Here is a 42,498-nt window from a genome sequence, read left to right on the forward strand (position 1 = left end):
CTGCACGAGCGCGGCATCGCCTTCGACTGCTACGAGCTCTCCGACCGCGTCGGCGGGAACTGGGTGTGGGGCAACAAGAACGGTGTCTCTGCCGCGTACCGGTCGTTGCACATCAACACCTCCAGGGAACGCATGCAGTTCAGCGACTTCCCGATGCCCGACCATCTGCCCGACTTCGCACGCCACGACCAGGTCGCGGCCTACTTCGACGCCTACGTCGACCACTTCGGCTTCCGTGACCGAATCGTCTTCGGCACGGGGGTGAGCCACGTCGAGCCGTTGGCCGGCGGCGGCTTCGACGTCACCCTGACCACAGGTGAGCGTCGCCGCTACGACGCCGTCTGCGTAGCGAACGGACACCACTGGAACCCGCGCTGGCCCGAACCGGCCCTTCCCGGCTCCGACACGACGAGCATCGAACAGATTCACTCGCACAGCTACTCCAGCGAGACCCAACTCGCGGGCAAACGGGTCGTCGTCCTCGGGATGGGCAACAGCGCCATGGACATCGCCGTCGACGCCAGCTACCACGCACGAGCGACCTACCTGGCGGCCCGCAGTGGAGTGCACATCATCCCCAAGTACGTCTTCGGCCGGCCTTACGACCAGATCGCCGGCAAGGAGTGGATCCCCGGCGCGGTCCGCTGGCCGCTGGCGCGGCTGCTCTTCAAGGTGACGACCGGCCCCATGAACCGGTACGGGCTGCCGGCGCCCGACCACAAGTTCGCCCAGGCCCACCCCACGATGTCGAGCCGGATCCTGGACCGCCTGGCCCACGGCGCGATCACCCCGAAGCCCAACATCGAGCGGTTCGACCGCGACACTGTCGTGTTCACCGACGGCAGCCGGGTCGAAGCGGACCTGGTCGTTTACTGCACCGGGTACAAGCTGAGCTTCCCGTTCTTCGATCCGGCGTTCCTGGACCCCGGTGACAGCAACGACATCCGCCTCTACAAGAGGATGTTCTCCACTACCACGCCACACCTGTACTTCGTCGGACTGATCCAGCCCCTCGGCGCCATCATGCCGATCGCCGAACGCCAGTCTGAGATCATCGCCGACCACCTGCAAGGCCTCTACGCCCTCCCGGGCGGCGCCGCAATGGAGACCGAGATCAACCGCTACCGCGCCTCACTCGCGAAACGCTACGTCCGCAGCAAGCGACACACCATTCAGGTCGACTTCGACGACTACATGCGCAGCCTGCGAGTTGAGCGAGCCCGGGGCGCAGGACGAGCCCGCGGAGGCGCCGGGGACGGGCTCCCGCTGGTCGGTGAGATCCGATGAACCCGGAGCCCGGCGCGCCTGCCGACGCTCGACGATCGGATGTCACTTTCCCTGTAGGCCGAGACTCTTGCGCCGCCTGGCTCTACCGGCCCGAGACCGTCGAACGGCCACCCGTCATCGTGATGGCGCACGGCTTCGGCGCGATCCGGACACTGCGGCTCGACGCCTACGCCCAGCGCTTCGCCGACGCCGGGTACGCCGTCCTCGTCTTCGACTACCGGCACTTCGGCGACAGCACCGGCCAGCCCCGCGAGCTGCTGAGCCTGTCCCGCCAGAGGCAAGACTGGCAGGCGGCCATCGCCTACGCGCGCACGCTGCCCGGAGTCGACACGGGACGGGTCGTCGCATGGGGCTCCTCGCTGAGCGGCGGTCACGTCCTGCACACCGCGGCCCACGACCAGGACCTCGCCGCCGTCATCGCCCAGGTCCCCCACGTCTCCGGACCGCACGCCACGATCGCGATGGGAGCCCGCCACGTCACCCGCCTCGGCGTCGCAGCCGTCAAGGACCTGACACGGCAGCTCACCGGCCGCTCGCCGTACTACGTACCGTCAATCGGAGACACCGGCACCCTCGCCGTCATGCTCGACGACGACGGCATCGGGATCCTGCGACGCCTGGCCGAGGGCATGGACGTCGACAGCTTCCTACCGCATAACCGCGTCGCCGCCCGCATCCTGCTGCACATGCCGTTCAACTCGCCGGGTCTGCGCGCACACCGCATCACCGCCCCGACCCTGGTTCAGGCCGGGGAGCGAGACGAACTGACCCCCACGAAGGCGTCACGCTGGGTCGCCCGGCGCATCCCGGATTCCGTGTTCAAGACCTATCCGTGCGGCCACTTCGATCCTTACGTCGACCCTCACTTCGAGGGCGTGGTCGCCGACCAGATCGCGTTCCTCAACAGCCGCGTACCCGTGCGGCAATGAGTGCCTTCGACGGCACGGTCGCCGTCTTGGGCCCGGAGCCGGGTCATGGATCGGCCGTGCGGTGGCCATCGGGCTTAGCCGAACGGGCGCGCACGTGACGGCTACGTCCTCAGCACTACTGGGCTCGCCGCCACTACCAGCTCGTCGAACGCCGCTTCCACAAGTGGTCGCCGAGCATGGAGCGATCGAGGAGGCAGCGCAGGGCAGCCCCGCCAGCTACTGAGCATCGCCCGAAAGCACGAGGCCTGGCGCGCCGCGATCGCCCACGCGGGCGCGACCTCCACTTCACCGGCGTCGGGGCGGGCCAGCTCGCGTTCCCAAGCACTGCCTCCCGTGGCCGAGCACCACTGACGGCGTCCCTCGTCCGGGCGCCGGGCGTCCCGCGCGGATGGCGCCCGTCATCTTGGTATCCATGACGGAACCCTCGGCAGCGGGGTCGACGCGTGGCGGCGGGAGAACCCGGACCACGAGTCTGCACCGTCGCCTGTGGAGCGTGCCCCCGCGCAAGGGCCGGAAGACGAGGTCCGCCGGCTAAAGCCGCGGCCTTTCACCCGGACGCACCCGCAGCCGTGTGCTGGCGGCGATTGAGGCGCAGAAGGCGACCTACCCGATCGTGTCATTGGCGGTAACGGCCACGGTTGGTCGTGGCCGAGTACATCGAAGTGCTCTACAAACGGCAACCCTGCACTCCCGGCTGGGCTACCGCGGCCCGGCCAAAGTCCTTACCGACACTCTCAACGGGCGGCCAGCAACCAGACCAGCAACCCGAATCACAGTCCGAAGTCCTTGACACGCATCGAACAAAGGTGATCGAAGCTCTTGTCGCCCCTGCCGCGGAGGGCTAATGTGACCACTGGTCATATGACCAATGGTCACATGCCGGAAACGTTGGCGTGCAGTTGCAATGAGCCATGCCGAGGAAGCGCGTGTCTGCCCGCCGTCTCACGACTCACCCGCAGGGTTCGACGCCTCGGACGTCGAACCACCCTGCGGTCATGTCCACCACCCTCATCAACGGAGGTCACCGCATGTCCGCACGCGCTCTCACCCGCGCCGCGGCACTCGCCGTCGTCGTCGGACTCGGTCTGGCGGCACTCCCCGGAGCCACAGCCAGTGCCAGCACCGTGTCCCGGGGCATCACGATTCCCGCGTTCTACTCCCCGCCCGCCCAGTTGCCCGCCGAGAACGGGGCTCTGGTGCGCAGCGAACCGCTGTCGCTGTCGCTGTCGCTGCCGGGCCTGGACGGCAGACCCCTTCCGGGACGGGCGACCCGGATCATGTACAAGACCACCGACTCGAACAGCCAGCCCGCCGCCGTGACCGGTGCGTACATCGAGCCATCGGCGAGGTGGTCGGGTAGCGGACCGCGTCCGTTGGTCGTCGTCGCGCCGGGAACGATGGGTCAGGGCAATCAGTGTTCCGCCTCCCTGGGACTGGAGAACGTGGTCGCCTTTGGTGACAGCACCCTCTCGATCGGGGTCGAGAATCTCTCGATGTACCAACTGCTGAGTAAGGGCATCGCGGTCGCCGTCACCGACTACATCGGCCTGGGAACCACGGATCGAGTACACACCTACGTCAACCGGATCGACGAGGGCCACGCGGTGCTCGACGCCGCGCGGGCCGTACGATCCCTGCCCGGTACGTCCGTCACCGTCGATTCACCGACTGGCCTGTACGGGTTCAGCCAGGGCGGCGGGGCGGTCGGCGCGGCACTCGAGCTCCAGCCGACCTACGCGCCGGACGTCCCCGTCCGAGCGAGCTATGTGGGCGCGGCACCGGCCGACCTCGCCGCGGTCACGGCGGATATCGACGGCACCGAACTGGTCGGTGCCATCGGCTGGGCGCTGAACGGCTTCGTGCAGTCCGACCCGTCCTTGCAGCCCCTGCTGGGCAACCATCTCAACTTCATCGGCAAGGCGGTCCTCAAGGACCTCTCCACCAGGTGTATCTGGGACGCGATGTTCACCTACTCCTACCAGCGCACCAAGACCTGGACGAAGAACGGGCAGTCCGTCGCGGCGTTCCTCGCGGCCGAACCCAAGTTCCGGGCCTTCATCGAGCAGCAGCGGATCGGAACGCAGAAGCCGACCGGGATCGTGCGTGTCGCCACCGGCGTGCACGACAACCTCGTCCAGCACGCGCAGGCCCGCCAACTGGCCCTCGACTGGTGCCAGCGCGGCGGCAACGTCGTCTACGCCCCGATCTCCGGCATCAATGGCCCCAGCCCGATGCTGAACCACGTCCACTCCCTGCTCGCCGACCAAGGCACCGCGGTCACCTGGCTTAGCGACCGCCTGAACGGCACGCCCGAGGTCTCCAACTGCGCGACCGCCTCGCAGCAGCCCTGACCCCAAGGGCGCAGCGATTCCTCAGCGGTATCAAACGGTCCGAGGGTCCCGGGTCTCGACCGACGCCCGGGACCCTCGGCCGACCGAACGAACGACCCAGAGCTCGTGACGCCTCCGCAGGCGAGATCCTGGGCCAAAAGGGAGCCGGTTCGGCGTCCGAAGCATGAGCATTGTCCAATCTGGACCACTGGGAACATGCACGCCCGAATGGATTCGAACCCTAACCGTCTGTTCCGCAGACAAGTCTTGGGTTGGTACGGGTTGATACTTGTCGAGACCTGCCGCCCAGGTCAGGTCGGTTCCGGCCCATCCAATACGCCCCGTCCGTGCCCGGAAGCTCGCATGCAATCAGGTGAACTGGCGGACTTCTCGATCACGATGGAGATCTACAGCCAGGTCTCGTCCAAGACGACCCGGGAAGCCCTGCGGAGACTCGGCGAAAGCCTCGATCAATGAGCCGTTGCTGTACTTCGCTGCTGTACAAGATCAGAAATGGCCACCCGGAAGATTCCGAATGGCCTCTGACCTGCGTCGGGACGGCCGGATTCGAACCGACGACCCCTCGACCCCCAGGACGCGTCGCCACACGTCCACGCACGTCACACACGCTATCCCCAAGATCAGGCCGTGCAGTCGAGGTCGTGCCGCGCACAATCGCGCAGGCCGCGTGGTCCCCACTTGGTCCCTGAGTCGCCGACACGCCCGATGACCGCAGCACACGGTTTAGGAAGTGTGGACACTAGCGGAAGCTGCTCGGCGATGGTCTGGCTTGGCCTGCGTCGCCATGCTGGCTCGCCCGTCCAGAAGCTGACCCCCGGCGCCCTCCCAACGGGCACGCAACGGGCAAGCTGGCTAAGGCCAGCCGGACCCTCACTTCGGAAAAAAGCTGGCCATGCCCTGAGCAGAATCGCTCGCGCTTCCTTTGATGGTACGGGCAGGCTGCCGGCATGGGAGCAGGTTTCAGCGGCGAGGTGACGACGTACGAGAACTGCTCCACGTTCATCGTTGTCCTGTTTCCGATGGAGGACTGATGCTGGCTCCGCTGCGGTATGGCGCGTTCCGATACCTGGCTGCTGGCCGGCTGGTCAACATGCTGGGCAACGGTGTCGCTCCCATCGCCCTGGCGTTCGCCGTGCTCGATCTGACCGGCTCGGTACGCGACCTGGGCCTGGTGGTCGGCGCGAGATCGCTGATGACCGTGCTGTTCGTGCTCTTCGGCGGGGTGGTGGCCGACCGGATTCCGCGCCGGCTGGTGCTGGTCGGCTCCAATGTGCTGGGTGCGCTGACCCAGGCGGCGGTGGCCGCCCTGGTGCTCACCGGCACGGCGACGATCCCGCTGCTGCTGGCGCTCGGTGCGGCCAACGGCATCGTGAGCGCCCTGTCTCAGCCAGCCTCGGCCGCCGCGACGCCGCAGACCGTGCCCCCGGAGCTGATCCAGCAGGCCAACGCGCTCATCCGACTCGGCGTCAACACGGGCATGATCGGCGGTGCCGCGCTCGGCGGCCTCCTAGTGGCCGCTGTCGGGCCCGGGTGGGGCCTCGTGGTCGACGCGCTCACCTTCGCCATCGCGGCTGTCGCGTTCACGGGAGTCCGGGTCACTGCCCCGACAGCGAAGAGCACCCGCACCAGCGTCGTCGCCGACCTCCGAGAGGGCTGGACCGAGTTCACCACGCGGACCTGGGTCTGGGTGGTGGTGCTCGGCTTCATGATCCTCAACGCGGCCCTAGCCGGCGGCGTGAACGTGCTCGGTCCGGCTGTCGCGGACGAAACGATCGGCCGTGGCGGTTGGGGCGTGGTGTTGGGGGCGGAGACAGCCGGAATGGTCGTCGGCGGGTTGATCGCCCTGCGAATCCGGGTGCGCCGGCTGCTGCTGCTCGGGGTCGTCTGCATGTTCGCCGAGTCGTTCCTGCTGTTGGGGCTGGCCCTGGCGCCCACCATCGTCGTGCTGTTGTCGGCCGGAGTGGCGGTCGGCATCGCCGTCGAACAGTTCGCGGTGGCCTGGGACACGTCGATCGCGCAGCACATCCCGGTCGACCGACTTGCCCGCGTCTACTCCTACGACATGTTGGGGTCATGGGTCGCCATCCCACTCGGTCAGATCGCGGTCGGACCAGTCGCCGCAGCGATCGGCACCCGCGACACGCTGCTGATCCTGGCGACATTGGTGGTGCTCGCCGTACTCGGCATGCTGACCAGCCGGGACGTCCGCCGGCTCCAGGTGCTGGCTCCCGCCCGCGCTGCCAACGCAGCGCAGGACCCGTCACCCGACGGTGGGCTGGATGACGGCCCTGCCGCCACCGCCGCCGAACCGGTCGCCCGACCGTGCGGTTGACGCACGTCGGTCACCAGCGCGCACACCGTGTGGTCCACCTGGTCCCCAGGCGCTGACACGCTCGGCGAGCGCAGCACGCGGTAGTACTCCAGTCACTCACCTCTCTACGCAACACGCCCCATCACGGCGAGTCGTACACCACTTCCGCGGACGCAGCCTTCCGCCCGGCCAGTTGTCCATCTGCGAAAGCCAACCCAGTCGCGTACGTTCAACGCGACGCATACCACCGGCGGGGCACGTGTAGCTTGTGCCGCCGTCCCCGCGTCACCGGTCCACTACGCTGCCCTGGAGGTTCATGATGTATCCGACGGTCCACTCGTTCCGCACGTCCGGCGGCGTCATCGCGATGACGGAGGCGTGATGACGACGGTCGAGGCGGACGGCGTCACGCTCGGGGTCGAACACTTCGGCGACACGGCGGCGCCGCTCGTTCTGCTCGCGGGCGGCACGACCATGCTCTCCTGGCCCGACGCACTCTGCGAGGCGCTCGCGCGCGGCGGGCGCCACGTTGTGCGGTACGACCTGCGCGATTCCGGCACGTCGACCACCGTCGATCCCGATGCTCCGGCGTATACACTGCGCGATCTTGCAGCCGATGCCGCGGCACTCGCCCGCGAACTCGACGACCAGCCTGCGCACCTGGCGGGCATCGGCGTTGGCGGGATGGTCGCCCAGGTCGCCGCGCTCGACCACCCGGACGCGTTCTCGGCGCTCACACTCGCCGGAACGAGGCCCGTCGCTCCAGGCCCGGTCGACGACGACCTGCCTGACCACGACGCGGCGACGATGACCCGGCTGTTCTCGCGTTCGATGCCCGATTGGTCCGACCGCGCCGCGGTGGCCGAGTATGCCGCCGCAGGCGCGGAGATCCTCGGTGACGACCCCGTCGCCGCGCGCGCGACCGCCGAGCGCAGATGGGACCGCACGCCGGGCACGGAGCCCGCAGTGCAAATGGCCAACCACCTGGGCATGGTGTTCGCCAAGCTCGACTGCAAGCCGCGCTGGCGCGAGCGCCTGTCCGAGCTCGCGATCCCGTCGCTGGTGGTGCATGGTCACCGCGACCCGTTCTTCCCTGTCGGCAACGGCGAAGCGCTCGCGCGCGAGATCCCCGGTGCGCGGCTGCTCGTGCTCGAACGGGCCTCGACGGCGATCCCCGATGCGGCCGCCGAGAAGGTCGCGGCGGCGATGCTCGCGCTCTAGCAGCGGAAACGCCTCTCGGTATCTCTCACCACTCCCTCGCCGTCCGGGTCATCTTGCGGACCTGGCCTCGCTTGCGGATCTATGAGGAGGGTCGGGGTTCGGGGCGGAGCTCCGAGGTCTTCGAGTCCTGGTCGTCTCCAAGCCTGGCCGGCCGGCCCGGCCAATGCCGGCCGGAGGTCGCCAGCAGGCCGGGGCCGGGCCGGCGCGGTCGCTTTGCGGGCCGCTTGATATCGAGAGCGAACATTCCGGCAGGTGACCCGAGTAGCCATCTGAAACTGACCAGCGGTCAAGCAGCGCTAGCCAGCTTCAACTTGACTGATCTTGGTCACCAGAACGGCGAAAGGGCCGACCCGATGTCCGGATCAGCCCTCTGACCTGCGTCGGGACGGCCGGATTCGAACCGACGACCCCTTGACCCCCAGTCAAGTGCGCTACCAAGCTGCGCCACGTCCCGCCCTCGCAGGGTTTCCCCTGCGACAGCCGGTACAGCTTAGCGCAGCTGTTCTCCCCAGTCCGCACAGGCCCCACCCGGGTTGTGTGCGGCGGGAACCACCGCACACCCCCTAGAGCTCCTAGGAGGGTGGGGTAAAGAGAAGCCGGGTGGGCCGATCGCGGCCCACCCGGCTTATCAGGCGTGACAGGTCAGCCGTGCGCCTTGCCTCGGCCGCCGGGGCCGAGCTTCTTGCGCGGGCGGACGGAGATCTCGATGGGGCTGCCCTCGTACCCGAACTCCTCGCGGAGCTTGCGCTCGACGAACCGCTGGTATCCGGCGTCGAGTGGGCCGGTGGTGAAGAGCACGAACCGCGGCGGCGCAACGCCCGCCTGGGTGGCGAACAGGATGCGCGGTGCGCGCCCACCGCGCACCGGGTGCGGTGTGGCCTGCACCAGGGCGGTCAGCCACTGGTTGAGCTGCGCGGTGGGCACCCGGGTTTCCCAGCTGGCCAGGGCCTTGTTGAGGGCCGGGGCGAGCTTGTCCACCGCGCGGCCGGTCATCGCCGACAGGTTGAGCCGGATCGCCCAGGGGATGCGGCGCAGCTCCCGGTCGATCTCCTTGTCGAGGTAGTAGCGGCGGTCCGCGTCGACCAGGTCCCACTTGTTGAACGCGATGACCAGAGCCCGGCCTGCCTCGGTCACCATCGTCAGGATCCGCTGGTCCTGCTCGCTGATCGGCTCGCTGGCGTCGAGAAGCACCACTGCCACCTCGGCGGCCTCGATGGCGCCTGCGGTGCGCAGGCTGGCGTAGTACTCGGTGCCGCTGGCCTTGCCGACCCGCTTGCGCAGGCCTGCCGTGTCGACCAGCTGCCAGGTCTGGCCGCCGATCTCGACCAGGCTGTCGACCGGGTCCACTGTGGTGCCGGCTACCGAGTCGACGACCGCCCGCTCCTCGCCGGAGAACCGGTTGAGCAGGCTGGACTTGCCGACGTTGGGCCGGCCGACGAGCGCGACCCGGCGGGGCCCGCGCGGCCGGTTTTCGACGATCGCCGGGGCCTCCGGCAGCGCCGCGAGGATGGCGTCCAACAGGTCGCCGGAGCCACGCCCGTGCAGGGCGGACACCGGGAACGGCTCGCCGAGGCCGAGCGACCACAGCGACGTGGCCTCCATCTCGATGGAGGTGTTGTCGGCCTTGTTCGCCACCAGGATCACCGGCTTGGCGCTGCGCCGCAGCATCTTCACCGCGGCCTCGTCCACGTCGGTGGAGCCGACCATGGCGTCGACCACGAAGAGCACCACGTCGGCGGTGACGACGGCCGTCTCGGCCTGCGCCGCAATGGCCGCCGCGCGATCCTTCGCGTCCGGCTCCCAGCCGCCGGTGTCCACCACCGTGAACGACCTGCCGTTCCACTGCGCGTCGTACGGGACCCGGTCCCGGGTCACCCCGGGCACGTCCTCGACGACCGCCTGCCGGCGGCCGATGATCCGGTTGACCAGAGTGGACTTACCCACGTTGGGGCGGCCGACCACGGCCACCACCGGCTGCGGGCCGGTCGGTTCCTCGACGGCGACGTCGGGCTCCCGCAACTCGACCCAACCGCCACCATCACTACTCATGCCACACCCCGCTCGGCGAGCAGGTCACGCAGTCGCGCGACGACCTCGTCGATGCCCAGCTCGGTGGTGTCCAGCACGACGGCGTCCGGCGCCTGGGCGAGCGGGTTCACCTTGCGGGTCGAGTCGAGCAGGTCCCGGCGGGCCAGGTCGGCGGCCGTGGCCGCCACGTCGGCGGCGTCCTCGGCGCTGCGCCGGGCCGCGCGGGCGGCCTCGGACGCGGTCAGGAAGACCTTCAGGTCGGCGTCCGGCGCCACGACCGAGCCGATGTCGCGACCCTCGACCACCATCCGACCAGCGTCGACGATCATTTCGCGTTGGCGGGCGACCAGCAGCTCGCGGACCGCCGGCACGGCGGCGACGGCGGAGACCGCCCCGGTCACCTCCGGGCCCCTGATGTCGGCGTCCACGCCCACCCCGTCGATGGTCACGGCGTACCCCTGCGGGTGGGTGCCGATGCGCAGGTTGACCTCGCCGGCGACCTTCGCCACCGACGCGGCGTCGGCGAGATCCACGCCGGAGCGCAGCACAGCCCACGTGATCGCCCGGTACATCGCCCCGGTGTCCAGGTAGCGCGCACCGATGCTCGCGGCGAGCCGCCGCGACACGGTGGACTTACCCGAACCGGACGGCCCGTCCACAGCGACCACACATCGCCCGGCCCGTACGTTTTCCTCCACCGTGTCCTCCTCAGCCCGTACCTCACGGATCGCCCGGTGATCTGGCGCCGCAAGCGGTTGTCAATCGTCATCAATCATGCCCGGGTGCGCTAACGAACCCGCGCGCGACGCCGCCGGAGGCGACCCACGCCACCCGGGCGGCCGCGTTCCGGCCATCGGTGGAGCCTACCGGCTGCCGTACCCCGAACTCCGGGGTCAGTCACCCACCGCGTTGAACAGGGCCGCGACCTCCGCGTTGGTCAAGCGTCGGATCCGCCCCGTGCGCAGGTCACCGAGCCGGATGGGACCGATCGAGGTACGCACCAGCCGGGTGACCGGGTGACCGACCTCCTCCATCAACCGCCGGACGATGTGCTTGCGCCCCTCGTGCAGGCTCAGCTCCACCTGGGCGCTTTTACCCAGGGTGTCCACCACCCTGAACGAGTCGACAGTGACCGGCCCGTCCTCCAGCTCGACACCGGCCAGCAGCCGCTTGCTCAGGTTGCGCGGGATCGGCCCGACCACCTCGGCCAGGTAGGTCTTCAGCACCTGGTACGAGGGGTGCATGAGCTTGTGCGCGAGAGTGCCGTCGTTGGTGAGCAGCAGCAGGCCCTCGCTGTCCGCGTCGAGCCGCCCGACGTGGTAGACCCGCTGCTCCAGCCGGGCACCGATGAAGTCGGACAGCTCGTTGCGTCCCTTTTCGTCCGCCATGGTGGTGACCACCCCGCGCGGCTTGTTCATCGCCACGTAGACCAGGCGGACGTCGACCTGGAGGCGCTCGCCGTCCACGTGGATCACCGCGGTGGCCGGGTCGACCTTGTCGCCGAGCTTGGCGACCCGCCCGTCCACGGTGACCCGGCGCCGGAAGATCAGGTCCTCGCAGGCACGCCGGGAGCCCACGCCGGCGGCGGCGAGCACCTTCTGCAGGCGCTCGGCACCCTCGTAGACGGGGGCGTCGGGTTTCGGGGAACGGTTATCGGGTCGCATCGGCAAGCTCTTCTACGTCGTCGGGCAGGAAAGGGGCGAGCGGTGGTAGTTCGTCGACGGTGTTCAGCCCGAGCTTCTCCAGGAACAGCGTGGTCGTCCGGTACAGGAACGCCCCGCTGTCCGTTTCGGTGCCGCACTCCTCGACCAGGCCGCGGGTCACAAGCGTACGGATGACCCCGTCGCAGTTGACACCACGGATGGCCGAGATGCGCGACCGCGTCACCGGCTGCTTGTACGCGACGACGGCGAGGGTTTCCAACGCCGCCTGGGTCAGCCGGACGGACTGCCCGTCCAACACGAACCGCTCGACGTACGTAGCGTATTCCGGCCGGGTGTACAGCCGCCAACCGCCGGCCGCCCGGCGCAGCTCGAACCCGTGCCCGGCGGCCGTGTAGCCGGCGGCGATCTCGTCGAGCACCGGCCCGATCCGCTCGGCCGGCTGCTCCAGCACCTGGGCCAGGACCAGCTCGCTGACCGGCTCGTCGACCACCAGCAGGATTGCCTCCAGCGCGCCGCGCAGCTCACCGTCGGACAGCTCCGGCGCGGGCTCCGGCGCGGCCGTCACCCGCCGCCGTCCTCCAACCGCCCGAGGAGGTACGCCGGCGCGCCCCGCCTCCCCCGCCTCGCCGGTCGCGTCTGCCCCTCGGGTCTCGGCGGCCTCTTCGTCGGCCGAGACGGTCTCGGCGGCCTCGGCCGGGGCGGCGGCGGACGGGACGGGAGTGGCGGGGTCGGGCTGGCGGGGGCGTTCCCACGGGGGGACCCAGGCGGCAGCCTGGTCGGCAAGCGAGTCCCGGCGTTCCTCGTCACTCATCCCGCTCATCCTCCGTCGTTCCCGTCCCGTCCGGCCCCCCGGCCACGTCGGCCGACTCCGACCCGGCCGACTCCGACGTCGTCGACTCCGGTTGTGGCGCTCCGGCGGGCTCCGGGTCGGCAGGGGTACCGGCGTACTCGTCGACGTGCAGTTCGGTGTCGCCGTCGGCGGGGCCGGTCCAGCGCACCGTCAGCTCCTCCAGTGCCTGCTCCTGCACGAAGGCCACCAGACCCTCCCGGTACAGCTCCAGCAGCGCGAGGAACCGGGCCACCACCTCCAGGGTGGCCTCGCAGTCGGCGCAGAGCAGCGAGAACGTGGCCGTGCCGGCGCGGCGCAGGCGGTTGGCGAGGATCGCCGCGTGCTCCCGGACACTGACCCGGACCATGTGCACGTGGGCGATGGAGACCTCCGGCACCGGCTTCGGGGTCATCGCCTTCACGGCCAGCTTCAACAGCCGCTGTGGGCCGATGCCGAGCACCAGGTCGGGCAGGGCTTCGGCGTACCGGGGTTCCAGGCTGACCGCCCGTGGATAGCGGCGACCGCCGACCGCCTCCAGCTCGGCGATGTGCGCGGCCGCCTCCTTGTACGCCTTGTACTGCAACAGGCGGGCGAAGAGCAGGTCCCGTGCCTCCAGCAGGGCGAGGTCCTCCTCGTCCTCCACGTCGGCGGCGGGCAGCAGCCGGGCGGCCTTCAGGTCGAGCAGGGTCGCGGCGATCAGCAGGAACTCGCTGGCCTCGTCGAGGTCCCAGTCGTCGCCCATGGCCCGGATGTACGCGATGAACTCGTCGGTGACCGTGTGCAGGGCCACCTCGGTCACGTCGAGCTTGTGCTTGCCGATCAGTTGCAGCAGCAGGTCGAACGGGCCGGTGAAGTTGGCCAGCCGCACCGTGAACCCGGCGGGCGACACACCGTCGACCACGGCCGGAGCAGCGGTCTCGGGCGGGTCGAGGGGTGGCGCGGTCACCGCACGACCGTAGTGCACGCGACGGACACCGGGCGTTCCGGCTACCGCTCCGACTGGGCGGCGATCACCTCGCGGGCCAGCTGACGGTAGTTGCGTGCCCCGGAGGACGCCGGGTCCATCGTCGTGATGGGGGCGCCGGCCACGGTGGACTCGGGGAACTTCACAGTCTTGGTGATGACCGTCTGGTAGACCTTGTCGCCGAACGCCTCCACCACCCGCTGCAACACCTGGCGGCAGTGGGTGGTGCGGCTGTCGTACATGGTGGCGAGGATGCCTTCGAGTTCCAGGTCGAAGTTGAGCCGCTCACGCACCTTGTCGATGGTGTCCAGCAGAAGCGCCACACCACGCAGGCTGAAGAACTCGCACTCGAGCGGGATGAGCACGCCGTGCGCGACGGTCAGCGCGTTGATCGCCAGCAGACCGAGGGACGGCTGGCAGTCGATCAGGATGTAGTCGTACTCCTTGCGAACCGAGCGCAGGACCCGGGCCAGGGCCATCTCGCGGGCGACCTCGTTGACGAGCTGGATCTCGGCGGCGGAGAGGTCGATGTTGGCAGGCAGCAGGTGCAGGCCCGCCACGTCGGTCTTGATGAGGACGTCCTCGGCGGTCACGTCGTCCTGCATGAGCAGGTTGTAGACGGACAGGTCGAGGTTGTGCGGGTTGACCCCCAGGCCCACCGACAGCGCGCCCTGCGGGTCGAAGTCGACGAGCAGCACCTTGCGGCCGTACTCGGCCAGGGCGGCGCCCAGGTTGATGGTGGTGGTCGTCTTGCCGACGCCACCCTTCTGGTTGGCCATCGCGATGATGCGCGCCGGGCCGTGCCGATCGGTAGGCATCGGCTCGGGGATGGGCTTGCGCATCGTGTAGGCAGCCGGATCCGCCGGACCGAGGTCCGCACCGAGCGTGGCCTGCTGCTCGCGGAGCTCCGACGTCCAGGTCTCGGCACGGTCACCGTTGCCAGCCATGTCCTCGTTGCCCCCTCCCGACGACCCACCCGGCGTCGGAGCCGTCCGACGTCCTTCGCGGCGCCGCTGCGCACCCCGGTCGTGTCGCCCCAGGAGGTCCGCGCCGATGCCGACTGTACGCCACCGACCAGCAGGGGGTTCGGCACCGGCCCGGCGTGTCGGGACCGACCGCGACCGGTGGCCTCAGCCCCGGGCGCGCGGGTGGGCCGTGGCGTACACCTCGCGCAGCCGTTCGACGGTGACGAGCGTGTAGACCTGGGTGGTGGTGACCGAGGCGTGGCCGAGCAGTTCCTGGACCACCCGTACGTCGGCGCCGCCGTCGAGCAGGTGGGTGGCGTACGAGTGGCGCAGGGTGTGCGGGGACACCGCAGCGGGTCCGTCGACCGGCAGTCCGGCGTGGGCGGCGGCCCGGCGCAGGATCATCCAGGCGCCCTGGCGCGACAGCGCGCCGCCCCGGGCGTTGAGGAACACCGCGGGGGTGCCCCGGCCCGCCGCGGCCAGCCCGGGGCGGGCCCGCACCAGGTAGGCGCGCACCGCCTCGACGGCGTACCCGCCGATCGGCACCAGCCGCACCCGGCCGCCCTTGCCGCGCAGCAGCGCGGTGCCCTCGTCGACGTCCAGGTCGTCGACCGCGGCGCCCACCGCCTCGGAGATGCGCGCGCCGGTGCCGTACAGGAACTCCAGCAGCGCCCTGTCGCGCAGCGTGAGCGGCGCGTCGTCGCCTGTCGCGGTGACCGCGCCGGCGGCCTCCAGCAGCCGGACCACGTCGTCGACAGGCAGGGCGCGGGGCAGCCGACGCGGTGGGGTGGGTGGACGCACGTCGCGGCTCGGGTCGACGCCGGTCAGGCCCTCGCGCAGCGCGAAGCGGTGCAGGCCGCGTACCGCGCTGGCGGCGCGGGCGGCGGAGGAGACCGCCAGGGGCGGGTGCTCGTCGTCGCCGGCGCGCAGCCGGGCCAGGTGCGATTCGACGACGCCGGCGCCGACCGACGCGAGGTCGGCGACGCCGGCGTCGGCGAGGGTCGCGAGGTAGCGGTCCAGGTCCCGGCGGTACGACGCCAGGGTGTTCGCGGACAGGCCGCGTTCGACGGTGAGGTGGTCGAGGTACGCGCGCACGGCGCGACGCAGCGCCGGCGCGGACCGCTCGTCCGCGCCGGCGCTGGCCGTGATGCCGGTCAGCCCGCCACCGCTCAGTTCAGCGCGTCGGCCAGCGGGAGCACGTCCATGCCGTGCGCCTCGGCGACCGGGCCGTAGGTGACCCGGCCGGCGTGGGTGTTCAGGCCCAGCGCGAGGGCCGGGTCGCTGCGCAGCGCCTCGCGCCAGCCCTGGTTGGCCAGTTCCAGGGCGTACGGCAGGGTGACGTTCGTCAGCGCATACGTGCTGGTGTTGGGCACCGCGCCGGGCATGTTCGCGACGCAGTAGAAGATCGACTCGTGCACCTTGTAGACCGGGTCGGCGTGCGTGGTGGGACGCGAGTCCTCGAAGCAGCCGCCCTGGTCGATGGCAATGTCGACGAGCACGCTGCCCGGCTTCATCCGGGAGACCAGCTCGTTGGAGATCAGCGTCGGGGCCTTCGCGCCGGGCACCAGCACCGCGCCGATGACCAGGTCGGCGTCGAGCACCGCCCGCTCGACCTCGTACGCGTTGGACGCGACGGTTTGCAGGTGGCCCCGGTAGATGGCGTCGGCCTGGCGCAGCCGGGCGACGTTCTTGTCCAGCAGCAGCACCTCGGACTGCAGACCGAGCGCGATGGCGGCGGCGTTCATGCCGGAGACGCCCGCGCCGATGACGACGGTCTTGGCCGCGTACACGCCGGAGACGCCGCCGGGCAGCACACCGCGCCCACCGCCGGTACGCATCATGTAGAAGGCGCCCACCTGCGGGGCGAGCCGGCCGGCGACCTCGGACATCGGGGCGAGCAGCGGCAGCGACCGGTCGGGCAGCTCGACGGTCTCGTACGCGATGCCGGTGACCTTGCGGTCGATGAGCGCGTCGGTGCACTCCTTCGAAGCGGCCAGGTGCAGGTAGGTGAAGAGCACCTGCCCCTCGCGCATCCGGTGGTACTCCTCGGCGATCGGCTCCTTGACCTTGAGCACCAGCTCGGCGGTCTCCCACACCTCGTCGGCGGTGGCGAGGATCTTCGCGCCGGCGGCGGCGAACTCCTCGTCGGTGATGCTGGAGCCGACCCCGGCGCCGGACTCGACGAAGACCTGGTGGCCGCTGCGGGTGAACTCGTTGACACCCGCTGGCGTGATCGCCACGCGGTACTCGTGGTTCTTGACCTCGCGTGGGATTCCGACCTTCACGATGCAGACACCTCTCTTCGGGGCTGCTCTCCCCCGACTGCTCGGTGCCGCGATGGCCCCATTGCCACCACGGTCCACCGGTCCCGCCGGCGGCAGTCTAGGCGCGTCCGACGCCGCCGCGGGCCAGCACAGTGGCATCCGGTGACCGGGTGTCCTGACGATGTGTCAGGGCAGCCGGCGCGGTACGGCGGTGGAACGTCGCCTCATCCGTCAGGACAATCTTCGGCCATTATCGTCCCATCTGCTGGGTGGCGGTGCGGACAGCAGGCGAGTGGATCACTAATGTGACCGCCCATGACCACTCCTCCTTACCAGCCCGGGTACGCCCCGGGTTACTCCGACAAGAGCAAGGTCGTCGCGGGCATCCTCGGCATCCTGCTCGGCACCTTCGGGGCCGGTCGGTTCTACACCGGACACACCAAGATCGCCGTTCTTCAGCTCGTCGTGAGCCTGGTGACCTGCGGCGTCGGCGGTTTCTGGGGCCTCATCGACGGCATCCTGATCCTGGTCAACGGCGGCACCGACGCGCAGGGCCGCCCGCTGCGGGACTGACCTGCCACGTCGACACGACAGGGGCCCCGCGGCTGACCGCGGGGCCCCTTCTCGCGTACCTCCCCGGCTGGACCGGCGGCGGCGCTCAGCGCGGCAGCGGCGCGTCCGCCCGGCGCAGCGTCGTGAAGCCGGTGTCCCGGGCGCGGGCCGCGGCCAGCAGCCCGGCCACCGCTGACGCGTTGGTGACCTCGCCGGCCAGGACCATGGCCACCGCCTCGTCCAGATCGATCCGCACGACCTGGAGGTCGGCCTCCTCGTCGTGGCGCTCGTGCCGCTCGTCCAGGGGCACGTCGGCGAGGTCCCGGGCCAGGAACACCCGGACGACCTCGTCGGTGAAACCGGGCGAGCTGTGCAGGTCGACGAGCACGTCGACCCGCCCGGCGGTGAGGTCCGCCTCCTCGGCCAGCTCCCGCAGCGCCGCGGCCGGCAGTTCCTCGCCGGAGACGTCCATCAGCCCGGCCGGCAGCTCCCACAGGTGCCGCCCCACGGGATGCCGGTACTGCCGGATCAGCACCACCTGGCCGGCGTCGTCGAGCGCCACCACGGCCACCGCCCCGACGTGCCGGACGAGGTCACGCACGCCGGTGCCGCCGCCCGGCATGGTCACCTCCTCGGTGACCACGTCGAAGATCCGCCCCCGGTACCGCTCCTCGCGGGAACGGACCTCGTAGCGGTGCTCGAGGTTGCTCACGAGGCGGACGCGGCAGTCGACGCGGCGCCGTTGCGGGCAGCCCTGCGCGCCGTCGGGGCCTCGGCCGCGTCCAGGTCGACAGGGAGCTGGTCGGCCTGCGAGTACGCCACGGCGGCCTTCACGAACGAGGCGAACAGCGGGTGCGGGCGGGTCGGGCGGCTCTTGAGCTCCGGGTGCGCCTGGGTGGCCACGAAGAACGGGTGCAGGCTCCGGTCCAACTCGATGAACTCGACGAGCCGGCCGTCCGGCGAGGTGCCGGAGATGTGCAGACCCGCCTTGGTCAGCGCGTCCCGGTAGGCGTTGTTCACCTCGTACCGGTGCCGGTGCCGCTCGCTGATCTCGGTGCTGCCGTACGCCTCGGCAACGATCGAGCCCTCGGTCAACGTCGCCGGGTACGCCCCGAGCCGCATCGTGCCGCCCAGGTCGCCCCTGCCGGCGACGATGTCCTCCTGGTCGGCCATCGTGGCGATGACCGGGTGGGCGGCCTGCTCGTCGAACTCGAGGGAGTTCGCGCCGTCCAGGTCGGCCAGGTGCCGGGCCACGTCGATGGTCATGCACTGCAGGCCGAGGCAGAGGCCGAGCAGCGGGATGCCGTTCTCGCGGGCGTACCGGGCGGTGCCGATCTTGCCCTCGATGCCGCGTACGCCGAAGCCGCCGGGGATCAGGATGCCGTCCACGCCGGCCAGGGCCGCCGCCGCGCCGGCCGGGGTGACGCACTCGTCGCTGGGCACCCAGCGCAGCTGCACCCGCGCCCGGTGACCGAAGCCCGCCGCGCGGATCGCCTCGCTCACCGACAGGTACGCGTCAGGCAGGTCGACGTACTTGCCGACCACCGCCACGGTGACCGTGTGCCGGGGCCGGTGCACCCGCTCCAGCAGGTCGTCCCAGCTGGTCCAGTCCACGTCCCGGAAGGAGAGCCCGAGCCGGCGCACCACGTACGCGTCCAGACCCTCGCGGTGCAGGACCTTCGGGATGTCGTAGATGCTCGGCGCGTCCGGAGCCGCGACGACCGCCTCTGCGTCGACGTCGCAGTAGAGCGACAGCTTCTCCTTGAGCTTCACCGGGATCTCCCGGTCGCAGCGCAGCACGATGGCGTCCGGCTGGATACCGATGTTGCGCAGCTGCGCCACCGAGTGCTGCGTCGGCTTGGTCTTCAGCTCACCCGACGGCGCCAGGTACGGCACCAGCGACACGTGCAGGTAGAAGCAGTTGTCGCGGCCCAGGTCGTGCCGGACCTGGCGGATCGCCTCCAGGAACGGCAACGACTCGATGTCGCCCACCGTGCCGCCGACCTCGGTGATCACCACGTCGGGCTGCTGGCCGTCGTCGTCCGGGTCGGCCATCGACAGGATCCGCGACTTGATCTCGTTGGTGATGTGCGGGATGACCTGGACGGTGTCGCCCAGGTACTCGCCGCGCCGCTCCTTGGCGATCACGTCGGAGTAGATCTGGCCGGTGGTGACGTTCGCCTTGCCGGACAACGCCCGGTCCAGGAAACGCTCGTAGTGCCCGACGTCGAGGTCGGTCTCGGCGCCGTCCTCGGTGACGAACACCTCGCCGTGCTGGAACGGGTTCATCGTCCCCGGGTCGACGTTCAGGTAGGGGTCGAGCTTCTGCATCACCACGCGCAGCCCGCGCGCGGTCAGCAGGTTGCCGAGGCTGGAGGCGGTGAGGCCCTTACCCAGCGAGGAGGCGACGCCCCCGGTGACGAAAATGTGCCTGGTCGTCCGTGCTGATGGGGCCAAGGCCTGCTCCCGTGTCGTCTGTCGCGGTCATGCAGACCGCCGTGCTTGATCAGCTCACTGATCACGCGATCCACGGGATTCGACGGTAACACCTCCCGGGCCGGTACCCGCAGGCCGCACCCCGGCTGCGCCACCACAGGGGTCACCGCGACGACACCCGACGCTCAGGGAGCGGCAACCTCGGTCGATGATCGGGTGACCTGCCGGGGCGGCACCACGGCGGCGGTCGGCTCCGGCCCGTCCTCGACGTCCGGGGACCGTTCGGCCGGCGGCGACACCTGGGGTCGGGGCGGGCTCGCGGGCGGGCCGCTGATCGGCCGGGGATGCACGGCGCCCAGCGGCCCACCACCGCCGGTCGGGCCGCCACCGGCCGGACCGACACCGCCGGAGCCCGCGTCGCCGCCGGGGCCCGGGTCAGCGTCGTCGGCGGCGCCCGGCCCGTCACCGGAGCCCGCGTCGTCACGCAGGCGGCCCACGCCCGGGCGGGTCCGGTCCGCGGCGTGGCCGAGCACCCGCAGCGACGCCAGCGCGGCCATCGGCACCACAAGCGCCGCGGCGGCGCCGGCGACGTCGAGCGCCGCCCCGTCGAGCACCCCACCGAGCACCGCGGCGACCGCCGTGCCGGCCAGCGCGGCCCGGACCGCCGGATAGATGCCGAACAGCCGCATCAGACCGCCCCACGGCTGGAGCAACGCGAACCACACCAGCAGCCCGCCGGCCAACGCCAGCACGGTCAGCGGACTGTTGACGAGCGTCTCGAAGTTCTCCGTACTCGACCGGTGCACGGTGAACCCGCCGGTACCGTCGCCGACGGCCGACAGGAACCGGCCCAGGCTGCCCCGCTCCGCCGGCGGGCGGCGCAGATCCACCACGGCGAAGCCGACGGCCACCGCCAGCGCGGCCATCGACGCCCACGCCAACCGGCTGATGGTCAGCCAGCCGCCACCGCTGATCACCGCGGCCACGCTCAGACCGGCGGTGAGCGCGATCGCCCCCACCGGATCGGCGCCCAGGTACGGGCTGCCGACGACCACCACTGCGACGCCACCCACGGCCACCACCACCGCGGGCCGCCAGCCCCGGGGCACCCGCTGGGCGAGCCAGCCACCGCTGAGCAGCGCCCCGGCGAGCAGCACGCCCAGCCCGACTGTGCTCAGACCCGAGTACCGGCCACCCTGCAACGCCGAATAGCCCACCACACCGTTGAGCTGCAGCCGCGCCCCGGTGAGCACGTCCAGCCCCACGACGAGCGTGGTGAGGCCGGCCACCGCGCCGAGCGAACCGAGGGTGCCCGCCCAGCCGGGCGCGAACCGGACCGCCGCCGTACCGGCCGCCACCAGCAGCGCTGTCACCCCCGCGAAGATCCAGCCGGGATGCTCGCCCCGCCACCAGGGCACCGCGTCGGCGAGCAGCGCCGCCGGCACCGTCAACGCCGCCGCCACCAGCAGCACCTCGACCACCGCCACGAGCCGCGCCGGCGCCGGCGTCGGACCGGTCGGCCCGGCGTGCGGCCGCGCCCGGCGCAGCAGCGGCAGCACCGCCAGGGCCAGCAGCACCTGCACCACGGCCAGCACTGTGAAGAACCCGCCGGAGACGGTCCGTTGGGCTGCCGCCTCCCGGTCGGCGTCCGCCGGGGCGTTGACGGCGTCCGCCAGGTCGTCCGGGCGGTCACCCGTGCTGATCGCCGGCCGGCCGAGGAAGAGCCGCTCCGGCATCGGCCGGCCCAGCGCGGCAAGCGCGGTCGGCGCGAGGTCGACAAGTTGCAGGTACCCGTCCCGGCCGGTGCTGGCCGATGTGAGCCACCCCCGCTCCCAGCCCGGCCCGTCGGCGACCACCACGTGCAGCCGGGACGGCGCGGCGGTGTCGGAGATCCCGGCGACAAGCACCAGCGAGCGTGGCGGGCGGGCGGCCATCACCCGGGCGAGTTGGGCGTCCGCCTCGCGGGCCTCCCGGGCGCGCGTCGCCGGGTCGGCCCCGGTGACCGTGCCGAGGTCGACGATGCTCAGCACACACGAGCCGAGCAGCAGGCGGGGATCGTCGGGCAGCGCCGAGGCGTACCTGTCGACCCGGCCGAACGGTCGCGCGGCAGCCACGGCCGCGCCCGGCCCCACAGCGACCGAGCAGCGCACCGACTCCGACAGCGAGCCGGGCATGGTGTTCCACGGCAGCCGCTGCTGGTTGTACTGGACCACGCTCTCCTGGTCGGGCAGGTTGGCGCCGATGCCGTCCGGCTGCTCCACGGCCACCCCTCCCGCCGGGCAGCCACCGTCGGGCCGGCTGCCGTTCCACGCGGCGAAGCTGCCCGCGCCGAGGGTGAGCCACCCGTCCACCGGGCAGGTGGGCCGGTGCGCCGACCGCACCGACAGCGAACCGATCGCACCCTGCTGGGCCATCCGCCACAGCGTCGGGGTGTGCTGCGGATCCACGTCCTCCCAGCGCAGACCCGCTACACCCGCGAGGACCACGAAGTCGGCGGTGCGCTGCGGGGTGCCCTGCGGCGGCCGCACGGCCAGCCCGGCGACACCCAGCGCCACCACGAGCACCGTCAACACGGCGGGCGCGAGTCGACGCAGCATCAGCGCTGCCCCGTTCCGGGCGTCCGGGTTGCCGTCGGACCGGTGGGTGCGGTCAACTCGGTGTAGAGCGCGGTCAGCGCGGCCACCGTGTCCGCCTCGGTGGGCCAGGTCAGCGACCGCTCGGCGCCGCGGCGGCCCAGTTCGGCCCGGGCCGCCGGGTCGTCCAGCAGGGCGCGCACCGCCGCGTCGAGGGCGTCCACGTCACCGGGCGGAACCAGCGCCGCGGCGTCCCCGACCAGCTCCGGCAGCCCACCGACAGCGGTGGCCACCAGGGGTACGCCCGCGCGCAGCGCCTCCTGCGCGAACAGCTGCCGAGCCTCCCAGTCGCTGCTCACGACCGCCAGGTCGGCGCCGGCGAGCAGGTCCGCCACGTCGGTACGGTGCCCCAGCAGGGTCACCGGCGCGCGGGCCGCGGACGTCCGGGCTGCCAACGGCAGGTACGCCGGTCCGCTGCCCGCGATCACCACGACCGGCGGCGGTGTACGGGTACGCCAGCGGGCCGCCGCGTCGATCAGCACGTCGTAGCGCTTCTGCGGGTGCAACCGGCCCACCGACACGATGAGCGGCTGGTCCGGGCGTACGCCGAACTCGGCCCGCACCGCCGCCGGACGTCGGCGCGGCTCGGGCAGGGTCGGCGCGGCGACCGGGGCGAGCCGGGCGTCGGCGGCGCCCAGCGCGGCGGCCCGGTCCACCAGGTCCGCGGACGCGCCGAGGGCCACCCGTGCGCCCCGGGCCACCACCCGCTCGACGAGACGGGACACACCGCCGCGCAACCCACCGGCGAGGACAGCGTTGTGCCAGGTCACCACCAGCGGGGCGGCCGGACGGGCCAGTACGGCCACCAGCCCGGCGCGCAGGCCGTGGGCGTGCACCACGTCGACCCGGGCCTCGGCGAGCACCCGGCGCACGGCGAGCACCGCACGCGCGTCGGCGGGGGTCGGGCTGGCCGGGACCTCCACCGGCTCGAACCGGGCCCCGACGCTCACGAAGTCGAACTGCTCCTGCGTCGCCGCCGGCCCGCACACCAGCACCCGCGCACCTGCCGCGACGAGCCCCCGTGCCACCGACCGGACGTGCTGGCCGACACCACCGGTGCTGGAGGCGAGCACCAACGCGACACTGCCCGACCAGCCGGCCTGCTGAGCTGGCTCACGTCCCCCGCTCACTGGCCCACCGTCTCCTTCCCGTCGCCCCGCTCCGGCGCGGTCGGCGTCGACCCCCCGCCAGGCTGTCGCGGCCCCCGCCGGTTCAGGCGGCGCAGCGCCCCGGCGAGCAGCGGCCGTACGTCCCGCCGGTCGACGAACCAGACCACGGCGAGGAACACCACCCCGACCAGAACCCCGGACAGCATGCCCTGACCGAGTGCCGCCGCCATCGTCGGGGTGCCGCCGTCCGGCGTGTCGAGCAGCCGGACGACGCCCAGCCCGGCGAGCGCGGCAAGCGACCCGGCGAGGGCGCCTGCCGTCCCGGCCCGCGCCGCGCCGCCCAGTGCCGCGCGGCCGGCGCTGCGCCGCACCGCCGTGAGCAGCAGCGCCCCGAGCACCAGCATCCCCACCGAGTTGGCGGACGTGACCGCGAGGACCCGGTCCCGTACCGGTAGCAGCGCGCCGAACAGCAGGACGACTGCCGCCACCACCAGGAAGCCGACGGCTGTGGCGCCGGTGGCCGCCCGGGTCTCGCCCCGCGCGTACAGCGCCCGGGTGAGCACCGCGAAGAGACCGTAGCCGAGCAGGCCCGGCGCGTACCCGATGATCGCGGCGGCGGCGGTCGAGGCGGCCGTCGCGGACCCGGGGAAGAAGAAGTGCCCCACCGGGCCGGCGGTCCCGATCAGCGCGGCGGCGCCGAGGCAGCTGAACAGGAGCACCCCGCGTACGGCGGGGGCGAGGGTCGAGCGGTAGGTGTCCTCGTCCCCTGTCGTGTGTGCCGCGGCCAGGGTCGGGTAGGCGGCGATGGCCAGCGGCACCGCCAGCACCGCCCACGGCAGCAGGTAGACGGTCTGCGCCAGGTTGTAGACGCCCGGGTTGCTGACCGCGCCCACTGTCACCTGGTTCAGGCTGACGATCAGCGCGATCTGCTGCGTGGTGACGGTGACGGCGCCGGCGATCGCCAGGGCGCCGACCCGGGCCCGCGCGTCGGCGGGGAACCCGAAACCGGCCCGCAGCCCCAGCCGCAGCCGCCGGACCGGAATGAGCAGCGACAACGACAGCACCACCACGCCGAGCGTGGTGCCGGCCGACAGCAGGAGCTCGCCGTCGCGGCTCACCCCGCCCACTGTGGCGTACCGGCCCTGGGTCGCGGTGAACCCCAGGTACACGACGATGACGGTGAGACTGGACAGCAGCGGGGCGAGCACCGGCCAGGCGAAACGGCGGTGCGCCTGGAGCACACCGGCGAGCACGATGCCGACGCCGTACAGCGGCAGCTGCGGCGCGAAGACCCGCAGCATCCGTACGCCGCTCTGCTGCTGGGCGGCGCTCAACCCGTCGCCGAGCAGCCCGATCACCGGCCCGGCGGCGACCACCACGAGCAGCGCGAGCGGCACCAGCAGAGCCAGCGTCCAGGTCAGCAGCGCTCCGGTGGTCCGGGCAACCGCCGTGCGGTCCCCGGCCGCGACCGCGCCGGCCAGCAGCGGTACGACGAGACTGGCCAGCGCTCCCCCGGCGACGATCTCGAAGATGAAGTTGGGTACCGCGTTGGCCACCACGTAGGCGCCGCCGAGGTCGGTGGGCGCGAGGCTCCAGGTGAACACGGCGGTACGGCCGAAGCCGGCGAGTCGGCTGGCCACGGTGAGGACGGCGATGAGCGCGGCTGCCCCGGCCAGCCGGCCGGCGCCGGCGAGGGGTGCCGGTCTGGTCACGTCAGTCGGCGCGCCGGCCCAGTGCGTCAAGCTCCCGCAGCCCCGGGGTCTGCTGGATCACCGACGTGAAGCTGACCTTCTCGCTGGCGGCGGTGAGCCCGGCGAGCACGGCCAGCAGACCGGCCCGGCCGAGCGGGCCGGTGCGGGCGGCGAGCGCGACACCGAGCAGCGCGCCGAGGGCGTTCGCGCCGCTGTCGCCGAGCATGACGTCCTCGGCCAGGTCGTCGCGGAGCAGGCCCGCTGCGGCACCGGCGGCACCGGCGGCGATCCCGCCGTGCGGGCCACCGGCCAGCGGCGCGGCGAGCAGCAGCCCGGACTTGATGGCCCGGCCGGGTCGCAGGTCGAGCAGGTTGAGCAGGTTGGCGGTGCCGGCGATCACGCCGGCGCCGAGCAGCACGTCGACGCCCCTGCCGAACGCGCCGTGCCGCTGCCGGCGCGGATGCGCCGCGACCCGGGCGTCGGCGGCGAGCAGCGCGGCGGCGCCCAGCCCGGCGGCGCCCACCCCGACGACCTTGACCAGGCCCGCGGTGACCCGCCCCTCGCGCAGGGCGGCGAGGTGACCGGCGAAGCCCTTCGCCGCCTTCTGTTCCGGCCGGCCGCCCACCACGTCGTCGTACAGCCCGACACCACCCGCACCGAGGCCGGCGACAAGGGCCGCCGCACCGGAGGCGCCGCTTGCCGCGCCGAACGCGCCGACGGTGGCCGCTCCGGCGGCGAGCGCCGGACCGGCGGCCAGGGTCACCGTCCGCCCACGGAAGTTGGTGCGCTCCAGCGCGGGCCCGACCGGGGCGCTGCGCACCTCGCGCAGCGCGTACCGGGCCGCCGCGGCGCCGGCGCCGGCGATCAGCAGCCGGCCCAGCGCCCTCACGCCGCCACCTTCTCGATTACGGACACGCGGGTACGTCGTTCGCTCACTGGGGCAGTCTAGGCAGCAGGGAGGCCGCGTTGTCGCCGACGCCGTACTGACCCGCCTTCTTTTCGGTGAGCTGCTGCACCAGGGCGAGGCTGGTGACGAGTTGGCCCTGCACGGTGTTGGCGTTGTCGACCGTGGAGATCGTCTGCGCGAGCACCGGGTCACCGCGGACCACGGAGACCAGGTTGCCGCCGACCGACCCGTTGCCGCCCACCACGATCGACCCGGTCCGGTCGAACTGCTCGGCGATCTTGACGACCGACTCGTCCCGTTTGTCGGAGTCCTTGTCGACGTACGGCTGGCCGCTGACCACGACGACCGCCTCGGCGGAGCCGGTGACCTTGTTGTTGTCGGTGGTCAGGTAGCCGGCGTTGTTGTACGCGGCGAGCACCGCCCGCCGGTCGGCGTCGCTGACCGGCGCGACGCCCTGCGCCCGGTCCAGCAGGACGCTGGCCAGCAGCGCGCTGGAGGTCTCCACGCCGTGCCCGTTGCCCGGCAGGCCGGTGGTCTGCGCGGTCGGCCGGGCCGCGGTGACGGCGAGTTCCAGCAGGTTGGAGTTGTTGTCCGGGTTGATGAACTTGTCCTGCAGGTCGACCCGGCCGGTGATGGTGGCGCCGGCGAGCTGGAGCTTCTTGAGCACACCCTCGGTGTGGTCGCGCCCGTTCGGCAGGCTCAGCACCACGACCCGGCGGCCGGTGAGGGTGCCCGGCAGGACGACCTGGGACATCTCCTCGGCGAACTCCTCCTCCAGCCCGAGCTGCTTCTCCATGTTGCTGACCTGCTGACGCCACTGCTGGTTGTCCTTGCGCAGCCCGGTGACCTGCTCCTTGAGCGAGTCGGCGACCGGGCCGTTGAGGGCGGCCGTGCCGACCACCAGGCCGATCGCCAGAGCCAGGAAGACCGCGGTGAGGGACACCACGTGGTAGCGGAAATTGATCACGCTTGCAGCCTCTTGATCGGTCGGGAACTAGAACAGCCGGTACAGCTGGAACACGAAATTGTCCCACCACTCGGCGACGACGCCCAGGTACGCCTTCCCGACTGTCGACACGGCTACCGCGGACGCCATCGCGGCGATCGCCGACAACACCAGCAGCAGCAGTGACGAGCCGGAGATGCTCTGCCGGTAGAGCCGGCTCACGCCCTTGGCGTCGACAAGCTTGCCGCCGACCTTCAGCCGGGTCAGGAACGTCGAGGCCATCCCACCGCGACCCTTGTCCAGGAATTCGACGAGGGTGGCGTGCGTGCCGACGGCGACCAGCAGCGAGGCACCCTTCTCGTCGGCGAGCAGCATGGCCAGATCCTCGCTCGTCGCCGCGGCCGGGAAGGTGATCGCCGGCACGCCGAGACCGTTGACCCGGGGCAGCCCCGGCGCCCGCCCGTCCGGATAGGCGTGCACGATCACCTCGGCGCCGCAGCGCAGCACGTCGTCGGTGACCGAATCCATGTCCCCGATGATCATGTCGGGGGTGTAGCCGGCCTCGACAAGCGCGTCCGCGCCGCCGTCGACGCCGATCAGCACCGGCTTGAACTCCCGGATGTACGGGCGCAGCACGTCCAGGTCGGCCTTGTAGTCGTAGCCGCGCACCACGATCAGGCAGTGCCGACCCTGGATCTGCGTCTCGATGTCCGGTACGCCCACACCGTCGAGCAGCAGGTCCCGTTCCTGGCGCAGGTAGTCCATCGTGTTGGCGGCGAACGCCTCCAACTGCACCGACAGACCCTCCCGCGCGTCGGCCATCGCCTTGGCGACCGACTCGGCGTCCTGCAGGGTGCCGTGCGCCACCGGCTCGTCGCCGGCGAACACCGTGTTGCCCTCGATGCGCACCTGGTCGCCCTCGCGGATCCGCTCGAACACGCCCTCCCCGAGGTCGTCGAGCAGCGGAATGCCCGCGGCGACCAACACCTCCGGGCCGAGGTTCGGGTAGCGGCCGGACACCGACGGCTTGGCGTTGAGCACCGCCGCGACACCTACCGCGACCAACGAGTCGGCCGCCACCCGGTCCAGATCGACGTGATCGATGACCGCGATGTCACCCGGGCGCAGCCGGCCGACCAGGCGCTTCGTCCGGCGATCGAGGCGCGCGGTGCCGAGGACTCTGCCCGGCTCCGCGTTTCGGTTCCGGCGCAACGTGGGTAGACGCATCGTGACCATCCTGGCATGTGAGGCAGGCTTTTCTGTCGCGACATGCCTGAGCAGGGCCGCCTACCCAGGGAAGCACACACCGGCACAAGCCGGTGTGCTTGCGCTCACAATACGCGGTGTCACGGCCGCCTTTCCTTCGCGGCTACCGCCAAGAGCTCCTCGGCGTGAGCGATACCCAGATCCGAGTCGGGCAAACCAGCGAGCATCCGGGCCAGCTCCCGGGCCCGCTCGGTGTCCTCCACCACCCGTACGCCACTTGTCGTCACGGCACCTCCGGTGTCCTTCGCCACCACCAGATGCCGATCGGCGAACGCGGCCACCTGCGGCAGGTGGGTGACCACCAACACCTGGTGACTGCGGGCCAACCGGGCCAGGCGCCGACCGATCTCCACCGCCGCCTGACCGCCGACGCCCGCGTCGACCTCGTCGAAGACCAACGTGGGCGGCCCTCCGGAGCCGGCGAAGACCACCTCGATGGCGAGCATCACACGGGACAGCTCGCCGCCGGACGCGCCGCGCTGCAACGGCAACGACGGGGCGCCCGGATGCGCCAGCAACCGCAGCTCCACCTCGTCACCGCCGTCCGGGCCGACACCCACCTCCACCCCGTTGACCGGCAACGCCGGCTCGGCGCGACCGGCCGGGCGGGGCAGCACCGCCACCTCGATCCGGGCGTGCGGCATGGCCAGACCGGCAAGCTCGACAGTGACCTGGCCGGCGAAACGCACAGCCGCCTCCTGCCGCGACGCCGACACCCGACCGGCCAGATCGGCCACCTCACCGGCCAGCCGCTGGCCCTCGCGCTCCAGCTCGTCGAGCAGATCGTCCGATGTGTCCAGATCGGACAGACGGGTGCGGGCCCGATCGGCCCAAGCGATCACCCCGTCGACGTCGTCGGCGTACTTGCGGGTCAACGCGCGCAGCGCCGCCCGCCGCTCGTAGACGTGCTGCAACCGGGCCGGGTCCGCGTCGAGCGTCGCCAGGTACGCCGACAGCTCCGCGGACACGTCGGTGACCAGGGTCGCGGCCTCCTCCAGCCGGGCCGCCAACTCGCCGAGCGCCGGATCGGTGCCGGCCTGCGCCTCCAGGGTGCGCCGGGCCGTGCCGAGCAGCGCCGTCGCGTCAGGTGTCTCGTCGGCCGCCTCCGCGCCGCCTGCCACGCACAGCTGCGCCAGCTGCGCCGCCGTCCGCAGCCCCTCGGCGTGCTCCAGCCGCTGCGCCTCGGTCTTCAGCTCGTCGTCCTCACCCGGCTGCGGATCGACCCGGGTGATCTCGTCGAGGCCGAGCCGCAGCAGGTCGGCCTCCTGGTTGCGCTCGCGGGCGTTGCGCCGCCTGTCGGCCAGGTCGTCGACGATCCGCCGCCACCCCGTGTACGCCTCGCGCAACGCGTCGAGCAGCTTCTCGTGCGCCGGGCCGGCGAACCGGTCCAGGGCGGCACGCTGCTCGGTCGGGCGTAGCAGCCGCAGCTGGTCGGACTGGCCGTGTACGGCCACCGCCTGCTCGCCGACCTCGCCGAGCATCGACACCGGCATGCTCCGGCCACCGACGTGGGCGCGGGAGCGGCCCTCGACAGTCACCGTGCGGCTCAGCAGCAGCGAGCCGTCCTCGTCGGGCTCGCCGCCGGCGTCGGAGATGCGTGCGTACACCACGTCGGCGACCCGGCCGTCCAGCCGCAGCCGACCCTCCACCACGGCCCGGCCCGGTTGGGCACGGACCCGCCCGGCGTCGGCCCGGCCGCCGAAGAGCAGGCCGAGGCCGGTGACCACCATCGTCTTGCCCGCACCGGTCTCGCCGGTGATGACGTTCATGCCGCCGGTCAGCGGCAGCGTCGTGTCGTCGATGACGCCCAGCCCGGTGATGCGCAGCTCTTCCAGCACAGCAACCGACAGTAGACGCGTGCCCCGACAGTTGACCAGCCGACGGGCCCCGCCGGTGGGCCGCGACGTGCCCCCGACCTGGGCGACGTACAGTTCTGCCCCGTGTTGGACGTGATCGGCCTGACCCCCGCCGAGGAGGAGCTGTACCGCTGCCTGTTGCAGCTCACCACGGCCCGGATCGACGAGTTGGTCCGCCGGCTGAACCGGCCCCGTGAGCAGGTCGTCGCCGAGGTCGAGGCGCTGCGCGCCAAGGGCCTGGTGCAGCCCACCGACGCCGACCCGGACGCCCCCCTGCGCCCGAACGCCCCGGACGTCGCCCTCGGCGCGACACTGCTGCGCCGGCAGGAGGACCTGGAGGCGGCCCGTCACCGGGTCACCCAGCTGGCCGAGGAGTACCGCTCCGGGCTGCGCCGGCACCACGTCGACCACCTGGTCGAGGTGATCACCGGCACCGGGGTGCTCCGCGACCGGCTGCGCGACCTGCAGAACTCGGCGCGTACGGAGGTGCTCTGGTTCTGCCGGGCCAATCCCCTGGCGATGGCCGGGCCGGAGAACCTGGAGGAGTTCGACGCGCTGGCCCGCGGGGTGAGCTACCGGGCCATCTACGAACGGGAGATGCTGCTGGAGCCGGGCGCGCTCGCCGACCTGGCCAAGGGCGTCGGCGCCGGCGAACAGGCCCGCGTCCTGGACCGCCTGCCGGTCCGACTGGCCATCGTGGACGCCCGAACCGCCATCTGCCCGCTGGTGCCCGACCGGGACGGCGGCGAGCCGAGTGCCGCCGTGATCGGCCGTAGTCAACTGCTCGACGCGTTGCTCGCCCTGTTCGAGAGCCACTGGCGGGTGGCCACCCGGCTGCGGCTGGAGGATCCCCTCACCGGCGCCGGCCATGACGGCTCGCACACCGAACGCCCGGCCGACGGCTACCGGCCGGACGCCGACGAGGCGCGACTGCTGTCCCTGTTCGTGGCAGGCGTACCGGACAAGTCCATCGCCTCCCAGCTCGGGGTGAGCCGGCGGACCGTGCAGCGACGACTCGCCGACCTGATGGACGCCGCGGGCGTGGACACCAGACCCGGGTTGGCGTTCCAGGTGGCCCGCCGCGGCTGGATCTGACGCCGGCAGGGCCGCGGGGGGTGGGACGGCCCGAGCCGCCCCACCCCCCGCGCCCGTCAGCGCAGGCCGTACGCGTCGACCACGGTCTGCTCGACGCTGTTCCCGGCCCGGTCGCGGGCGTGCACCCGCAGCGAGACGGTTCCGCGCCCGGCCGGCACCGTCGCGGTGTACCGGGTGCCGGAGCCCCGGGTCGGCGCGGACCGCCAGGTGACGCCCCCGTCGAAGGAGACCTCCACCCGGACGTTCGCGCCCTTGGGCGTGGGCACCCCTGCCGGCTGGCGCAGGGTGAGCCCCACCTGGTGCGGCCGGTTGCCGCGTACCGTGTTCAGCAGGTCGGCCGGCACCCGGTAGTCCACCTGCAACAGCGACAGCGGGGTGGCCGCGTCGCCCGGCCGTCGAGCCGAGGTGAACTCCCAGGCCGTCTCGGTACGCGTGGCGTAGCGCCACTCGGCCGACGACCGCCGCGTACTCACGTCGAGGCGGTAGCGGGCCGCCGCCGGGCTGGTCGGCACCGGCGCCCATCCGTCGGACAGATCGGCGATCTGCTCACCGTCGCGGCTGACCCGGACCCCGACGGTGTCCGGCTCCTCGCTCTCGCCGGCCACGCTGTAGTGGCCGTCGGCGTCGACGAACTCGGGCACCCGCAGGTCGAGGGTGTCACCGGTGCGGGTGGGCACCGGCACGCCGCTGGCCGGTACCGCCGGGCGGACCACTGGGGCGTGCCAGGTCTCGGTCTCCCGGTCGTCGGCGTCGTACCGGCGGGGCTCCTGGGTCAGGCCGCCCTCCAACTGCCCCCACTGCATGAACATGGACTTGTGCAACACCCGGTGCTGCCACCAGTTGTCCCCGGCGCTGACGAACTCCTGCCGGGTGGTGCCGTTGCGGACGATCCGCTGGTCGTCGTTCCAGGCGTACTCCTGCCAGGGACGCCAGCCGAACCGCTCCTCGGTGGCCCAGCCCGCGCCCATGTCGCCGTAGCTGGCGGTCACCTCGGCGGTGTTCTTCGCCGTCACTGTGTGCACGATCCGTTCCGGCACCCGGCCCTTGGACACCTGCCACACGTCGTACAGGTAGGGGCTGTCCACGGTCAGTGTGAGGTCGAGCGTCGCCCGGCCCCGGCGGGCCGCCGCGATCAGCCGCTGCCCGTCGTCGTACGCGACGACCATCGCGGGGATCGGCAGCCGCTCCCCGCCCGGCCGCCACACCGTCCACGCGGTCTGGTCCTGCGGCCGGACGATCAGCACCACCGCCGCTCCGGCCTTCGCGGCCGCCTCGACCTGCTCGTCCTCCGAACGGGCCGGGTCGGCGGCGAGCAGCGCGGCGGCACCCCGTGCCCGGGCCAGCTCGGCGGGTGTTCCGGCGCCGGCCCAGACCAGCGGCAGCTTGCGCCGACCGGTCGGCGCCGGCGAGGTGCCCAGCAGGTTGATGTCCGACGGGCCGGACACCCCGCTGACCGTCGCCTGCACCATGGGCGCGACGAGCTGCCAGCGCGAGGCGAACTCGAACTCGCCCTGGCGCACCTGCCGGGTGGGCGTGACGTTCACCTGCTGGACGGTGCTGTAGGCCATCACGCCGTGGTCGATCTGCCGGCCGTTGCCCAGCACCCGGTGCACGTAGAAGCTGAGCGTGGCACGCTGCTCGCTGGGCTTCGGCGTCTCGATCCGTACCGGGGTGCCCTTGCGGGCGTCGAGCACCACCGTCAGGTCCCGGTCGACTGTCAACTCCGGCTCGACGGTCTGGGTCAACTGCTCGTCCAGCGGGGCGCCGTGCTCCACGAGCGCGGTCAGCAGGTAGGTGCCCTCCTCGACCCGCAGGGTGCCCTCCCCCGGCCACCAACCCCAGTAGTCCGACTCGGGCTGCTCCCCGAACAGGGTCAGCCCGGGCGACAGGGTCAGCTGACCCTGCCGGTCCAACACCTTCACCGTGACGTCGTGCAGGGGGCCGCTGACGGTGAGCCCGACCGGCGTCCGCACGGCGACGCCATCCGTACCTGTCGCCACCAACCAACCGCCATGCGGGCCACGGGCGAACTTCGCCGGGTCGGCGCGCAGCGGCACCTCCACGCTGCCGCCTGCCGGCACGCTCACCTCGCCGGATCCGAGCGCGACCCCGTCGGTCTCGGCCGCACCGCTGTCCAGGTTGCGCAGCTCCAGGGCCAGCCGCAGGGTCTGCGCGGTCTTCGTGCCGTTGGTGTACGTCACGCTCCGCTCGGCCGTCGCGCCGCCGGTCGTGATCCGGCCGAAGTCGACTGTGGACGACGCGTACACCCGCTGCGTGAGCGCCCGCGCCACATCGACCCGGCCGCCGCCCTGCTCGAAGACGGTGAGCGCTGGGTTGGCCTTCGTGGTGCTCACGAGGGCGTCCTTGAGCTTACCGGCGGCCCAGTCGGGGTGTTCCTGGGCGAGGATCGCCGCCGCGCCCGCCACGTGCGGGGTGGCCATCGACGTCCCGGACGCGGTCGTGTAGGCGTCGCCCACAGGCGTACCCATTGTGGTGCCGGCGGCCCGCGCCGCGACGATGCCGACGCCCGGGGCGGTGATCTCCGGCTTGAGGCCGTTGTCGCCGAGACGCGGGCCGCGGCTGGAGAACTCCGCGAGGTTGTCGTCGCGGTCCACCGCGCCGACGGTGAGCGCCGCGGTGGCCGCGCCCGGAGAGCCGACGGTACGCGCGGCGCCCGCGTTGCCGGCGGCGACGACGAAGAGCGCGCCGGTCTCGGCGGTCAGGTCGTTGACGGCCTGGCTCATCGGGTCGGTGCCGTCGGTGGGGTCACCGCCGAGGCTCATGCTGACGACCTTCGCGCCGGAGTGGGCGGCCCACTCCATGCCGGCGATGATCGCCGAGGAGCTGCCGGAACCGCCGTCGTCGAGCACCTTGCCGACCAGCAGGCGCGCGCCGGGCGCCACGCCCTTGCGCAGCCCCGCCGACGCGGCGCCGCTGCCGGCGATGGTGGCCGCGACGTGGGTGCCGTGGCCGTGGCCGTCACGGGCGCTGCCACTGTCGGAGAAGTCCCGCGCCTCGGCGATCCGCCCGGCCAGGTCGGGGTGGGTGGCGTCGACGCCCGTGTCGAGGACCGCCACCGTCACGCCGTTGCCGTCCCGGCCGGCCGCCCAGGCCTGCGGTGCGCCGATCTGCGGCACGCTGTGCTCCAGCGCGGGGCGTACCCGGGCGTCCAGCCAGACGCGGGCGATGCCGCCGCCCAGCGTGGGGGCGGCGGCCGTGGCCCGGGTGGCCGGTGTGGCGGCGAGGGTGGTCCACAGGCCGCCGAGGTCGCCCTTGCCGACGCGCAACGCGGCACCGTTGATGCTCGCCAGGGGGCGGGCGTCGGCGGCGACGGTGAGCGGCCGGACCCGACCGGCGGCCGGCTCCTGGTAGCGCACGATCAGCGGCAGGTCGCCCTGCGCGGCGTCGCCGTAGCCGTCGGCGGCCAACTCCTGCACGTCGAACAGGTTGGCGTCGAGAACCCCGCTGGACACGTAGGGCACCGCGTCGCTGGGCAGCACCCGCAGCCCGCCGTCGACCTCCAGGGTCTGGAAGATGACCCGCTCACGCCCGGGGCCGGGGCGGACGGTGGCGGCGACCCGACCCGGCGCCGCCGGCGCGAGCTCGACCTGGTCTCCGGTGATCAGGGTGACACGAACGGGCGTGGCGCCGGGGGCGCTCGGGCCCGGATTGGGGCCGACGGGCCGGGCGGGCGGGTCGGCGGACGCCGGTGCGGCGAGCCCGACCACCAACGCGCCGACCGCGCCAGCGGTGAGCCAGCGTGGGGACCAGTGCATGCGATGTGCTCCTCTACTCCTGTGGGCCCCCATCCGTAGACGAGGGCCGATCGGAGTCTGCGACGGAGCCCGTCACCAGGTCACTAGTCGCCGGCCGCCGCAGCGGCGACATGTCGTCAGGTGGACAACAACCGTGCACACACGGTGTGCCCGACGGTCACCTGCGGCTGCCCCGCCACCCGTGCACGGGAAGGCCGAACTTGGCGACCAGCCGGTCGGTGAAGGGGCGTGCCCGCAGCCGCACGATGCGCACCGGCAGCGCGCCCCGACGAACGGTGACGCGGGCGCCGGGCGGCAGGTCGTACACCCGTCGACCGTCGCAGGAGAGCACGGCGAGGGTGGTGAACGGATCCACGGTGATGACGAATGTGGACGTCGGAGCGGTGACCAGCGGGCGGCTGAACAACGCGTGCGCGCTGATCGGCACCAGCAGCAGCGCCTCCACCTCCGGCCAGACCACCGGGCCGCCGCCGGAGAACGCGTACGCGGTGGAGCCGGTGGGGGTGGCGCAGACGACGCCGTCGCAGCCGTAGCGGGACAGTGGCCGGCCGTCCACGTCGACGAGCAGCTCGAGCATCTGCGCTCGCTCGCCCTTCTCGACGCTTATCTCGTTGAGCGCCCACGACTCGATGGTGGGGCCGCCGTCGAACTCGGCGGTGACGTCAAGGGTGAGCCGTTCGTCCACCGTGTAGTTGCGGCTGACGACGTCCCGGACCGCCGTGTCCAGGTCGTCGATCTCCGCCTCGGCCAGGAAGCCCACCTTGCCGAGGTTGATGCCGAGCAGCGGGGCCTTCGCCGGCCGGGCCAGCTCCGCCGCGCGCAGGAAGGTGCCGTCGCCACCGAGCGCGAACACGATCTCGGCGCCCTCGGCGGCCTCCGGGCCGGCGACCGGCACCACGCCGGGCAGGTCGAGGTCGTCGGCCTCGTCGGCGACCACCCGTACCTCGAAACCCGCAGCGATCAGGTCGGCCGCGACCGACCGGGCGTGCTCGGTGCTGCGCCGACGGCCGGTGTGGGTCACCAGCAGCGCCGTACGACCGCTCATCGGAGCGGCCGCCTGTCCACCGTCGCCCCGGCACGGCCGCGTGCCGGTGCGCACCGCTCGCTGTACGCGTTCACCCTGCGACCTCCTTAGCCGCCGCGGCCGGCACGTCGCCGGCCGTCGTCGGGCCGTCCGGCCCGGCCGCCACCACGGCCCGCACCCGCGTCGGGTCGGCCGGTGGTGCGCCACGGCGCAACCATACGAAGAACTCCACGTTGCCGCTCGGCCCGGGCAGCGGGCTGGCCGCGACGCCGGCCAGGCCGAGACCGAGCTGCCCCGCCGCCGCCGCCACGTCGAGCACGGCCTCGGCGCGCAGTTCCGGGTCGCGGACCACGCCGCCGGCGCCCACCCGCTCCTTGCCGACCTCGAACTGCGGCTTCACCATCAACGCCAGGTCACCGTCGTCGCGGGTGCAGCCGGCCAACGCCGGCAGCACCAGCCGCAGTGAGATGAAGGACAGGTCGGCCACCGTGAGGTCGACCGGCCCGCCGATCGTCTCCGGTTCGAGGGTACGGACATTGGTGCGCTCCAGGACGCGGACCCGGTCGTCGGTGCGCAACGACCAGGCGAGCTGCCCGTAGCCGACGTCCACGGCCACCACCTCGGCGGCGTCGGCGCGCAGCAGCACGTCGGTGAAGCCTCCGGTCGAGGCACCGGCGTCCAGGCAGCGCCGGCCCGCGACGCGCAGCCCGCCGGGGCCGAACGCGGCAAGAGCCCCGGCCAGCTTGTGCCCGCCGCGCGAGACGTACTCCTCGGTGGGGTCGTCGCCGGTGACCAGGAGCGGGTCGGCGGGATCGACCATCGCGGCGGCCTTGCGCGCGGGCACCCCGCGCAGCTGGACCCGGCCGGCCTCCACAAGCGCGGCGGCCTGCTCGCGGGAGCGGGCCAGACCGCGGCGGACCAGTTCGGCGTCCAGCCGGTTGCGACGTGCCATGGGTGGTTCTCCGGTCTCGCTCAGGTCTGGTCGATGGTGGCGAGAGTTTCCCGCAGCGTCTCGTAGGCCGCCTCGTACTGGGCGATCTGGTCGGCCGGGGCGAGCGTCGCCGCGTTCGCCATCGCCCGCACGGCGGCGTCGACCGCCGGGTGCCGCGCGGCGTCGGTGTCGTCACCGGTCGCGTCGAGGTCGGGTCGGACGCTCGGCGGCGGACCGGGGCGCCCGCCGAACCCGCCGGCCAGCGGGCCGGGGCGGACGCCAGGGGGCGGACCGGGGCGCGCGCCGGGCGGCCCCGGACGGACGTCGCCGTTCACCTGACGCTCCACCGGGACGCGGGCGTCACGACTCACCGTCCGGGCGACGCTTGCGCACGGCCTTCTTCGCCGGCATCGCCGCCGGGGTCGGGGCCTCGTCGCTGGTACGGCTGATCGTCGCCGGCGGCTTGCGCGCGACGGCCTTCTTGGCCACTGCCTTCTTCGCGACCGCCTTCTTCGCCACCGGCGCGGAGACCGGGGCGCCGGCCGGGCCGTCCGACGGCACCAGGGCGGCGTCGGGCTGCGCGGCTCGGGTCGGGTCGGGCTGCTGCGTGGCGGCCGGTGGCGTGGCGGCAGGCTCGACGGCCCGTGCCTCGCGGAGCTGCCGTTCCAGGTCGCGCACCCGTCGCGTCAGCTCGGCCACCTCGTCGGCGGTGGCCAGGCCGACCGCGCCGAGCGCCCGGTCGACCTCGAACCGGACCAGCTTGGTCAACGCCTCCCGGTTGGCGGCGCCGGTGCTGACCAGCTCCTCGCCGAGGGCCTGGAGCTGGGCGGCGGTCGCTCCGCCGGAGCCCACGAGCCGACGCGCCACGTCCTGGGCCTTCTTCCGAGGCGCCTCCGTGAGGCCCATGGCCAGTTCGAGGTAGGCGCGCCACGCGTCCTGCATGCCTGTGTCCTTCCCTGGGGCGAGCTGTCCAGGTGTCACGCTACCGGGCGCCCCGGACTGTCCTGTGCGGTACGGTGCCGGGGACGGCGTGGCGATCACCGAGGGGGGAATGTGGCCAGCGTGGACGAGTGCCGGCAGGCGTTGCAGGAGCTGGCCGCCCGGTTGGATCGCAACGCCGAAACGGTACGCGACAAGATCGACCTGGACCGGACGCTCGCCTGCCGGATCACCGACCTGGACACGGCGTTCCACGGGCGGATCACCGGCGGCCGGCTTGTCGAGCTGACCGACGGCGACGACCCCAAGGCCAAGATCGCGCTGAGCACGTCAAGCGACGACCTGCTGGCCCTGGTGCGCGGCGATCTGGACGTCACAAGCGCGGTGACCTCCCGCAGGGTGTCGATCAAGGCGAACCCATTCGACCTGCTGAAGCTGCGCAAACTGCTCTGACGACCCCCGGGGGCCCGTCTCACCCGCCGCTGGGCAGTCCGAAGCTCTCTAGGGCGTGGGCCGCGTCGGCGCACACGGCACGGATCTTCGGCACTTCCGGCGCCGACCAGGCGGCCGCGCAGAGCGCGGCCAGCGCGTCCAGCGGCCGACCCGAGCCGGCCAGCTCCACCAGGCCGTCCCGGTCCGTCACGGACCATCCTGCGGCGTCCCCCGGCACGGCCACGGCACCCTGCGGGTCGAAGAGCCCCGCCAGGTCCCGCGCCACGTACGTGGGCCGCCGCTGCGGCTCGGCGGCCAGCAGATCGGGGACGCCGTGAACGCCGGTGAGCACGAGCAGGCTGTCCAGCCCGGCCCGACGGGCGCCCTCGATGTCGGTGTCCAGACGGTCGCCCACGACGAGCGCCCGGCCACCGTCGCTGCGCCGGGCGGCGGTCTCGAACAGCGCCGGCTCCGGCTTGCCCACCACCACGTCCGGATCCCGCTCCAACGCGGTCCGCAACACGGCGACGAGCGAGCCGTTGCCGGGCAACGGTCCACGATTGCTGGGCAGCGTCCGGTCGGTGTTGGTGGCGATCCAGATCGCACCCGACCGGACGGCCACCGACGCCTCCGCCAGCTCGGCCCAGCCCACCTGCGGGCCGTACCCCTGCACCACAGCGGCCGGCTCCTCGTCGGCGCGGGACACGGGCGTCAGGCCCACCGCGCGCAGCTCGGCGCGCAGCGCCTCCGCGCCGACCACGAGCACCGGGGCACCGGCGGGCAGCCGGTCCCGCAGCAGCTCAGCCGAGGCCGCGGCAGAGGTGAGCACCTCCCCCGGCCGGGCCGGCACCCCCATCCCGGTCAGCAGGTCCGCGACCTCGCTGGACCGTCGGGAGGCGTTGTTCGTGGCGTACGCCACCGCCCGCCCCTCCGCGTGCAGCCGGGCCACCGCGTCGACCGCGCCGGGAATCGGCCGGTCGATCAGGTAGATCACCCCGTCCAGGTCGAAAACGACAAGGGTGTACCCGTCGACCAGCCGCTTCCCGGCGTCCGCACTCACCGCTGCGTCTGCCCCGACTCGTCGCCCCGGGCGGGAGCGGTCTCGTCGGCGTTCATCGCGTCCGCGACCGGCGCGGTCCGGTCCGTCGACTCGGCGCTCCCGGTCTGGTCGGGATGCCGGTCCTCGTCCTCGTCGTCGAAGCCCTCGTCGTCCGCCGAGCGACCGACAGCGTCGCCCTGCTCGTCGTCGTCGAAGTCCTCGTCGCGGTCGTCGTCGTCTTCGTCTTCGTCTTCGTCTTCGTCTTCGTCGTCTTCGTCGTCGTCTTCGTCGAAGTCGTCGTCGTCCGCGTCCCGGTCCGCCGTGTCGTCGTCACCGGCCGCCAGGTCGGTGTCCGGCTGGGTCGGGACCGCGCCGGGAGCGCCCGGACCCGCGGCGATCTCCTCGGCTTCGTCCTCGTCGTCGCCCTCGATGACCACGCCGTCGAGTTCGAGCAGCCGCTCGGCCGCGTCGGTCTCCCCCTCGGTGTCCGCGTCGGCGGCGCGGGAGAACCACTCGCGGGCCTCCTCGCGCCGACCCACCGCGAGCAGGGCGTCGGCGTACGCGTACCGCAGCCGCGCGGTCCACGGCACCGTGGCCTCGCTGGTGAGGTCCGGCACCTGGAGCATCGCCACGGCGGCGTCCTTCTGCCCGAGGTCACCCCGGGCGCCGGCGGCGACGATCAGCAGCTCGATCGCGACGGCCTGGTCCAGCTTGTCCTGGTCGGCCCCACGGAACAGGTCGATGGCCCGCTCCGGCCGACCCAGGGCCCGCTCACAGTCCGCCAGCACGGCGATGTGACTCTGCAGGCCGCTCATCCGGTGGTACGTGCGCAGCTCGGCGATCGCCGTCTGCCACTCCCCCGCGTGGTACGCGGCCAGACCCACGGCCTCCCGGACAGCGGAGATACGCGAGGCGAGTCGACGGGCGGCCAGCGCGTGCGCCAAGGCCTCCGCCGGGTCCTCGTCGATCAACTGACCGGTGGCGACCAGATGCCGGGCCACCGTCTCGGCGACAGGCTTGTTCAGCGACAGCAGCTCGGCGCGGACGTCCTTGTCGAGGTCCGTCGCGACGATGTCGTCAGGCAATGCCGGGGCGGACGTACGCCCACCCTCGTACGACTCGGAGCCCGCACGGTCATCGCGGCGGGTCTCCTCCTCGCGACGCGGCCTGTCTTCGGACCGGAAACCGCCCTCACGACGGTCGCCGCCCCGGAAGCCACCCTCACGCGGCGGGCCGGAACGGGCACGGTCGCCGCCCTGGTAACCACCCTCGCGACGATCGCCGCCCCGGAAACCGCCCTCACGACGGTCGCCACGGAAGCCACCTTCGCGGTCGCCGCCACGGAAGCCACCTTCACGCGGAGCGCCCGGGCGAGAACCGTCACGGTCGCCACCACGGAAACCGCCCTCGCGGTCACCGCCCCGAAAACCGCCCTCGCGGGGCGGGCCGGAACGGCCACGGTCGCCGCCCTCACGCCGATCGCCACCACGGAAACCACCCTCGCGACGGTCGCCGCCACGGAAGCCGCCCTCACGCGGCGGGCCGGAACGGTCACGGTCGCCGCCCTGGTAACCACCTTCGCGGCGGTCGCCACCCCGGAAACCGCCCTCACGGTCGCCGCCACGGAAGCCACCTTCGCGCGGAGCGCCCGGGCGAGAACCGCCACGATCGCCACCACGGAAACCACCTTCGCGGTCACCGCCACGGAAGCCACCCTCACGCGGCGGGCCGGAACGGCCACGGTCGCCACCCTGGTAACCACCCTCACGACGGTCGCCACCCCGGAAACCGCCCTCACGGTCGCCGCCACGGAAGCCGCCTTCACGGCGGTCGCCGCCACGGAAACCGCCCTCGCGGTCACCGCCACGGAAGCCGCCCTCACGCGGCGGGCCGGAACGGTCACGGTCGCCGCCCTGGTAACCACCTTCGCGGCGGTCGCCACCCCGGAAACCGCCCTCACGGTCGCCGCCACGGAAACCACCTTCGCGGTCACCGCCACGGAAGCCACCCTCACGCGGCGGGCCGGAACGGCCACGGTCGCCACCCTGGTAACCGCCCTCACGACGATCGCCGCCACGGAAGCCGCCCTCGCGGTCGCCGCCACGGAAGCCGCCTTCACGGCGGTCGCCGCCACGGAAACCGCCCTCGCGGTCACCGCCACGGAAGCCACCCTCACGCGGCGGGCCGGAACGGCCACGGTCCCCGCCCTGGTAACCGCCTTCACGGCGGTCGCCGCCACGGAAACCACCTTCGCGACGGTCGCCGCCACGGAAGCCACCCTCACGCGGCGGGCCGGAACGGTCACGGTCGCCGCCCTGGTAACCACCCTCACGACGGTCACCGCCACGGAAACCACCCTCACGACGGTCACCGCCACGGAAGCCACCCTCACGCGGCGGGCCGGAACGGTCACGATCCCCGCCCTGGTAACCGCCCTCACGACGATCGCCACCACGGAACCCACCTTCGCGGCGGTCGCCACCACGGAAACCGCCCTCGCGCGGGCCACTGGGGCGGTCGCCACCACGGAAACCGCCCTCACGACGGTCACCGCCCCGGAAGCCACCCTCGCGCGGGGCACCGGACCGGGAGTTGTCCCGGTCGCCACCACGGAAGCCACCTTCACGGCGGTCACCGCCGCGGAAACCGCCCTCGCGGTCGCCACCACGGAAGCCACCCTCACGCGGAGCACCGGACCGCGAACCGTCCCGGTCGCCCCCACGAGAACCGCCATCGCGGCCGCCGGCGTATCCGCCACGGGTGCCGCCAGCGTTGTCGCGGTCGCCCCGGTACGGGGGCCGGTCGCGGTCGTCGCGGCGCGGGCCGCGGTCGCGTCCAGCCGAGCCGTCGGTACGGTCTTCGTAGCGACGGGGACGATCTCCGCCCTGCGGTCCTGAACTCACAGGTACATCCTTCCTGATTGCGCCACCAATGGCGCTACGCAGTCGAGGGGGGGCCCCGCGGGGGGGGGCCCCCCCCGGGAGGGTGTGGGGGGGGGGGGGGAGAAACACCAACCACCACACAGCAGGAAAAAACGCGCGGGGGGGGGTTGG

The 42,498-nt window shown here is 72.5% G+C and carries 33 protein-coding genes and 1 tRNA gene (1 of these 34 cut by a window edge); 8 read left to right on the plus strand and 26 right to left on the minus strand.

Annotated features, from left to right (window positions below):
• From ACFY1S_RS25685 to ACFY1S_RS25705, 5 genes are all read left to right on the plus strand, one after another.
• Positions 1–1,287: the 3' portion of a flavin-containing monooxygenase gene (locus ACFY1S_RS25685; RefSeq protein ID WP_387122910.1), read on the plus strand. Its footprint begins 69 nt before the window's first position; 1,287 of the gene's 1,356 nt are visible here — the last part of the coding sequence; its start codon lies beyond the left edge, outside the window; the stop codon is at positions 1,285–1,287.
• Positions 1,284–2,216 (plus strand): alpha/beta hydrolase, encoded by a 933-nt coding sequence (locus ACFY1S_RS25690; protein ID WP_387122913.1) that lies wholly within the window; start codon positions 1,284–1,286, stop codon positions 2,214–2,216. The genes ACFY1S_RS25685 and ACFY1S_RS25690 overlap by 4 nt, the downstream gene beginning before the upstream one ends.
• A gap of 1,196 nt (positions 2,217–3,412) precedes the next feature.
• Entirely contained in the window at positions 3,413–4,567 is a 1,155-nt protein-coding gene (locus tag ACFY1S_RS25695; protein ID WP_387122916.1) for a lipase family protein, read from the plus strand.
• A 1,030-nt stretch (positions 4,568–5,597) separates the two neighbouring features.
• The gene (locus ACFY1S_RS25700) at positions 5,598–6,899 is read left to right on the plus strand and encodes an MFS transporter (RefSeq protein ID WP_387122919.1); all 1,302 of its coding nucleotides are present in this window, start codon (positions 5,598–5,600) and stop codon (positions 6,897–6,899) included.
• A gap of 360 nt (positions 6,900–7,259) precedes the next feature.
• Complete coding sequence (locus tag ACFY1S_RS25705; RefSeq protein WP_387122922.1) at positions 7,260–8,099, plus strand: alpha/beta fold hydrolase; 840 nt, start codon at positions 7,260–7,262, stop codon at positions 8,097–8,099.
• A 380-nt stretch (positions 8,100–8,479) separates the two neighbouring features.
• Here ACFY1S_RS25705 and ACFY1S_RS25710 read toward each other — a convergent pair.
• From ACFY1S_RS25710 to ald, 9 genes are all read right to left on the minus strand, one after another.
• Positions 8,480–8,553, minus strand: a tRNA-Pro gene (locus ACFY1S_RS25710).
• A 188-nt stretch (positions 8,554–8,741) separates the two neighbouring features.
• Complete coding sequence (gene der, locus ACFY1S_RS25715) at positions 8,742–10,148, minus strand: ribosome biogenesis GTPase Der (protein WP_387122924.1); 1,407 nt, start codon at positions 10,146–10,148, stop codon at positions 8,742–8,744.
• A complete protein-coding gene (cmk, locus tag ACFY1S_RS25720) occupies positions 10,145–10,825 on the minus strand; it encodes a (d)CMP kinase (protein WP_387122927.1) in 681 nt (226 codons plus the stop codon). The genes der and cmk overlap by 4 nt, the downstream gene beginning before the upstream one ends.
• A 195-nt stretch (positions 10,826–11,020) precedes the next feature.
• Positions 11,021–11,791 (minus strand): pseudouridine synthase, encoded by a 771-nt coding sequence (locus ACFY1S_RS25725; protein WP_387122930.1) that lies wholly within the window; start codon positions 11,789–11,791, stop codon positions 11,021–11,023.
• Positions 11,778–12,602 (minus strand): SMC-Scp complex subunit ScpB, encoded by an 825-nt coding sequence (gene scpB, locus ACFY1S_RS25730; protein ID WP_387122933.1) that lies wholly within the window; start codon positions 12,600–12,602, stop codon positions 11,778–11,780. Before scpB ends, ACFY1S_RS25725 begins: the two co-directional genes overlap by 14 nt.
• A complete protein-coding gene (locus ACFY1S_RS25735) occupies positions 12,595–13,566 on the minus strand; it encodes a segregation and condensation protein A (RefSeq protein WP_387122935.1) in 972 nt (323 codons plus the stop codon). Before ACFY1S_RS25735 ends, scpB begins: the two co-directional genes overlap by 8 nt.
• A gap of 41 nt (positions 13,567–13,607) precedes the next feature.
• Positions 13,608–14,531, minus strand: a complete 924-nt coding sequence (locus tag ACFY1S_RS25740) for a ParA family protein (RefSeq protein ID WP_088990243.1) — start codon at positions 14,529–14,531, stop codon at positions 13,608–13,610.
• 183 nt (positions 14,532–14,714) lie between these two features.
• A complete protein-coding gene (locus ACFY1S_RS25745) occupies positions 14,715–15,698 on the minus strand; it encodes a site-specific tyrosine recombinase XerD (RefSeq protein WP_387122979.1) in 984 nt (327 codons plus the stop codon).
• Between the two features lie 20 nt (positions 15,699–15,718).
• Positions 15,719–16,834 carry an alanine dehydrogenase gene (gene ald, locus ACFY1S_RS25750; RefSeq protein WP_387122937.1) on the minus strand — a complete coding sequence of 372 codons (1,116 nt, stop codon included), beginning with the start codon at positions 16,832–16,834 and terminating at the stop codon, positions 15,719–15,721.
• Between the two features lie 294 nt (positions 16,835–17,128).
• On the opposite strand from ald, the gene ACFY1S_RS25755 reads away from it, so the two are divergent.
• On the plus strand, positions 17,129–17,386 hold the full coding sequence (locus ACFY1S_RS25755; RefSeq protein ID WP_364376006.1) for a TM2 domain-containing protein: 258 nt from the start codon (positions 17,129–17,131) through the stop codon (positions 17,384–17,386).
• An 85-nt stretch (positions 17,387–17,471) separates the two neighbouring features.
• Here the strand turns inward: ACFY1S_RS25755 and ACFY1S_RS25760 are convergent, their stop codons facing one another.
• The 9 genes from ACFY1S_RS25760 to recN all read right to left on the minus strand — a co-directional run bounded on the left by ACFY1S_RS25760 (position 17,472) and on the right by recN (position 30,191).
• On the minus strand, positions 17,472–18,077 hold the full coding sequence (locus ACFY1S_RS25760) for an NUDIX domain-containing protein (protein WP_387122940.1): 606 nt from the start codon (positions 18,075–18,077) through the stop codon (positions 17,472–17,474).
• Positions 18,074–19,822, minus strand: coding sequence for a CTP synthase (locus ACFY1S_RS25765; RefSeq protein WP_387122942.1), 1,749 nt, complete (start codon positions 19,820–19,822; stop codon positions 18,074–18,076). The genes ACFY1S_RS25760 and ACFY1S_RS25765 overlap by 4 nt, the downstream gene beginning before the upstream one ends.
• A gap of 164 nt (positions 19,823–19,986) precedes the next feature.
• Positions 19,987–22,398 carry a hypothetical protein gene (locus ACFY1S_RS25770; RefSeq protein WP_387122944.1) on the minus strand — a complete coding sequence of 804 codons (2,412 nt, stop codon included), beginning with the start codon at positions 22,396–22,398 and terminating at the stop codon, positions 19,987–19,989.
• Complete coding sequence (locus ACFY1S_RS25775; RefSeq protein WP_387122946.1) at positions 22,398–23,564, minus strand: glycosyltransferase family 4 protein; 1,167 nt, start codon at positions 23,562–23,564, stop codon at positions 22,398–22,400. The genes ACFY1S_RS25770 and ACFY1S_RS25775 overlap by 1 nt, the downstream gene beginning before the upstream one ends.
• Complete coding sequence (gene murJ, locus ACFY1S_RS25780) at positions 23,561–25,255, minus strand: murein biosynthesis integral membrane protein MurJ (RefSeq protein ID WP_387122948.1); 1,695 nt, start codon at positions 25,253–25,255, stop codon at positions 23,561–23,563. Before murJ ends, ACFY1S_RS25775 begins: the two co-directional genes overlap by 4 nt.
• 1 nt (position 25,256) lies before the next feature.
• Entirely contained in the window at positions 25,257–26,123 is an 867-nt protein-coding gene (locus ACFY1S_RS25785; RefSeq protein WP_387122950.1) for a hypothetical protein, read from the minus strand.
• A gap of 43 nt (positions 26,124–26,166) precedes the next feature.
• Complete coding sequence (locus ACFY1S_RS25790; RefSeq protein WP_364376027.1) at positions 26,167–27,108, minus strand: copper transporter; 942 nt, start codon at positions 27,106–27,108, stop codon at positions 26,167–26,169.
• Positions 27,109–27,135: 27 nt separating this feature from the next.
• A complete protein-coding gene (steA, locus tag ACFY1S_RS25795) occupies positions 27,136–28,314 on the minus strand; it encodes a putative cytokinetic ring protein SteA (RefSeq protein ID WP_354828401.1) in 1,179 nt (392 codons plus the stop codon).
• Between the two features lie 119 nt (positions 28,315–28,433).
• Positions 28,434–30,191 (minus strand): DNA repair protein RecN, encoded by a 1,758-nt coding sequence (gene recN / locus ACFY1S_RS25800; RefSeq protein ID WP_387122953.1) that lies wholly within the window; start codon positions 30,189–30,191, stop codon positions 28,434–28,436.
• A gap of 102 nt (positions 30,192–30,293) precedes the next feature.
• Between recN and ACFY1S_RS25805 the strand changes: the two genes are divergently transcribed.
• Complete coding sequence (locus ACFY1S_RS25805; protein ID WP_387122955.1) at positions 30,294–31,304, plus strand: helix-turn-helix domain-containing protein; 1,011 nt, start codon at positions 30,294–30,296, stop codon at positions 31,302–31,304.
• 56 nt (positions 31,305–31,360) lie between these two features.
• On the opposite strand, the gene ACFY1S_RS25810 is transcribed toward ACFY1S_RS25805, so the two are convergent.
• The 5 genes from ACFY1S_RS25810 to ACFY1S_RS25830 form a co-directional block, all read right to left on the minus strand.
• Positions 31,361–35,080 carry a S8 family serine peptidase gene (locus tag ACFY1S_RS25810; RefSeq protein WP_387122957.1) on the minus strand — a complete coding sequence of 1,240 codons (3,720 nt, stop codon included), beginning with the start codon at positions 35,078–35,080 and terminating at the stop codon, positions 31,361–31,363.
• Between the two features lie 157 nt (positions 35,081–35,237).
• A complete protein-coding gene (locus ACFY1S_RS25815; RefSeq protein ID WP_387122959.1) occupies positions 35,238–36,125 on the minus strand; it encodes an NAD kinase in 888 nt (295 codons plus the stop codon).
• A 70-nt stretch (positions 36,126–36,195) separates the two neighbouring features.
• Positions 36,196–37,056 (minus strand): TlyA family RNA methyltransferase, encoded by an 861-nt coding sequence (locus tag ACFY1S_RS25820; protein ID WP_387122961.1) that lies wholly within the window; start codon positions 37,054–37,056, stop codon positions 36,196–36,198.
• Between the two features lie 20 nt (positions 37,057–37,076).
• Positions 37,077–37,370: a hypothetical protein gene (locus tag ACFY1S_RS25825; protein WP_387122963.1), complete on the minus strand. Its 294-nt coding sequence runs from the start codon at positions 37,368–37,370 to the stop codon at positions 37,077–37,079.
• 25 nt (positions 37,371–37,395) lie between these two features.
• On the minus strand, positions 37,396–37,977 hold the full coding sequence (locus ACFY1S_RS25830; RefSeq protein WP_387122965.1) for a hypothetical protein: 582 nt from the start codon (positions 37,975–37,977) through the stop codon (positions 37,396–37,398).
• Between the two features lie 111 nt (positions 37,978–38,088).
• Here ACFY1S_RS25830 and ACFY1S_RS25835 point away from each other — a divergent pair, with 111 nt between their 5' ends.
• The gene (locus ACFY1S_RS25835) at positions 38,089–38,427 is read left to right on the plus strand and encodes an SCP2 sterol-binding domain-containing protein (protein ID WP_387122967.1); all 339 of its coding nucleotides are present in this window, start codon (positions 38,089–38,091) and stop codon (positions 38,425–38,427) included.
• A 19-nt stretch (positions 38,428–38,446) separates the two neighbouring features.
• On the opposite strand, the gene ACFY1S_RS25840 is transcribed toward ACFY1S_RS25835, so the two are convergent.
• The 3 genes from ACFY1S_RS25840 to ACFY1S_RS25850 are packed head-to-tail and all read right to left on the minus strand — an operon-like array spanning position 38,447 to position 42,179.
• Positions 38,447–39,466 (minus strand): HAD-IIA family hydrolase, encoded by a 1,020-nt coding sequence (locus ACFY1S_RS25840; RefSeq protein WP_387122969.1) that lies wholly within the window; start codon positions 39,464–39,466, stop codon positions 38,447–38,449.
• The gene (locus ACFY1S_RS25845) at positions 39,463–40,446 is read right to left on the minus strand and encodes a Replicase polyprotein 1ab (protein ID WP_387122981.1); all 984 of its coding nucleotides are present in this window, start codon (positions 40,444–40,446) and stop codon (positions 39,463–39,465) included. The genes ACFY1S_RS25840 and ACFY1S_RS25845 overlap by 4 nt, the downstream gene beginning before the upstream one ends.
• Before the next feature lie 20 nt (positions 40,447–40,466).
• On the minus strand, positions 40,467–42,179 hold the full coding sequence (locus ACFY1S_RS25850) for a hypothetical protein (protein ID WP_387122971.1): 1,713 nt from the start codon (positions 42,177–42,179) through the stop codon (positions 40,467–40,469).
• Positions 42,180–42,498 lie beyond the last annotated feature (319 nt).

It is taken from the genome of Micromonospora sp. NPDC000663 (assembly GCF_042898105.1).
In the GTDB taxonomy this organism is placed as follows: Bacteria; Actinomycetota; Actinomycetes; order Mycobacteriales; family Micromonosporaceae; genus Micromonospora.

Coding starts and splice junctions, on each gene's coding strand:
- ACFY1S_RS25690 (WP_387122913.1), top strand. CDS start 1,284: ATGAACCCGGAGCCCGGCGCGCCTGCCGACGCTCGACGATCGGATGTC.
- ACFY1S_RS25700 (WP_387122919.1), top strand. CDS start 5,598: ATGCTGGCTCCGCTGCGGTATGGCGCGTTCCGATACCTGGCTGCTGGC.
- ACFY1S_RS25705 (WP_387122922.1), top strand. CDS start 7,260: ATGACGACGGTCGAGGCGGACGGCGTCACGCTCGGGGTCGAACACTTC.
- der (WP_387122924.1), bottom strand. CDS start 10,148: ATGAGTAGTGATGGTGGCGGTTGGGTCGAGTTGCGGGAGCCCGACGTC.
- ACFY1S_RS25725 (WP_387122930.1), bottom strand. CDS start 11,791: ATGCGACCCGATAACCGTTCCCCGAAACCCGACGCCCCCGTCTACGAG.
- scpB (WP_387122933.1), bottom strand. CDS start 12,602: ATGAGTGACGAGGAACGCCGGGACTCGCTTGCCGACCAGGCTGCCGCC.
- ACFY1S_RS25740 (WP_088990243.1), bottom strand. CDS start 14,531: ATGGCTGGCAACGGTGACCGTGCCGAGACCTGGACGTCGGAGCTCCGC.
- ACFY1S_RS25755 (WP_364376006.1), top strand. CDS start 17,129: ATGACCACTCCTCCTTACCAGCCCGGGTACGCCCCGGGTTACTCCGAC.
- ACFY1S_RS25770 (WP_387122944.1), bottom strand. CDS start 22,398: ATGCTGCGTCGACTCGCGCCCGCCGTGTTGACGGTGCTCGTGGTGGCG.
- steA (WP_354828401.1), bottom strand. CDS start 28,314: ATGCGTCTACCCACGTTGCGCCGGAACCGAAACGCGGAGCCGGGCAGA.
- ACFY1S_RS25810 (WP_387122957.1), bottom strand. CDS start 35,080: ATGCACTGGTCCCCACGCTGGCTCACCGCTGGCGCGGTCGGCGCGTTG.
- ACFY1S_RS25815 (WP_387122959.1), bottom strand. CDS start 36,125: ATGAGCGGTCGTACGGCGCTGCTGGTGACCCACACCGGCCGTCGGCGC.
- ACFY1S_RS25820 (WP_387122961.1), bottom strand. CDS start 37,056: ATGGCACGTCGCAACCGGCTGGACGCCGAACTGGTCCGCCGCGGTCTG.
- ACFY1S_RS25830 (WP_387122965.1), bottom strand. CDS start 37,977: ATGCAGGACGCGTGGCGCGCCTACCTCGAACTGGCCATGGGCCTCACG.
- ACFY1S_RS25850 (WP_387122971.1), bottom strand. CDS start 42,179: ATGGCGGTTCTCGTGGGGGCGACCGGGACGGTTCGCGGTCCGGTGCTC.